At 71.4% G+C, this 57671-nt stretch carries 45 protein-coding genes (1 of these 45 running past the window's edge); 28 read left to right on the top strand and 17 right to left on the bottom strand.

Annotated elements, in window-relative coordinates:
• On the bottom strand, positions 1-766 hold the 5' portion of the coding sequence (locus ACFVYL_RS32790) for a LacI family DNA-binding transcriptional regulator (protein ID WP_389722439.1). 248 nt of this gene lie to the left of the window's left edge; only the first 766 of its 1014 coding nucleotides appear in the window; the start codon lies at positions 764-766; the stop codon falls past the left edge of the window.
• A gap of 173 nt (positions 767-939) precedes the next feature.
• On the opposite strand from ACFVYL_RS32790, the gene ACFVYL_RS32785 reads away from it, so the two are divergent.
• On the top strand, positions 940-3597 hold the full coding sequence (locus tag ACFVYL_RS32785) for a PA14 domain-containing protein (RefSeq protein WP_389722437.1): 2658 nt from the start codon (positions 940-942) through the stop codon (positions 3595-3597).
• Positions 3598-3614: 17 nt separating this feature from the next.
• Here the strand turns inward: ACFVYL_RS32785 and ACFVYL_RS32780 are convergent, their stop codons facing one another.
• The 4 genes from ACFVYL_RS32780 to ACFVYL_RS32765 form a co-directional block, all read right to left on the bottom strand.
• Complete coding sequence (locus ACFVYL_RS32780) at positions 3615-6473, bottom strand: NHLP bacteriocin export ABC transporter permease/ATPase subunit (protein WP_389722435.1); 2859 nt, start codon at positions 6471-6473, stop codon at positions 3615-3617.
• A 1-nt stretch (position 6474) separates the two neighbouring features.
• Positions 6475-8760, bottom strand: coding sequence for an NHLP family bacteriocin export ABC transporter peptidase/permease/ATPase subunit (locus tag ACFVYL_RS32775; RefSeq protein ID WP_389722433.1), 2286 nt, complete (start codon positions 8758-8760; stop codon positions 6475-6477).
• Positions 8757-9563, bottom strand: coding sequence for an HlyD family efflux transporter periplasmic adaptor subunit (locus tag ACFVYL_RS32770; RefSeq protein WP_389722431.1), 807 nt, complete (start codon positions 9561-9563; stop codon positions 8757-8759). Before ACFVYL_RS32770 ends, ACFVYL_RS32775 begins: the two co-directional genes overlap by 4 nt.
• Positions 9564-9667: 104 nt before the next feature.
• Complete coding sequence (locus ACFVYL_RS32765) at positions 9668-9895, bottom strand: type A2 lantipeptide (protein ID WP_389722429.1); 228 nt, start codon at positions 9893-9895, stop codon at positions 9668-9670.
• 551 nt (positions 9896-10446) lie between these two features.
• Here ACFVYL_RS32765 and ACFVYL_RS32760 point away from each other — a divergent pair.
• Both ACFVYL_RS32760 and ACFVYL_RS32755 read left to right on the top strand, forming a co-directional pair.
• Positions 10447-11817 carry a wax ester/triacylglycerol synthase family O-acyltransferase gene (locus tag ACFVYL_RS32760; protein WP_389722427.1) on the top strand — a complete coding sequence of 457 codons (1371 nt, stop codon included), beginning with the start codon at positions 10447-10449 and terminating at the stop codon, positions 11815-11817.
• Positions 11818-11887: 70 nt separating this feature from the next.
• On the top strand, positions 11888-13384 hold the full coding sequence (locus tag ACFVYL_RS32755; protein WP_389722425.1) for an SDR family NAD(P)-dependent oxidoreductase: 1497 nt from the start codon (positions 11888-11890) through the stop codon (positions 13382-13384).
• Positions 13385-13407: 23 nt separating this feature from the next.
• Here the strand turns inward: ACFVYL_RS32755 and ACFVYL_RS32750 are convergent, their stop codons facing one another.
• Entirely contained in the window at positions 13408-14244 is an 837-nt protein-coding gene (locus ACFVYL_RS32750; RefSeq protein WP_389722423.1) for an SDR family oxidoreductase, read from the bottom strand.
• 213 nt (positions 14245-14457) lie between these two features.
• On the opposite strand from ACFVYL_RS32750, the gene ACFVYL_RS32745 reads away from it, so the two are divergent.
• Both ACFVYL_RS32745 and ACFVYL_RS32740 read left to right on the top strand, forming a co-directional pair.
• Entirely contained in the window at positions 14458-14631 is a 174-nt protein-coding gene (locus ACFVYL_RS32745) for a hypothetical protein (RefSeq protein WP_389722421.1), read from the top strand.
• Between the two features lie 446 nt (positions 14632-15077).
• A complete protein-coding gene (locus ACFVYL_RS32740) occupies positions 15078-16643 on the top strand; it encodes an alpha-L-fucosidase (RefSeq protein ID WP_389722419.1) in 1566 nt (521 codons plus the stop codon).
• A gap of 220 nt (positions 16644-16863) precedes the next feature.
• On the opposite strand, the gene ACFVYL_RS32735 is transcribed toward ACFVYL_RS32740, so the two are convergent.
• Positions 16864-17877, bottom strand: coding sequence for a LacI family DNA-binding transcriptional regulator (locus tag ACFVYL_RS32735; protein WP_389722417.1), 1014 nt, complete (start codon positions 17875-17877; stop codon positions 16864-16866).
• A 303-nt stretch (positions 17878-18180) separates the two neighbouring features.
• Between ACFVYL_RS32735 and ACFVYL_RS32730 the strand changes: the two genes are divergently transcribed.
• From ACFVYL_RS32730 to ACFVYL_RS32710, 5 genes are all read left to right on the top strand, one after another.
• Positions 18181-19479: an extracellular solute-binding protein gene (locus tag ACFVYL_RS32730; protein WP_389722415.1), complete on the top strand. Its 1299-nt coding sequence runs from the start codon at positions 18181-18183 to the stop codon at positions 19477-19479.
• Positions 19480-19573: 94 nt separating this feature from the next.
• Positions 19574-20551: a carbohydrate ABC transporter permease gene (locus tag ACFVYL_RS32725; protein ID WP_389722413.1), complete on the top strand. Its 978-nt coding sequence runs from the start codon at positions 19574-19576 to the stop codon at positions 20549-20551.
• A gap of 89 nt (positions 20552-20640) precedes the next feature.
• Positions 20641-21462: a carbohydrate ABC transporter permease gene (locus tag ACFVYL_RS32720; protein WP_389722467.1), complete on the top strand. Its 822-nt coding sequence runs from the start codon at positions 20641-20643 to the stop codon at positions 21460-21462.
• A gap of 38 nt (positions 21463-21500) precedes the next feature.
• Complete coding sequence (locus ACFVYL_RS32715) at positions 21501-22778, top strand: glycosyl hydrolase (protein WP_389722411.1); 1278 nt, start codon at positions 21501-21503, stop codon at positions 22776-22778.
• Positions 22779-22859: 81 nt separating this feature from the next.
• Entirely contained in the window at positions 22860-25877 is a 3018-nt protein-coding gene (locus ACFVYL_RS32710; protein WP_389722409.1) for an alpha-mannosidase, read from the top strand.
• Between the two features lie 6 nt (positions 25878-25883).
• On the opposite strand, the gene ACFVYL_RS32705 is transcribed toward ACFVYL_RS32710, so the two are convergent.
• Entirely contained in the window at positions 25884-26606 is a 723-nt protein-coding gene (locus tag ACFVYL_RS32705) for a hypothetical protein (protein WP_389722407.1), read from the bottom strand.
• A gap of 139 nt (positions 26607-26745) precedes the next feature.
• Between ACFVYL_RS32705 and ACFVYL_RS32700 the strand changes: the two genes are divergently transcribed.
• Both ACFVYL_RS32700 and ACFVYL_RS32695 read left to right on the top strand, forming a co-directional pair.
• Positions 26746-27969 carry a hypothetical protein gene (locus ACFVYL_RS32700; RefSeq protein WP_389722405.1) on the top strand — a complete coding sequence of 408 codons (1224 nt, stop codon included), beginning with the start codon at positions 26746-26748 and terminating at the stop codon, positions 27967-27969.
• Positions 27970-28021: 52 nt separating this feature from the next.
• Positions 28022-28639: an HAD-IA family hydrolase gene (locus ACFVYL_RS32695; protein ID WP_389722403.1), complete on the top strand. Its 618-nt coding sequence runs from the start codon at positions 28022-28024 to the stop codon at positions 28637-28639.
• Here the strand turns inward: ACFVYL_RS32695 and ACFVYL_RS32690 are convergent.
• Positions 28584-29729, bottom strand: coding sequence for a pentapeptide repeat-containing protein (locus ACFVYL_RS32690; protein WP_389722401.1), 1146 nt, complete (start codon positions 29727-29729; stop codon positions 28584-28586). The genes ACFVYL_RS32695 and ACFVYL_RS32690 overlap by 56 nt on opposite strands.
• 93 nt (positions 29730-29822) lie before the next feature.
• Positions 29823-30533: a FadR/GntR family transcriptional regulator gene (locus tag ACFVYL_RS32685; RefSeq protein ID WP_389722400.1), complete on the bottom strand. Its 711-nt coding sequence runs from the start codon at positions 30531-30533 to the stop codon at positions 29823-29825.
• A 183-nt stretch (positions 30534-30716) separates the two neighbouring features.
• On the opposite strand from ACFVYL_RS32685, the gene ACFVYL_RS32680 reads away from it, so the two are divergent.
• From ACFVYL_RS32680 to ACFVYL_RS32645, 8 genes are read left to right on the top strand one after another with little or no spacing between them, the layout of a single operon-like run.
• On the top strand, positions 30717-31835 hold the full coding sequence (locus ACFVYL_RS32680; protein ID WP_389722398.1) for a sugar ABC transporter substrate-binding protein: 1119 nt from the start codon (positions 30717-30719) through the stop codon (positions 31833-31835).
• An 8-nt stretch (positions 31836-31843) separates the two neighbouring features.
• Positions 31844-33379, top strand: coding sequence for a sugar ABC transporter ATP-binding protein (locus ACFVYL_RS32675; protein ID WP_389722396.1), 1536 nt, complete (start codon positions 31844-31846; stop codon positions 33377-33379).
• Positions 33372-34409, top strand: a complete 1038-nt coding sequence (locus tag ACFVYL_RS32670; protein WP_389722394.1) for an ABC transporter permease — start codon at positions 33372-33374, stop codon at positions 34407-34409. The genes ACFVYL_RS32675 and ACFVYL_RS32670 overlap by 8 nt, the downstream gene beginning before the upstream one ends.
• A 48-nt stretch (positions 34410-34457) precedes the next feature.
• A complete protein-coding gene (locus ACFVYL_RS32665; protein WP_389722392.1) occupies positions 34458-35798 on the top strand; it encodes an L-fuconate dehydratase in 1341 nt (446 codons plus the stop codon).
• On the top strand, positions 35795-36550 hold the full coding sequence (locus ACFVYL_RS32660; RefSeq protein WP_389722390.1) for an SDR family NAD(P)-dependent oxidoreductase: 756 nt from the start codon (positions 35795-35797) through the stop codon (positions 36548-36550). Before ACFVYL_RS32665 ends, ACFVYL_RS32660 begins: the two co-directional genes overlap by 4 nt.
• Positions 36547-37590, top strand: coding sequence for an aldo/keto reductase (locus tag ACFVYL_RS32655; protein WP_389722388.1), 1044 nt, complete (start codon positions 36547-36549; stop codon positions 37588-37590). The genes ACFVYL_RS32660 and ACFVYL_RS32655 overlap by 4 nt, the downstream gene beginning before the upstream one ends.
• Entirely contained in the window at positions 37587-37901 is a 315-nt protein-coding gene (locus ACFVYL_RS32650; RefSeq protein WP_389722386.1) for an L-rhamnose mutarotase, read from the top strand. Before ACFVYL_RS32655 ends, ACFVYL_RS32650 begins: the two co-directional genes overlap by 4 nt.
• On the top strand, positions 37898-38809 hold the full coding sequence (locus tag ACFVYL_RS32645) for an amidohydrolase family protein (RefSeq protein WP_389722384.1): 912 nt from the start codon (positions 37898-37900) through the stop codon (positions 38807-38809). Before ACFVYL_RS32650 ends, ACFVYL_RS32645 begins: the two co-directional genes overlap by 4 nt.
• Here ACFVYL_RS32645 and ACFVYL_RS32640 read toward each other — a convergent pair.
• A complete protein-coding gene (locus tag ACFVYL_RS32640; RefSeq protein ID WP_389722382.1) occupies positions 38752-40179 on the bottom strand; it encodes a lipase maturation factor family protein in 1428 nt (475 codons plus the stop codon). The genes ACFVYL_RS32645 and ACFVYL_RS32640 overlap by 58 nt on opposite strands.
• A 156-nt stretch (positions 40180-40335) precedes the next feature.
• Here ACFVYL_RS32640 and ACFVYL_RS32635 point away from each other — a divergent pair, with 156 nt between their 5' ends.
• The 3 genes from ACFVYL_RS32635 to ACFVYL_RS32625 are packed head-to-tail and all read left to right on the top strand — an operon-like array spanning position 40336 to position 44500.
• Positions 40336-41484 (top strand): DUF6777 domain-containing protein, encoded by a 1149-nt coding sequence (locus ACFVYL_RS32635; RefSeq protein WP_389722380.1) that lies wholly within the window; start codon positions 40336-40338, stop codon positions 41482-41484.
• Positions 41485-41530: 46 nt separating this feature from the next.
• Positions 41531-43630: a SpoIIE family protein phosphatase gene (locus tag ACFVYL_RS32630; protein WP_389722378.1), complete on the top strand. Its 2100-nt coding sequence runs from the start codon at positions 41531-41533 to the stop codon at positions 43628-43630.
• Positions 43631-43639: 9 nt separating this feature from the next.
• Entirely contained in the window at positions 43640-44500 is an 861-nt protein-coding gene (locus ACFVYL_RS32625; protein WP_389722377.1) for an Fpg/Nei family DNA glycosylase, read from the top strand.
• A gap of 9 nt (positions 44501-44509) precedes the next feature.
• Here ACFVYL_RS32625 and ACFVYL_RS32620 read toward each other — a convergent pair whose 3' ends face one another.
• Positions 44510-44764 (bottom strand): zf-HC2 domain-containing protein, encoded by a 255-nt coding sequence (locus tag ACFVYL_RS32620; RefSeq protein ID WP_389722375.1) that lies wholly within the window; start codon positions 44762-44764, stop codon positions 44510-44512.
• A 90-nt stretch (positions 44765-44854) separates the two neighbouring features.
• Complete coding sequence (locus tag ACFVYL_RS32615) at positions 44855-45367, bottom strand: hypothetical protein (protein ID WP_389722373.1); 513 nt, start codon at positions 45365-45367, stop codon at positions 44855-44857.
• 409 nt (positions 45368-45776) lie between these two features.
• Between ACFVYL_RS32615 and ACFVYL_RS32610 the strand changes: the two genes are divergently transcribed.
• Positions 45777-46886 (top strand): CapA family protein, encoded by a 1110-nt coding sequence (locus ACFVYL_RS32610; protein ID WP_389722465.1) that lies wholly within the window; start codon positions 45777-45779, stop codon positions 46884-46886.
• 122 nt (positions 46887-47008) lie between these two features.
• On the opposite strand, the gene ACFVYL_RS32605 is transcribed toward ACFVYL_RS32610, so the two are convergent.
• Together ACFVYL_RS32605 and ACFVYL_RS32600 are read right to left on the bottom strand one after the other, a co-directional pair.
• Complete coding sequence (locus ACFVYL_RS32605) at positions 47009-48433, bottom strand: amino acid permease (protein WP_389722371.1); 1425 nt, start codon at positions 48431-48433, stop codon at positions 47009-47011.
• Positions 48434-48552: 119 nt separating this feature from the next.
• Positions 48553-49509, bottom strand: coding sequence for an Lrp/AsnC family transcriptional regulator (locus ACFVYL_RS32600; protein WP_389722369.1), 957 nt, complete (start codon positions 49507-49509; stop codon positions 48553-48555).
• Positions 49510-49631: 122 nt separating this feature from the next.
• Here ACFVYL_RS32600 and ACFVYL_RS32595 point away from each other — a divergent pair, with 122 nt between their 5' ends.
• Positions 49632-51194: an MFS transporter gene (locus tag ACFVYL_RS32595; protein WP_389722367.1), complete on the top strand. Its 1563-nt coding sequence runs from the start codon at positions 49632-49634 to the stop codon at positions 51192-51194.
• A gap of 19 nt (positions 51195-51213) precedes the next feature.
• Here ACFVYL_RS32595 and ACFVYL_RS32590 read toward each other — a convergent pair whose 3' ends face one another.
• Entirely contained in the window at positions 51214-51675 is a 462-nt protein-coding gene (locus ACFVYL_RS32590; RefSeq protein WP_389722365.1) for a universal stress protein, read from the bottom strand.
• Positions 51676-51784: 109 nt separating this feature from the next.
• Here ACFVYL_RS32590 and lysX point away from each other — a divergent pair, with 109 nt between their 5' ends.
• Positions 51785-55081, top strand: a complete 3297-nt coding sequence (gene lysX / locus ACFVYL_RS32585) for a bifunctional lysylphosphatidylglycerol synthetase/lysine--tRNA ligase LysX (protein ID WP_389722363.1) — start codon at positions 51785-51787, stop codon at positions 55079-55081.
• A 70-nt stretch (positions 55082-55151) separates the two neighbouring features.
• Positions 55152-55997: a polysaccharide deacetylase family protein gene (locus ACFVYL_RS32580; RefSeq protein ID WP_389722361.1), complete on the top strand. Its 846-nt coding sequence runs from the start codon at positions 55152-55154 to the stop codon at positions 55995-55997.
• A gap of 24 nt (positions 55998-56021) precedes the next feature.
• Here the strand turns inward: ACFVYL_RS32580 and ACFVYL_RS32575 are convergent, their stop codons facing one another.
• Positions 56022-56702 carry a class F sortase gene (locus ACFVYL_RS32575; RefSeq protein WP_389722359.1) on the bottom strand — a complete coding sequence of 227 codons (681 nt, stop codon included), beginning with the start codon at positions 56700-56702 and terminating at the stop codon, positions 56022-56024.
• Positions 56703-57050: 348 nt separating this feature from the next.
• Between ACFVYL_RS32575 and ACFVYL_RS32570 the strand changes: the two genes are divergently transcribed.
• Entirely contained in the window at positions 57051-57545 is a 495-nt protein-coding gene (locus ACFVYL_RS32570) for a hypothetical protein (RefSeq protein ID WP_389722463.1), read from the top strand.
• Positions 57546-57671 lie beyond the last annotated feature (126 nt).

Below are 57671 nucleotides of genomic sequence, written 5' to 3'. Positions count from 1 at the left end.
TCGCGCCGATCGCCACCAGGTCGTTGTACGCGAACACCGCGTCGGGCCGCACGCCCGCGTCCAGCATCCGCGCCATGGCCTTCGCCCCGTCCCACCGGTCCCAGCCGCCGACCGGCCCCACCAGGCTCTCCGGCGCGGCGATCCCGGCCGCCGCCAGTTCCTCGCGCCAGCCCGCGAGGCGCAGGTGGGCGGGGCGGTTGGCGGAGTCCGTACGGGCGCCGAGGAACGCGATGTTGGTGCGGCCCCGGCCGATGAGGTGGCGCACCGCGGTGCGGCTCGCCGCGACGTTGTCGATCGCGATGTGGTCGTAGGGCAGGGCGTACTCGCGCTCGCCGAGCAGCACCAGCGGCACGTCGTCCTCGCGCCCCCGCAGGTCCTCCGACTCCAGCTCGATCGGGCTGAGGATCAGGCCGTCGATCACCCGGGCCCGGAAACCCTGGCTGACCAGGACCTCCTGCTCGCGCTCGCCGCGCGTGTGGTCGAGGAGCACGGTGAAATCGTGCTCGGCCGCGGCGTCGATGACGGCGCCCGCGAGCTCGGCGAAGTAGGGGTTGCCGAGCTCGGGGACGGCGAGCGCGATGATGCCGGTGCGGCCCTTCCTGAGGTGGCGGGCCGTCAGGTTGGGCCGGTAGCCGAGCTCGTCGATGGCCTCCTGCACGCGGGCCCGCATCGCCGGGGTGACGTGCTGATATTTGTTCACCACGTTCGAGACCGTCTTGATGGAGACGCCCGCGCGCTCCGCGACGTCCTTGAGGCTTACCCGCACTGCGTCTCCCCTGCGTCGGTGGCCGCCCCGGTCCTTCGAGGCGTGTGTCATGACCCTGGACAGCGCGCCGGAGCGCGTGCTGTCATGCCAACTGCCGTTCCTTCCAACGTTGTACAGATTCGTTGTACAGACTGCAGCGACGAGCCGCCACCCTTCCTCACCAAGGAGGATCCGTGCGCATCAGACGACATCCCGGAAGCCCCGGAAGCCCCGGAAGCCCCGGAAGCCCCGGACGACTCGGCCGACACCTCGCCCTGCTGCTCGCAGGGGCCCTCGGCATCGCGGGGCTGACCTCGGTCCCCGCCGCGACCGCCGTCGACGACCCCGTCGAGATCCACGGGCTCAAGGGGGAGTACTACACCCAATCCGCCCCAGGAGCCTTCGACTTCGACCAGCTCAAGGCGACCGGCCTCGACCCGAACATCGACTTCGGCAACCTGGAGCCCCGCCTCAAGGCCACCACCGGGCGCGCCGACGACGTCAGCGTCCGCTGGACCGGCCGGATCGTGCCCGAGAAGACCGGCGCCACCACTTTCTCGATGATCGGCGACAACGGCTTCCGCCTCTGGGTCGACGGCAAGCTCGCCATCGACCACTGGCAGGACGACTGGGACAAGGAACAGACGTCCCGGCCGGTCGAGTTGGAGGCCGGGAAGGCCTACGACATCAAGGTCGAGTACTTCGAGCACTACGGCGGCTCCAACCTGCGCCTGAAGTGGACCCAGCCCGGCGGCGAGAAGAAAGCCGTCCCGCGCTCCGCCCTGCGCATCCCCGCCGACTTCGACTACGACGGCGCCATCGACGCCACCGTGCTGAGGGACGGCCGCAGCCTCAAGCTCGACTTCGCCCAGCCGCTCACCGCACCGCCCGCCGGTCTCACCGACCACCTCGACGCCGTCATCGGCGGCGCCAAGTGGCCGCTCGGCACGGTCAAGGCCGACCCTGCCGACGACCGCAGCCTCCTCGTCGGTCTGAAGGAACCCGTCGTCGGCAAGAAGGGCGGCGACGCCCCCGGCCTCGCCGACATCCGCTACGACGGCAAGGGCGGCCTCAAGGGCGCGGACGGCAAGGCCGTCGGGCAGTTCTGGACCAGCGGGCCCAACCACTCCGAGTACGAGCTGCGCACCAAGTGGGCCGACGACGTCACGCCCGGCAACGCGCACCGCGAGTACCCGCGCCCGCAGCTGAAGCGCGACAACTGGCAGAACCTCAACGGCTCCTGGCAGTTCGCCGCCGCCGACGCGGGCGAGAAGCCCCCGGTCGGGAAGGAACTCAAGGAGAAGATCCTCGTCCCCTACCCGGTCGAGTCCCAGCTCTCCGGCATCGAACGGCACGAGGACCGCATGTGGTACCGCCGCACCTTCACCGTCCCCAAGGACTGGAGGATCGGCGACGGCAAGCGGCTCAACCTCAACTTCGGCGCCGTCGACTGGCACTCCGAGGTGTACGTCAACGGCCGCAAGGTCACCGAGCACAAGGGCGGCTACGACAAGTTCAGCGCCGACATCACCGACGCGCTGAAGCCTGGCCGCACCCAGGAACTGATCGTCGGCGTGTACGACCCGACCGACGCGGACGACGGCGCCAACCCGCCCGTCGGCAAGCAGCGCCTGGACCCCAACGGCATCTGGTACACCCCGTCCTCCGGCATCTGGCAGACGGTGTGGATGGAGCCGGTGGCCGCCGACCACGCGGACTCCCTCAAGATCACGCCGGACGTCAGGGGCGAACGGGTCGCCGTCGAGGCGCGCGGCGTGCGCGACGGGGTGCGGTTCACGGCCGCCGCGTACGAAGGCCACAAGAAGGTCGCCGAGGTCAGCGGGCGCACCGGACGGCCGCTCACGCTCAGGATCGTCGACCCGCGGCTGTGGTCACCGGACGACCCGTTCCTCTACGACCTGCGGGTGCGGGTCGGCAACGACCGCCTCACCAGCTACTTCGGCATGCGCTCCATCGCCGTCGAGAAGGTGAACGGCACCCCGCGCACCATGCTGAACGGCAAGCCCGCCTTCCTGATGGCCACGCTCGACCAGGGCTTCTGGCCGGACGGCCTGCACACCGCGCCGAGCGACGAGGCCCTCGCGTACGACCTGAAGGCGCACAAGGCGATGGGCTTCAACTCGGTCCGCAAGCACATCAAGGTCGAGCCCGACCGCTGGTTCTACTGGGCCGACAAGCTCGGGTTGCTCGTCTGGCAGGACATGCCCGCCATGGAGGCCGGGCGCACCCCGGACGCCGCGGCCCGCGCCCAGTACGAGCGCGAGCTGAAGCAGATGATCGACGAGCACGCGAGCAGCCCCTCGGTCGTCATGTGGGTCACCTTCAACGAAGGATGGGGCCAGTACGACGTGGGCCGCATCGCCGAACAGGCCAAGACCTGGGACCCCACACGCCTGGTCAACAACATGTCGGGGCTCAATCTCGGCGCCGACGGAGGCACCGGCGACCTCATGGACGAGCACGGCTACCCGAGTCCGGCCCTGCCGCCACGCCCCGACGGCCGAAGGGCCCTGGTGAGCGGCGAGTACGGCGGCCTCGGACTGGCGGTGCCCGGGCACGCCTGGGCCGTGCAGCAGAGCTACGTCGACGTGGACCCGGCGACGTACACCGACGACTACATCGCCAAGCTCGACGAAGTGCGCGCCCTCGCCTGCAAGGGGAACAACGGCGCCGTCTACACCCAGATCACCGATGTGGAAGGCGAGTTGAACGGGCTGCTCACCTACGACCGCAAGGTCGTCAAACCGGATGTGCGGCGGCTGAAGGCGGCGCACGAAGCGCTGATCCGTGACGCCTCGCAGGCCACGGTGCCGGGCTGCCCCGGCTCCTGAGCCCCAAGGACAGGAACTCACCGCATCTGACGCCGCACCAGTTCGTGCAGGCGCCCGCCCGTGTCGGCCAACAGCTGCGCGGGCGGGCCCTGTTGCACGATGCGGCCCTCCGCCATGACGACGACACGGTCGGCGTCCATGACGGTGGAGAGCCGGTGGGCGATCACGACGCGGGTGGCATTCAGGGCCCGGGTGCTGTCGATGACCGTGCGCTGCGTCTCGTTGTCTAGGGCGCTGGTCGCCTCGTCGAAGAAGAGGACGCGGGGGCGGCGGATCAGGGCCTGGGCGATCATCAGACGCTGGCGCTGGCCGCCGGAGACCGCGCCGCCGCCGGAGATCATCGTGTGCAGCCCCATCGGCATGCGCTTGATGTCCTCGGCGAGCCCGGCCATCGCGGCCGCCTCCCACGCCTCCTCCTGCGTGAACGACTCGGCGCCGCAGATGCAGTCGAGGATCGAGCCGGTGAGCGGCTGGGCATTCTGCAGGACCACGCCGCACTGGCGGCGCACCGCCGACTGGTCGAGGGCCGACAGGTCCTGGCCGTCGTAGAGCACGCTGCCCGAGACCGGCTCGTCGAAGCCGATCAGGAGGCGCAGGAGCGTCGACTTGCCGCAGCCGCTCGGTCCGACGACGGCCACGAACTCGCCCGGCCGGATCGCGAGCGACACGTCGTCGAGGACCAGCGGCCCGTCCTCGGCGTAGCGGAAGGACAGTCGGCGCGCCTCGATCCCGCCCCGCAGCTCGCCCGGCTGCGTGCTCCCCGCGCGCACCTCAGGCGCCTCGTCGAGCACGGGCTTGATCTGCTCGAACATCGGCAGTACCGCGGCCGCCGAGAGCAGCGCGCCGGTGAGCTGCGTGACGGACGTCAGGAGCATCGTCACCGCGGTGCTGAAGGTGAGAAACTCGCCCGCGGTCAGGCTGCCCCGGGCCGGGCCCGCGAGCAGCACGAACATGATGAGCGTGCAGAGCGGCAGATAGACGGAGTTCAGGACCGTCGTGACGTTCTTGATGCGGCCCGCCCGCCGCTGCAGCTCACGGCTGCGTGCGAACTCCCCCGCCCAGGCGGCGTACGCGAAGCTCTCCGCGCCGGCGACGCGGAGTTTCGGCAGCCCCCGCAGAGTCTGGAACGCCTGGTTGTTGAGTCTGTTGCCGAGCTCCACCAGGCGCCGCTGCCAGCGCAGTTCCCACAGCCCGAGGGTGAGGAACACGGCGGCGATGACGGCCAGCATCGCCAGGGCGGCCAGGGCCAGAGGGACGCTGTAGAGCAGCAGCAGGACCACATTCATCGCGCCGACCGAACCGGCCTGCAGGGTGACGGGGCCGATCCCCGAGAGGACCCGGCGGATCGCGCTGACGCCCATCGCCGCGCTCGCCAGCTCGCCGGTGGAGCGGGTGGCGAAGAAGCGGGTGGGCAGCCGCAGCAGCCGGTCCCAGACCGCCGGCTGGAGGGTGCTCTCCATGCGGCCCTCCATGCGCAGGACGGTGAGGTTCTGCAGGAGCATGAAGGCCGCGGAGACGATACTGGTGATCATGACGGCCAGGGAGACCTGGACGATGAGGCCCGTCTCGGCGTTCGGCACGAACACACCGAGCACCTGGCCCGTGGCGACGGGCACGAGCGCGCCGATCGCGACCGTTACCAGACCGGCGAGCACGAGGTTGCGCACGTCGGCGCCGGTGCCGCGCAGACTGAAGCGGAACAGCCGCCACGGCGTCAGGGGCCGGTCCGGCAGCGGCCGGTAGAACATCACACCCTGCGGCTCGAACTCGTCGGCGTTGGACGCGTCGACGCGGGCGCGCCGTCCGGACGTGGGGTGCACCGACTCGTAGCCGCCGCGCCGCCACAGCAGGGCGACCGGTGTGCCGCTGGCCGTACGGTGCCCGACCAGCGGACCCGCGTTCTCGCGCCACCAGCGGCCGTCGAGGCGGACGGCACGGGTGCGGATCCCCGAGGCCACCGCGACCTGCTCCACCGGGTCGATCCGGTCGCTCACCGCGCCGCCCTGCGCGGCACCGGACAGCGTGATGCCCGCCGCATCGGCGACCAGCCGGCAGGCGGCGTACGTCGCGTCGTGCCCGTCGCGGGACCCGGCGCGGCGCGAACCGCCCCTGCCCGCACGGCCGATGGAGGCGATCAGCGTCCGGTCGGCCTGTTCGCGGACGTTCTCACCCGCCTTGATCCCGGCCGCCGTACGGTCCTCGTGGGCCCGCTCCAGGCGTTCGATCCAGCGGTCGAGGGTGGCGAGCAGCCGGTACTGCTGATTGACCATCCGCTGCCACATCGCGGCGTCGACGAGCAGGTCGCCGGTGGCCTCCGCGCTGTAGGCGGACCCGTACTGCACGCTGCCCGGCGCCACCGGCATCCAGAGGATGTCGTCGTCGGCCACCACGTCGTCACCCATGGTGCGGCCGTCGAGGGGCGCCTCGAAGAGGACCCGGTGGCCGCGCCCGATGCCGAGCGCGAACGCGTGCTCCAGGAGGCTCAGGGACGCGTCCTGCGTGTCGTACTGGGAGGGGTACTGCTGTTCGTACGACCACGTGTCGCCGTAGTCGGGCCGGTAGAGCTCGCGCAGCGGGACGCGGCGCAGCTCGCAGCCCTGGAGGGGGCGGCCGACGAGGGTGTGCTGGGGCCCTTCGACCGGGCCGAGGAGCAGCGAGCCCGGTTCGAGGCGGCCGAGGTAGTGCCAGTGGCCCTGCTGCACGGCGTCCACCGCGAAGAGGTCGAGGGCGCCGGCCACGACGAGCCACAGCACCTGCGGGCCCTCCAGGTGCACGCTGCGCAGACCCGTGCAGTCGACGGGGGTGCCGAGCGCGCCGAAGGCGGCGCCGACCGCGTCGTGCGCGTACGGGGTGTGCTGCTCGGGTACCGACGTCACCTCAGTGCTCCTTGACCAGGTCGGCGTAGGGGCCACCGGCGGCGACGAGGTGTTCGTGGCGCCCGCGCTCCACGACCTTGCCGTGGTCGAGCACGACGATCTCGTCGCTGTCGCGCACGGTGCTCAGGCGGTGTGCGATGACGACACAGGCGCAGCCGCGGCGCCGCAGGTTGTCGATGATGACCTGCTCGGTCTCCGCGTCCAGGGCGCTGGTCACCTCGTCGAGCACGAGGATGCTCGGCCGGCGGACCAGGGCCCGGGCGATCTCCAGGCGCTGGCGCTGCCCGCCGGAGAAGTTCCGCCCGTCCTGCTCGACCCGGCCGTGGATGCCGCCGGGCCTGCGGGCCACGATGTCGTACAGGCAGGCGTCCTTGAGGGCGGTGACGACGGCGTCGTCGGGGATGGAGGGGTCCCACAGGGCGATGTTGTCGCGGATGGTGCCCTCGAAGAGGAAGACGTCCTGGTCCACGAAGGAGACCGAGGCGCAGAGCGCGCCGCGCGGGATGTCCTCCAGACGCTGCCCGTCGATGCGGATCGTGCCCTCCCACGGGCTGTAGAGGCCGGAGATCAGCCGGGACACGGTCGACTTGCCGCTGCCGGAGCCGCCGACGAGCGCCACCTGCTGCCCCGGCCCGACCGACAGGGAGAAGCCGGTCAGGAGCGGTTTGTCGAGGGGGCTGTAGCCGAAGGTGATGTCGTCGAGGGTGACGTGGCCGGTGAGGCGGCGCGTGCTGGCCGCCGGTTCGGGGCGGGAGTAGAGCGCGTCGACGGGGAAGTTCTCGACGTCTTTCAGGCGTGCGACGTCGGCGGCGAAGTCCTGGATGCGGCCCGCGACACCGTTGAGGCGGGTGATCGGCGCGGTGAAGCGGGTCACCAGTGCCTGGAAGGCCACGAGGAGTCCGATCGACAGATGCCCCTCCACCGCGCGCAGCCCGCCGATCCACAGGATCAACGCGCTGTTGAGGGTCGCGAGCGTCGGCGCGACGACCCCGAGCCAGGCGCTCGGGACGCCGAGGCGCTGCTGCTCCTCCAGGGTGGTGGCGTGCTGGCCGGCCCAGCGCCGGAAGTAGCCGTTCTCACCGCCGGTGGCCTTCATGGTCTCGATCAACTGCAGGCCGGTGTACGAGGTGTTGGTGAGCTTGGCGCTGTCGGCGCGCAGCTTCTGGGTGCCGATGGCCCGCAGCCGGATGACGATACGCATCGCCACGATGTTCATCAGCGCGATGCCGACGCCGACGAGGGTGAGCTCTGGATCGTAGGTCCACAGCAGGGCCGCGTAGAGGAGGACGACGACGCCGTCGACCCCGGCGGCCGTGAGGTCGCGGGCCAGTGTCTCGGCGACGGCGTCGTTGGAGGCGAGGCGCTGCACGAGGTCGGCGGGGGAGCGCTGGGCGTAGAACGTGACGGGCAGGCGCAGCAGATGGCGCAGGAAGCGGGCGCTGCCGAGGGTGGAGGAGATGATGCGGCCGCGCAGCAGGTTCGCCTGCTGGAGCCAGGTAAGGACCACGGTGAGCGCGACCATCGCACCCATCGAGGCGAACAGCGCGCCCAGGAGCGAGGTCTGGTGACCGACCAGGAAGAGATCGATGTACGTCCGGCTGAGCGCGGGCAGCGCGGCGCCGACCGCGACGAGCAGCAGGCTGGCCAGGAGCGCGGCGAACATCGTGCCGGTGGTGCCGCGCAGCCGCGCGGGCAGCGCCTTCAGAACGCCGGGCCTGCGGCCGCCCGGACGGAAGTCCGCACCCGGTTCGAGGACCAGGACGACCCCGGTGAAGCTGGTGTCGAAGTCCTCCGACGGCACGAAGCGGCGGCCCTTGTCCGGGTCGTTGATGTACACGCCCCGGCGGCCGAGGCGGCGCCCCATGCCGTCGTACACGACGTAGTGGTTGAACTCCCAGAAGAGGATCGCGGGCGCCTCGACCTCGGCGAGCGCGGCCGGTTCCATCTGCATGCCCTTGGCCGTGAGGCCGTAACCGCGGGCCGCCTTGAGGACGTTGCTGGCCCGTGAGCCGTCGCGGGAGACGCCGCACGCGATGCGCAGCTCCTCCAGGGGGACGTGCCGGCCGTGGTGGGCGAGGACCATGGCGAGGGCGGCGGCGCCGCACTCCACGGCCTCCATCTGCAGGACGGTGGGCGTGCGGACGGTGCCGGGCCGCCTGCCCTTGGACGCGGGGCGCGGCGCCGCCCTGCGGCGGCCGCGCTGCGGCGGCTCGGGGCGGTGCCTGCGGCGGCCGCCGGGCGGCGGCAGTTGCTGCTGGTGCGCAGGGGAGGGGTGCGGTGCGGTCACGGAAGCAGCCAATCGATCGGGTGCTGCTCGGCGAGGTGGAAGGCGCCGGCGGTCGGCGTCATGGAGTCGAGCGCGAAGGGCGGGCCGCCGGCGGTCGACCACGCGTAGCCGGACTTGGTGGCGGACGACTTCTCCAGTTGGACGAGGACGGCCACGGGAGGGCCGTCCTTCGTGAACCGTCCGGCCAGCTCCTTGTCGCCGAGGAAGCCGGTGATCTTCTGCCGGGACTGTGCGGCCCGGCCGATCGCCTTCACGCGGCCGCGCAGCGTTCCGTACTCCGCGGTGGGCACGGACTGGACGGTGAGATCCACCGACGCGCCGACGGGGACGGTTGCCGCGCTGTCGGCGGGTACGTAGAGCATCGCGAGGAGCGGGTCGCCGGTGCCCGCGACGCGTTCGACGGTCGCGACGTCGGCGCCGGTGGTGACGACCGTGCCGATCCTGGCGACGAGCGAGCTCACGCGCCCCGCGGCGATCGCGCGCACGACCTTGTCGCCCTGCTCCGTACGGACTTTGAGCACGGGAGCGCCCGCGGTGAGGCGCTTGCCCTCCTCGGCCAGAACACGGGTCACCTGGCCGGTGACGGGACTCTGCAGGACGTAACTGCCCTGGCCGTGCGTGAGGATTCCGGGCGCGCGGAGCGTGGCGGAGACCGAGCCGGTCACGGCCCAGACGCCCGCGGCGGCCATGACGACGAGGGTGACGGCGAGGACGAGCAGGCCCTGGGGGCGGGCGTAGCGCACCGGCAGGTCCAGTTCCTCGGGCGACTGCAGTTTGGACAGGGCCTGTTGGCGGAACTGCACGGAGCGCTTCCCTTACTGTGCCTACGGCGTCCGTGAGCCCCGGAACTGGATGTTCCGGGGCTCACGGATCAATGGTGTCTCAGGTGTCTCAGTGAGGTCGAGACTCAGAGACCGGCGACCGTGCTGGTGGCCAGGCCCGCGATGGGGGCCGTGTTCAGGCCGGTGGTGTCCTCGACGAGGCCGACGGCCGTGCCGACGGTGGAGGAGACCGGGGCGATCGAGTCGACGGCGCCGGTCACGGTGCCGACGGCGTTGGCGGAGAGGCCACCGGAGACGTTGTCGAGGTCGGCGTCGGAAATTTCGAGGGTCTCGACCTGGGGGACGTTGTTCATGGCGTGAGCTGCCCTTCTCATGAATGTTGCAAAGGTGTTTCCAACTCCGCGGAACCTGGGATGTGAATTCCGCGTCGGCCAGGATCAAAGCACGTTCGCAGCTCGGACATCCAATCGGCGAAGTGACCGTCCGCCGAGGTTGGGGAGGTGCATCACCGCTGCGTGCAGGCAGGTTCACCGCGTGATGGCAGCTCCTTCACAAGATTCACAGAAGGAAATCGGGGGCGTGCTGCGATTCCCTCCAACAAATCGGACACTCTGCGGCCGAAGTACCCGTCAGATGCACTCTGCATGGAAATTCGCGGGGCGTGCGCAACGAATAGCGTGACCGGACTGCGCATTCGATGTGCAGGTTTATCGAAGGCGGGTCCATTCGTGACCGAAGGGGACATCGGGGGGCAGACCTGCCGCAGGCCTGCCGCAGACCGGCCAGCTGTTAACGCTGTGTAACTTGGCCGTACTTGACCGTAGTTGCCCGGAACGATTGACTTCACGTTCGTCATCCCCCGCATCGTCATCCCCCGCATCGTCCTCGACGCGAGAGCGAGTCCGTGACTTCATCGTCTGTTCAGAGCTCTGACCTGCTCGTCCCTCTCGATCTGGCCTTCTGGAACATCGAGACCGCCGCACACCCCATGCATCTGGGCGCACTCGGCGTCTTCGAGGCCGACGGACCCGACGCGGCGGACCGGGCCGCCGAGCTCCTCGCGGCCCGCGCGACCGCCGTGCCCGGCCTACGCACGCGGATACGTCCCGTCTGGCTGCCCGTCGGCGGCGCGATACGCGTCCCGATGCCCGCGTTCGACCCGCTGGAGCACGTCCGGCTCGCGGCGCCCGCGGCGGACTTCCAGGCCGCGGCGGGCGAGCTCATGCGGCGACCGGTGGAGCGTGGGCGGCCGCCCTGGGAGGCCCACGTGCTGCCCGGCGCGGACGGCACGTCCTTCGCGGTCCTCTTCAAGTTCCACCACGCCCTCGCCGACGGGCTGCGCGCGCTGACGCTCGGCGCCGCCCTCCTCGACCCCGTAGACCTGCCCGCCTCCCGCGAGCGGCCCCCGGCCCCCACCCCCTCGCCGTGGTCCGCCCTGGACCCCCGCACCCTGCCGAGACGCCTGAGGGGCACCGCCGCCGCGGCGGGGCAGGCCCTCGGCATCGGCACCTCCCTCGCCCGCGCCACCCTGGGCGTACGCTCCTGCGCCGCGCTCACCTCCACCGCGACCGGCACCCGCCGCGCCGCGGGCGTCGTCCTCGACCTGGACGACGTGCACCAGGTGCGCAAGGCCGTGGGCGGCACCGTCAACGACGTACTGATCGCCGTGGTCGCGGGCGCCCTGCGCCGCTGGCTCGACGAGCGCGGCGACTGCAGTGAGGGAGTCGAGCCGCGCGCCCTGATCCCCGTCTCGCGCCGCCGCCCGCGCACCGCACAGCCCCCGGGGAACCGGCTCTCCGGATATCTGGTGCGCCTCCCCGTCGGTCACGAGGACCCGCTGGTCAGGCTCCGCAGCGTGCGCACCGCCATGGACCGCAACAAAGAGGCGGGTCCCGAGCGGGGCGCGGGCGCCGTGGCGCTGCTCGCCGAGCACGTCCCGGCGCTCGGGCACCGCATCGGCGGCCCCGTCGTCGCCCAGGCCGCCCGGCTGCTCTTCGACATCCTCGTCACCAGCGTCCCGCTGCCCGACATCGGACTGCGGCTCGGCGGCTGCCGACTGGCCGAGGTCTACCCCTTCGCGCCGCTCGCCCAGGGGCAGTCGCTCGCCGTCGCCGTCTCCACATACAAGGGACGGGTGCACTACGGCCTGATCGCGGACGCCGCCGCCGTGCCCGACCTGGAGCTGCTCGCTCGGAGCCTGCGGGACGAGCTCGACGGCCTCGTGGCGGTGTGCGCACGGGAGGCGGGTTTGGTGACCGGGCCCGCCGCTACGTAAACTCCCTCTTTTGGAGCTTCCGCGGACGACCAGATGCGCCGTGGCACGGAATGACACGAGGACAGCGGCGATGACGGTGACAGACGAAGGCCACGAGGGCCCCGTCGAGTACGCGGCGTACGGACCCGGCATCGACCCGGACCGTCTCGCCGTCTGCCTCAGCGTGCTCGACGAGCTCGACAAACTCGACGTCGACCACCCGGACGCGATCGCCGTGCGCCGGGCCACGGCCGGGATCTACCGGACGGTGAAGCAGCGCCGCCGCCAGGAGCGCCGCGCCGCCAAGACCGCCCACGACAAGGCCGTCACCGAGGCCACCGCCACCGGCTCCGCCCAGCGCATCGACGACGAGACCGAGGGCCTGCTGCCCTCCTCGCAGACGGAGGAGGGCCGGATCGCGGGGATACTCCAGCGCCCGCGCTCCTGCTACACCTGCAAGACCCGGTACGTGGAAGTCGACTACTTCTACCACCAGCTCTGTCCCGACTGCGCCCGCCTGAACCGGACCAAGCGCGACGCCCGCGCCGACCTCACCGGCAAGCGCGCCCTGCTCACCGGCGGCCGCGCCAAGATCGGCATGTACATCGCGCTGCGCCTCCTCCGCGACGGCGCCCACACGACGATCACGACCCGGTTCCCCAAGGACGCCATCCGCCGCTTCAAGGCGATGGACGACTCGGCGGAGTGGCTGCACCGCCTGGAGGTCGTCGGCATCGACCTGCGCGACCCGGCCCAGTCCGTCGCCCTTGCCGAGCGGGTCGCCGCGGCGGGACCGCTCGACATCCTGATCAACAACGCGACGCAGACCGTGCGCCGCCTGCCGTCCGCCTACGCCGCCCTGGTCGACGGCGAGAGCGCGCCGCTGCCCGCCGGAGAGCTGCCCGCCCACTCCGTCATCGGCGCCTTCAACTCCGGCGCGGTGGACGGCCTTGCCGCGCTGCCCGTCGGCACCAGTGGCCTGGACGCGCAGCAGGTCGCCGACCTCGCCCTCGTCGCGGGCAACGCCAGTGTCGCCCGGCACCTCGACGGCACCGCCATCGACGCGGGCGGTCTGGTCCCGGACGTCGTGGACAGCAACACCTGGGTGCAGACCATCGAGCAGATCTCCCCCGTGGAGCTCCTCGAGACCCAACTGTGCAACTACACCTCGCCGTTCATCCTGATCAGCGCGTTGCGCCGGGCGATGGCCGACGCCGCGAAGAAGGCGCCGAGCGGCCGCGCCCACATCGTCAACGTCTCGGCGATGGAGGGCGTCTTCGGCCGCGGCTACAAGGGTGCGGGCCACCCGAACACGAACGCCGCGAAGGCCGCGATGAACATGGTGACGCGGACCAGCGCCCAGGAGATGTTCCAGACCGACGGCATCCTCATGACCTCGGTCGACACCGGCTGGATCACCGACGAGCGCCCGCACTACGACAAGCTGCGCCTCGCCGAGGAGGGCTTCCACGCCCCGCTCGACCTGATCGACGGCGCCGCCCGCGTCTACGACCCGGTCGTGCGCGGCGAGTCGGGCGACGACGTGTACGGCGTCTTCCTGAAGGACTACGAGCCCGGCAAGTGGTAGCAGCGCCCGGCCGCACCCGGTGATCACCGAATGTCGGGGCCCGTCGTACGCAGGCGCTCGTGCACCGCGTACGACGGGCCCTTCGCCATGGACGCCGCACGCACCCGCGTACCCCCGTCGACCAGCAGGTCGGCGCCGGTGATCCAGCGGGCGGCGTCCGAGACCAGCCAGGCCACCGCCCGCGCCACGTCGTCGGGCTCCCCGATGCGGCCGAGCGGGAGCCCCGCCGCCACCTGCTCCTGCGACCCCGCCCAGACGAAACGCGCCATGTCGGTGCGGACGAGGCCGGGGGAGACGGAGTTGACCCGCCCGGCCGGGGCGAGTTCGCCCGCGAGCTGACGGGTGAGGTGCAGCAGCGCGGCCTTGCTCGTGCCGTACGCGCCGACGTTCGGGCCCACGTGCTCGGCGCCCTCCGTGCAGATGTTGACGATCGCGCCGCCGTGCTCCGCCAGCCAGGCACGCCAGGCGAGTTGGGTCAGGCGCAGGGCCGCGTCGACGTTGACGGCGAAGGCGGTGCGCCACACGTCGGGATCGGCGTCCATCAGTGGACCGTAGGGGGCGTTCGTCGCGGCGTTGTTCACCAGGACGTCGATCCGGCCCAGCTCCCGCATCGCGAGGTCCACGCAGGCTTCGAGGTGCGCGGGATCGGCGACGTCGCCCGCACGGCCGACCGCTTTCACGCCAGTCGCTCGCAGTGCGTCCACGGCGGTCCGCACCCCGTCGGCGTCACGCGCCGTGACGACGAGCCGATGGCCCGCGGCCCCGAGCGCCTCGGCGACGGCGAACCCGATCCCACGGGAGCCGCCGGTCACCAACGCCACTGGCGAATGCTCCCTTTCGTGCCCCGCCTGGTCCGTCATTGTCCGGAATCAACCCCTGCCGTTGGAGCCCCATCGAGCGCGGGGCTGCTCATTTGGTTAACCTAGGGCGAACGGGTACCCATCAGGGAGCCACAAGCCTCCCTCGGCCGCCCGGGGACAGGCCGGTAATCACGGCCGCGGTCCCGCCAGAGAACGGCGCCACCGCGACCGAACTGCCCTGACCTTCCGTTACGCGACACAGAGGAGTGCGCGGTGACACCCGATCTGACGAAGCACGAAAAGCAGCCGGCCGAGGGCGGCGGCGAACGGGCCGGCAGGCCCGCGAAGCTCCGCAACCTGGAGGCATGGGCCAAGGCGGCCCCCATCCGTCTGGCCGGTTACGAGGACGACCTCGCCGAGCCGCACATCCTCCCGGGCATCGACTGACCCGGTACCGGTCCGGGATTCTCCCGATCGGCTTCGCCACGCGCCCCCGGCCTCTTCCCGAGGCAGGGGGCGCGGGTGTGTCATGCGGACAGGCATGGCGGATGCGGTGCGGTGCGGTGCCGAGCCTCGTTCGGGATTCATCCGATGACTCGGTCGGATGCGGTTGGGTCGGTGGGCTGCGGCGCGGGAGTGAGGCGCGCTGGATGGAGCCTTGCTGGACGGAGCAAATGTCCAAGCCTCCGTGGTGCACGATGCATTGACACCTCCGTGGGGACGCTTGAATCATCGGACCTCATGACCGCACTGCGTTCGCTTCCCGCCGCCGCTCCGCTCCGCTCCTCGTCGCGGCGCCGGTCCCGGCCGCCGGTGCCGCAGCGGAGCCGCCCGCCCCGGCGACATCGTGAAGGAGCGTGACGCTTCCCGCCCCCGAAGGAGATCGGCATCCCATGACCGTCAGCAGACGCCTCTTCATGGCCGCCGCCGTCACCACGGCCCTCACCGCGTCGAGCGCTTCGCTCGCCGCGGCCGCGGCCGGCCGCCCGTCCGACGGTGCAAAGCCGCCCCACCGTATCCGCATCGGCCCAACGGACACCCCCGAGATCCTCGTGGCCAAGGCATCCCGCGTCCGCCCCACCGCCCGTCAGATCGCCTGGCAGAAGCTGGAGCAGACCGCGTTCCTGCACTTCGGCGTCAACACCTTCACCGGGCTCGAATGGGGTACCGGCGACGAGGACCCGGACGTCTTCCAGCCGGCGGAACTCGACACCGACCAGTGGGCGCGAGCCCTGCGCGACGGCGGCTTCAAGCTCGCCATCCTCACTGTCAAACACCACGACGGCTTCGTGCTCTACCCCTCGCGGTACACCAAACACAGTGTGGCGAGCAGCAGTTGGCGGGGCGGAAAGGGCGATGTGCTGCGCTCCTTCACCGATTCGCTGCGGCGGTACGGCATCAAGGTCGGCGTCTACATTTCGCCCGCCGACGAGAACCAGTACCTCGACGGCGTCTACGCCAACGGGAGCGAACGCGCCACCCGCACCATCCCCACCCTCGTGCCCGGCGACGACCGGTCGGGCAGAGGCCGGCGCACCTTCGCCCTCGACGCCACCGACTACGGCGCCCACATGCTCAACCAGCTCTACGAGGTACTCACCGAGTACGGCCCGGTCGACGAGGTGTGGTTCGACGGGGCACAGGGCCGCATCCCGCCGGAGAAGGTGGAGACGTACGACTGGGACAGCTGGTACGCGCTGATCCGCGCCCTCGCCCCGGACGCCACGATGGCCGTGCGCGGGCCCGACGTCCGCTGGGTCGGCAACGAAGGCGGTCTGGCGCGCGAGAACGAGTGGAGCGTCGTCCCCGTCAAGGACTCCGGCAACGGCAGCATCGACTACGCCCTCAAGTACGACGCGCCCGACCAGGGCAGCCGCGAAGCGCTCGTCGAGGCGCGCTCCGTCGCCCAGTACCTGCAGTGGTGGCCCGCCGAGTGCGACGTGTCCATCAGGCCGGGGTGGTTCTACCACGAGGACGAACAACCCAAGAGCGTCGAGGAGTTGACGGACATCTGGTTCCGCTCGGTGGGGCGCAACTCCGTACTCCTGCTGAACATTCCGCCGGACCGGCGTGGTCGGCTCCCGGACGCGGACGTGGCACGGCTGCGCGAGTTCCGCGAGCGGATCCGCGGGGAACTGCCCCGGGACCTCACCCGCGGTGCCCGGATCCGGCACGACCGAGGCGCCGGCACGGTCACCGTGGACCTGGGCAGGGCCCGCGAGGTGGACCGGATCCGCCTCGCCGAGGACATCCGGCACGGGCAGCAGCTGGAGCACGCGGTCGTCGAGGCCCACACCGGCGACGGCTGGCGGACCGTGACCGAGGTGGACACGGCGGGCGCGAGCCGGGTTCTCACGCTGGCCGCTCCGGTGACGGCGCGGCGGTGGCGGCTGCGTGTGACGCGGTCACGGGACACGGTGCGGGTCGCGGAGTTCGGCCTCTACCGCTCGGAGGTGTGAGGGGACCCGGGTTGACATGCGGGTGGGCGAGGAGGTCGCGGTACCGGGTCGGGGCGGGTCGACGCGCCGAGATTCGCCCCGATGACCAGGAGTAGGCCGTCGGCGCGGACGAAGCCGAGCGGCGTGGGTCGCGGACCAGAGGGTCCAGGTCCACCGCTGGCTGCCCGGGCAGTTGACGCTTGGGCAGAGGTCGTCGACCGCCGCCGGGAGGCGCTGCCGCTCAGCTCCTGACGGGCCCCGTGCTCTCCCGTTCGATGAGCCGCGGCAGCGGCACCTGGACCGTGGCGGCCGGGCCGTCGTCGAGGAGGGCGAGGAGCTCGCGGGCCGCCGTGCGGCCGAACGACACCGTGTCCCGGGACAGGGCCGTCAGCCACGGATGCACCATCCGGCAGAGCGCCGAGTCCTCCCAGGCGACGACCGAGACGTCGCCCGGGATCGTGAAGCCCAGGGAGCTCGCGGCGGCGACGCCGGCCACGGCCATCACGTCGTTGTCGTACACGAGAGCAGTCGGCGGCTCGGCGGATTCCAGGACCCGCCGGGTCGCGGCGGCGCCCTCCGCGTCCGAGTAGTCCGTCGTCACCGAACGCACCCCCGATAGGCCCCGGTTCGCCGCCTCGGCGCGCAGGGTGCGGATACGGCGCTCGGTGTGCGCCAGCCCCTCCATGCCCGCGACGTGCACGATGCGGCGGTGTCCCAGCGCGTGCAGATGGCCGACGACCGACGCCATCGCGCCCGCGTCGTCCGCCCACACCGTGGAAAGGCCCGGGTGCCCGGCGTCCGGGTCGGGCACGCCGCCCGTCACCACCGCGGGGAGCCCGAGCTCGTCCAGGAGGGCGGGGCGCGGGTCGTCCGTGCGCGGGTCCACGACCAGGACCCCGTCCACCCGGTGCTCGGCCCACCAGTGGCGGTAGACCGCGCACTCGGCGGCCACGTCCTCCACCACCTGGAACAGCAGACCCAAGTGCCGCTCCGCGAGCACTTCCTGGATGCCCGAGATCAGCTGCAGGAAGAACGAGTCGATGCCCAGCGTCGCCGCCGGACGCGCCACCACGAGGCCCACTGTCGCCGAACCCTCGCCGGACAGGGCGCGCGCCGCCGTGCTGGGCCGCCAGCCCAGCTGCTCCGCGACCCTGCGGACCCGGTCGCGGGTGACCTCGGAGACGCCGGGCCGGTCGTTGAGCGCGAAGGAGACGGCGCTCTCGGAGACCCCGGCGCGACGCGCGATGTCCTTCATGGTCGGCCGGCGTGCCGGTGACCGCTTGCCTTGCACCCGTTGCCCCTTTCCTGGCTCACGGAGACTAATGCGCTTGAGCTGTTCGACCCTAAAGCGCATTAGTCATCCACCGCAAGACTCTCAACCTGCCGTCCTGACCTGGGTGTTGTCCGGAGGATCGACCGATCTTGGAATTGTTTTCCACGAATCCATTGACTTTGCGCCACGACTCCATGCAGGGTCTGCCTCGGCGTGGATTGCCCGGCTCGGACGGTCGCAGTCACCGCCGTCTCACGCTGGGCCGAGCAAAGGAGCCGTTTCACCGTGCGTATCTCCCGTATCCCCCGCAGAGCGGTCGCCGCAGGCGCCGTCCTCGCCGTCCTGCTGCCGCTGAGCGCCTGTGGCGACGGCGATGACGGCGGCGGTTCCCAGGACGCGTCCGGGAAGATCGAAGGCAAGATCACCTTCCAGACCTGGAATCTCAAGGCGAACTTCAAGCCGTACTTCGAGGGCCTGGTCGACGAGTTCGAGAAGAAGTATCCCGGCACCGAGGTGCACTGGGTCGACCAGCCGGGCGAGGGCTACGCCGACAAGATCAGCGCGGACGCCGCCGCGGGGACCCTGCCCGACGTCGTCAACGTCTCGCCCGACCTGGTCGCCCCGCTCGCCAAGGCGGGCCTCGCCCTCGACCTCGGCAAGGCCGCGGGCAAGTACGAGAAGGAGTACCTCCCCGGAGCCTGGAAGAGCCACCAGATACCGGGCATGGACGGCACGTACGCCTTCCCCTGGTACCTCAACACCGGGCCGCTCTTCTACAACAAGCGCCTCTTCAAGGACGCGGGCCTCGACGAGAACAAGCCCCCGAAGACGTACGACCAGCTCTTCGACCAGGCGCTGCAGCTGGCCGAGAAGAGCGATGGCAAGGTCGCCACGCTCGCCAACGTGCCCACCGTCGAGGACTTCGGGCGGTACGGCGTGCCGCTCATGAACAAGGAAGGCACCGGCTTCACCTTCAACGACGCCAAGGGTGTCGAACTCCTCACCAAGTACAAGAAGTTGTACGACGCCAAGGCGCTCGACGGGCAGGCGCTGACAGCGACCCCGGAGTCGACGGGCAAGAAGTTCCTCACCGAGTCCGTGGCGATGAACCCCGGCAGCGCCCTGGACCTGGAGAAGTTCAAGAAGGAGGCGCCGAACCTCTACAAGAACATCGGCATCACCCCGCAGATCAGCAGCACCGGCAAGGACAACATGTACGTGATGGGCGTGATGGTGAACGCCCGCACCAAGCAGACTCCGGCCGCCGTCGCCTTCGCGCACTTCGTCACCGACGCCCAGCACCAGATGTCGTTCGCCAAGAAGGTCGCGATCTTCCCCAGCACCAAGGGCTCCCTCGACGACCCGTACTTCACCGAGCAGGACGGCAAGGAGGAGACGCGGGTCCGCATCGCCGCCGCGAAGTCCATCAAGACCGCGGTGAACTACACGCCGGTGATGTTCAGCGAGCAGATGAAGGTCGAGCTGCGCAACAACGTCGCCAAGGCGCTGCAGGGCAAGGAGAGCCCGAAGGACGCGCTTGACAACGCTGTCAAGAACTGCGACCGACTGCTGCAGCAGAGCTGAGCCGAACGCAGGGCTCGGCGCGGAGCCGAACGCCGAGCCGACCGGCGCAGCGCCGAGCTGAGCCGTGCCGAGCCACGACCCGGGAACACCAGCCATGAAGAGCCCCACCGCCGACAAGGCGACCTCGTCCGACACAAGTACCGCGGGCCCGGCACTCAAGGGCCGGCCCGCCGACGCCCGACGCGGCGCGGGCGGCACCCGCATCCGGCGTCAACTGCCCACCAGTCCCTGGCTGTTCGCCGCTCCCGGGCTCGTGATCGTCGCCGTCTTCATCCTCTATCCGTTCATCAGCACGCTCAACAACTCCTTCACGGACAAACGGACGCTGATCCCCGGCGAGTACGTCGGCTTCGCCAACTTCTCGGAGCTGCTGCACGACGACATGTTCTGGATCGGCCTGCGCAACAGCACGATCTACGTCCTCGGGGTCGTCCCCGCGCTCGTCCTGCTGCCCCTGCTGCTCGCGATGCTCGTCCAGAAGCACATCCCCGGCATCACCTTCTTCCGGTCCGCCTTCTACACCCCGGTGGTCGCCTCGATCGTCGTCGTCGGCCTCATCTGGGTCTGGATGCTCGACGAACGCGGCCTGGTCAACGCGGTCCTCGAAGCGGTGGGCGTCGGCAAGGCCGGCTTCCTCAGCGACCAGTGGCTGCTGCTGTTCAGCGCCATGGCCGTCACCATCTGGAAGGGCCTCGGCTACTACATGATCATTTATCTCGCGGCGCTCGCCAACGTACCGCGCGAGCTCCACGAGGCGGCGGCGGTCGACGGCGCGGGAGCGGTGCGCCGCTTCTTCACCGTCACCGTGCCCGCCGTGCGCTCCACCATGGTCCTGGTGGGCGCGCTCTCCTCGGTGGCCGCCTTCAAGGTGTTCTCCGAGGTCTATCTGATGGCGGGACCCACCGGAGGCCCGGCAGGCGAGGACACCACCCTCGTGATGCTGGTGCAGCGCGTCGGGACCGGCCTGACCGGACGGGTCGGCTACGCCTCGGCGATCTCGGTCGTCGTCTTCGTCGTCACCGTCGCGCTGATGCTGCTCGTGCTGCGGGCGGACCGCAAGGAGGACGCGTGACCACCACCGAGCAGATCCCCCCGACGGCCACGGAACGCGCCGCGCGTCCCAGGCCCCGACGGCGCATCACCGACGAGAACGGCCGCCGGATGCCCGTATGGGAGATCGTCCTGCGCTACGGACTCCTGCTCGCCGTACTGGCGTTGATGATCGGTCCGTTCCTCTGGCAGCTGTCCACGTCCCTGAAGGGACCGCACGAGGACATCTTCAGCTCCCCGCCGAAGTTCCTGCCCTCCGACCCGACCTTCCACAACTACGAGCGGGTCGCCGACACCATCCCCGTCTGGGACTACGCGCTCAACTCCCTGAAGGTGGCCGCCGCCAACGTCGTCACCAACTGCGTCGGCGCCACGCTCGCGGGCTACGCCCTGGCCCGCCTGCGCTACCGCGGCCGCAAGGCGGCCACGGTCGTGTTCATCCTGGCCATGCTGGTGCCCGTCGAGGGCATCATCATCGCCCAGTTCACGACCATGCGTGAGCTCGGTCTGAACAACACCCTCATCGGTGTGCTGCTGCCCGGCTGCGTCTCCGCGCTGAACGTGCTGCTGATGCGCAACGCCTTCCTCAACGTGCCCTACGAGATCGAGGAAGCCGCCTTCGTGGACGGCGCGAACGTCTGGCAGCGTTTCCTGCGCATCGCGCTGCCCGCCGTCAAGGGGACCCTCGCGGTCGTCGCGATCTTCGCCTTCATGGGCGCCTGGGACGACTTCCTGTGGCCCCTGATCGTGCTCAGCGACCCCGACCGGTTCACGCTCACCATCGGCCTCAACTATCTGCACGGCACGTTCGCCAACGACGAGCGCCTCGTCGCCGCGGGCACGGTCATCGCCGTGCTGCCGCTGATCGTCCTCTTCGCCTGTCTGCAGCGGTACTTCTTCCGCGGGGTCGGCGAGGGCGCAGTCAAGGGCTGAGCGACGCCTTCCCGCACTCCCAGAACCAGGATCCGCATTTGCCTTCCGCATCGCCTTCCGCACTGCCCCTCGCGGCGCCCTCGGGCGCGCCGCGCTTCGGCGTCAACTACACCCCGGCGCAAGGGTGGTTCCACCACTGGCTCGACTTCGACCTCGACGCCGTACGCGCCGACCTCGACGCCATCGCCGCGCTCGGCCTCGACCACATCCGGGTCTTCCCGATCTGGCCGTACTTCCAGCCCAACCGGACCCTGATTCGCCCGCGCGCCGTCGACCAGCTGGTCCAGCTCGCCGACGCGGCCGCCGAGCGCGGCCTCGACGTCAACGTCGACGGCCTCCAGGGGCATCTGTCCAGTTTCGACTTCCTGCCCGCCTGGACCCAGACCTGGCACCGGCGCAACATCTTCACCGACCCCGACGTGGTCGCCGGGCAGGCCGCGTACCTGCGCACGCTCGCCGCCGCCCTCGCCGACCGGCCCAACTTCATCGGCATGACCATCGGGAACGAGATCAACCAGTTCTCGGCGGGCCCGCACCCCGACCCCGACCGCGTCACCGAGGAGCAGGCGGAGACCTGGCTGCGCACCGTCCTCGCCGCCTGCGAGGACGGCGCCCCCGGCAAGCTGCACCTGCACGCCGAGTACGACGCCGCCTGGTACCAGCACGACCAGCCCTTCACCCCGGCGCAGGCCGCCCGGCTCGGCGCGGTGACCGCCGTGCACTCCTGGGTCTTCAACGGCACGGCCCAGCGCCACGGGCGCACCGGTACGGCCACGCGCCACCACGCGGCGTACATGATCGAGCTGTCCAAGGCGTGGGCGCTCGATCCGGGCCGGCCCGTCTGGCTGCAGGAGGTCGGCGCGCCCGCGCCGCTGATCCCCGCCGAGCACGCCGCCGCCTTCACCGAGGAGACGATCGCCGCCGCGCTCGACTGCCAGGACGTGTGGGGCGTGACGTGGTGGTGCTCCCACGATGTCTCGCGGGACCTCGCGGACTTCCCCGAGCTGGAGTACAGCCTCGGGCTTCTGACCAACGACGGGCAGGTCAAGCCCGCGGGCGCCGCGATCGCCCGCATCGCGAAGGAGTGGCGCGGACGCGACTACGCGCCGGCGCCCCGTACGACCGCGCTCGTCGTGGACGACGCCACGTCGCGGCGGCCTGAGTGTGCCCCCGGCGGGGCGGTCTTCGAGGCGTTCGCCCGTCTGGTGGCGGACGGCGTGCGGCCCACGGCGGTTCTGGCGAGCCGGGCCGCCGACGCGGAGCATCTCGCTGCGCGGGGCATCGCGGAGGTCGTGTCGCCGGAGGTGGTGAGCTAGGCCGGGACGTCGCACCGTAGATCGCGCTTCGCGCTCGTCCTAAAACGCCGGACGGGCTGACTATCCCTTGGGAGACCCCTCATGCATGACGACCGCACCTTGGTCGAAGCCCGCCTCAAGCGCGTTCTGGACGAGCGCATCAGGCCCGCCGTGTATCCCGCCTCCGTACCGCTCGACGTCGCCGTGTGGAACGCGCCGGGCGAGCCGGTGCCGGTCGCCGAAGGCCTTGCCGCCGAGCCGTCGCCGACCGCCGTCGGGGAGCGGTGGGGCGCGCCCTGGGGGACCAGCTGGTTCCGGGTGACCGGAACCGTGCCGAAGGAGTGGGCGGGCAGGAGCGTCGAGGCGATCCTCGACCTCGGCTTCGACGAGAACATGCCCGGCTTCCAGTGCGAGGGCCTCGTCTACCGCCCCGACGGCACCCCGGTGAAGGGCCTCAACCCGCGCAACCAGTGGGTGCGGATCGCCGCGCCCGCCGAGGGCGGCGAAGAGGTGCGGCTGCACGTCGAGGCCGCCTCCAACCCCGTCATCCTCGACTACCACCCCTTCCTGCCCACGCGGCTGGGCGACAAGGAGACCGCGGGCAGCGAGCCGCAGTACCGCCTGGAGCGCATGGACCTCGCCGTCTTCGACGAGACGGTGTGGCAGCTGGTGATCGACCTCGAAGTGCTCGGGGAGCTCATGCGGGAGCTGCCCGAGGACTCCGGGCGGCGCTACGACATCGTGCGCGCGGTGGGCCGGGCGCTCGACGCCGTCGACCTCCAAGACGTCAACGGGTCGGCCGCCGCGGCCCGCGCCTTGCTCGAAGGGGTGCTCACCACCCCCGCCGAGCCCTCCGCCCACCGCATCAGCGCCGTCGGCCACGCCCACATCGACTCCGCGTGGCTGTGGCCGCTGCGCGAGACGGTGCGCAAGGTGGCGCGTACGACGTCCAACATGACCGCGCTCATCGAGGACGAGCCGGACTTCGTCTTCGCCATGTCGCAGGCCCAGCAGTGGGCGTGGATCAAGGAGCACCGCCCCGAGGTGTGGGCGAAGGTCAAGAAGGCGGTCGCCGACGGGCGGTTCGTGCCCGCGGGCGGCATGTGGGTCGAGTCGGACACGAACATGCCGGGCTCGGAGGCGATGGCCCGTCAGTTCGTGCACGGCAAGCGCTTCTTCCTCGACGAGTTCGGCGTGGAGAACGACGAGGCGTGGCTGCCCGACACCTTCGGCTTCGCGGCGGGGCTCCCGCAGATCATCAAGGCGGCCGGCTCCAAGTGGCTGCTCACGCAGAAGATCTCCTGGTCACAGACCAACCGCTTCCCGCACCACACCTTCAACTGGGAAGGCATCGACGGCACCCGGATCTTCACGCACTTCCCGCCCGTCGACACCTACAACTGCTCGATGAAGGGCAGCGAGATCGCCCACGCGGCGAAGAACTTCAAGGACAAGGGCGTCGCCCGGCACTCGCTGGCGCCCACCGGCTGGGGTGACGGAGGCGGCGGCACCACCCGCGAGATGATCGCCAAGGCCGCGCGACTGCGGGACCTGGAGGGCTCGGCGACCGTCGAGTGGGAGACTCCCGCCGCCTTCTTCGAGAAGGCCGAGGCCGAGTACCCGAACGCGCCGGTCTGGGTCGGCGAGCTCTACCTCGAACTGCACCGCGCCACCCTCACCAGCCAGGCCGGCACCAAGCAGGGCAACCGGCGCAGCGAACACCTGCTGCGCGAGGCGGAGTTGTGGGCGGCCACCGCCGCCGTGCGGTTGGACGGCTTCACGTACCCCTACGAGCAGTTGGACCGCATCTGGAAGACGGTGCTGCTCCACCAGTTCCACGACATCCTGCCCGGTTCGTCGATCGCGTGGGTGCACCGCGAGGCCCGCGCGACCTACGCGTCGCTCGCCCAGGAGCTCAACGGCATCATCGACAAGGCCCAGCGCGCGCTCGCGGGCGAGGGCGCCGACGCGCTGGTCTTCAACTCCACGCCGCACACCCGGGACGGAGTCCCCGCGGGCGGCGCCCGGGCCGCCGCCGTCGACGGGGGTTCGACACGCGCCCCGCGCGAGGCGGGCGGTTTCGTCCTCGACAACGGCCTGCTGCGGGTGGAGGTCGACGGCCGCGGTCTCGTCGTCTCCGCGTACGACCTGCTCGCCGGCCGCGAGACCGTCGCGCCGGGCCGGGCGGCGAACCTGCCCCAGGTCCATGCCGACTTCCCGAACATGTGGGACGCGTGGGACGTCGACGAGTTCTACCGCAACACCGTCACCGACCTCACTGAGGCGGACGAGGTCGCGGCGGGCGAGGGCGCCTCGGTCCGGGTGGTGCGCACGTTCGGCGACTCGCGCCTCACCCAGGTCCTTACGCTGACGCCCGGCACCCAGCGCCTCGACATCGACACCGAGGTCGACTGGCACGAGACGGAGAAGTTCCTCAAGCTGGCCTTCCCGCTGGACATTCACGCGGAGCGGTACGCGTCGGAGACCCAGTTCGGCCACTTCTACCGCGCCACGCACACCAACACGAGCTGGGAGGCCGCCAAGTTCGAGGCGTGCAACCACCGCTTCGTGCACATCGAGGAGCCGGGCTGGGGCGTCGCGCTGGTCAACGACTCGACGTACGGGCACGACGTGACCCGCACGGTGCGCGAGGAGGACTCCGGTACGACCACCACGGTCCGCGTCTCGCTGCTGCGTGCCCCCCGCTTCCCCGACCCCGAGACCGACCAGGGAGTGCACCGCTTCCGGCACGCGCTGGTGCCGGGCGCGGCGATCGGCGACGCGGTGCGCGAGGGCTACCGCATCAACCTGCCCGAGCGCCGGGTCACCGGGCGTGCCGACGTGGCTCCGCTGGTGACGGTCGACAACGACGCGGTGGTCGTGACGGCGGTCAAGCTCGCCGACGACGGCAGCGGCGACGTGGTCGTCCGCTTCCACGAGGCCCACGGCGGCCGGGCGAAGGCCACGCTGACGGCCGGCTTCCCGGCGGGCTCGGTCGCGGTGACCGACCTCCTCGAGCGGCCGCTCGACGGGGTGGCGGCGCCGGAGCTCGTGGACGACGCCGTGCCGGTGACCCTGCGCCCGTTCGAGCTGGTGACCCTGCGGTTCACGCGGGCCTGAGGCCTCTCACCTGTCGGCCCGCAGCCACACGCGCAGCGGGCCGACGGGCGTGAACCCCTGACGGACGGCGGCGGCCAGGTCGTCGCCGCCCTCGTACCCGACGACGGGCACGCCCGGCCAGAGCCGGTCCGTGGCCGCCAGGCAGGAGCGCCAGGCAGCATCCAGGTCGTCGTCGGCGGCGAAGAGGTTGGAGATGCCGACGACATCGGCGCCGGGGTAGGCGATGGCACCCGCGGTGACGGGACCTGTGGCCGCGGACGCCAGGAATACCGCTCCGTCGTCGAGCAGCGCGGGCCGGAACAGTCCCGCGCTCTCCCCGGCACCGCTCCAAGCGGCCTCCCATGCGAGCAGCCGGTCGACGCCCCCTACCGGCTCCCATCCACCGGCGCGCCGCGGTGCGGGTTCCGTCGCGGGCCGGTGGATCCACTGCGCCTCGAAGAGCACCTCGAAGCCGACCGCGGACAGGTCAAGCACACCGAAGCTGTCCTTGACGGAGGCGCCGGGCGATGTGACGTCGATGCGGCCCGGTACGTCCCCGGGTGCCACGTCGGGCGAGAGCGTTACGGCGTCGGGGTAGAGCGGGGGAGTGCGCCGGGCGCTGGCCCACAGTCCTCCTTCGATCGCACCCGCCACTCCGTGGGAGCGGCAGACGGCGTCGCACCAGTCGGCGTTGTTGCGCGCGGCTGCCGCCGCAGCCCCGTCGGGGGCGTCACGAGGGTCGTTGATCACGGATGGATGGTGTCAGGGTCATCCGGATCGCGCCGCTGGTTTTCCTGACCCGCTCGTACGGGGTTCCGGCCGCCGATCGGGTGACGCCGTGAATGGGTCTCTGCCACGCTGGGGCCAGGCACTCAGACCGGGAGTCCCCATGGCCCATCGGCGCTCCGCAACAGCCCAGTGGCGAGAGGACCGCTTCAGGCAACTGCACGGCTATGTCGGTCAGTTGGTGACCGGCCTCGTCGGAAAGTCCCTGGAGGAGCACCGGGACCACCTGGCGGATCCCCGGGTGCCGCTGCTCACCAGGAGGGGCTGGATCCCGCGCGAACCGCTCCCGCTCGACGACGTTCAACTGCGTTACTCCGCGCCCCGGGTGGATCGCTTCGATGCCGCCAAGAGGCTGCTGGCGCCCTACTGGCCCACCGTCGAGGGGGCGACCGTCCCGACCTACTCCGCCGCGGTCGACGCGTACGCGAAGCCCTCGATGTTCTTCAACGCTCCTTCATTCCGCCTCTTCGGTCTCGACCCGTCGGTCCCCGACACGTCTCTGACCCTGACCATGGGCTCCTACTTCGACTGGTACGACACCGGCGAGGCGCTGGGGTACGAGGCCGCCAAGCGGTACGTGGAGACCGGGGGAGCCACGATCGTCGGTCCCTATCGCCAGTCGCTTGCGGATCCCTTCCACTTCGCGGGGCGCTGCGCGACACCCGGCGTGAACACCCTCACCATCCGCGCCTCGCGCCGTGGGCCCGTCTTCTACCTGCACCGGCGTACCTCGGTCGCCACCGCCCGGGGCACGGTGCACGTGGTGCCCGCGGGAGAGTTCCAGCCTTCCGGCGGCCCCCACAGCGGGCACACGACCGGCGGCGACGACCTGGACCTGCGCTCGACCATCATCCGCGAGTACGCCGAGGAACTTCTCGGAGCCCCGGACGTGAACGACCCGAGGACCCATGGCACGCCGGTCGACTTCACGGCGCAGCACGCAGATGTGGAATCCGCTCTGCGCGGCGGCGGCGCCCGGTGTCACTACCTCGGGTGCGGGCTCTACCCGCTCACCTGGAAGCCGGAGATCCTTACGGTCTGTGTCTTCGAGGAGCGTCTCTTCGACCGGGTCTTCGCCGCCATGGAGCGAGAGACGATGGAGGGCAGGCTGGAGGGCAGAGGCGGCCGCCTCCTGAGTGACGACGACCGCCTGCCCGGGACGCTCGACGCCATGCGGGGCGGGAAGAAGCGTCCGTACCAGGGGCTCCCGTTCGACCAGGAGACGGTGCAGACGTACGTGAACGACCCGACCACCCTGCCCGCCGCCCGCGCCTGTCTGGATCTGGCCTGGCGGCACCGGCAAGCCCTGCGGATCCGCACCCGCTGAACCGCCTGAGGACCCTGAGGACCCTGAGGACCCTGAGGACGAGGAGGAACCCATGGGGGACGAGTCGGACCGGGCCCGGCCCTGCTGGCTGCTCAGTGACTTCGCGGGCGTCCTTGCCCGGCACCAGCCGGAGGCCGACCGTCGCCGCATGGCAGCCGTGGCGGACGCCGAGTTCGCCCCGTTCTGGACCGCCTACTGGAGCGAGCGCGACGCATACGACACCGGGAGCGTCTCGCGCGACGAGTACTGGACGAAAGTCGCGGCCCGACTGGGCGCCGGGTGGTCTCCCTGCCGGATCGCCACTCTGGACGCACTGGACGTGGACAGCTGGCTGTATCCCGACCACGAGACGCTCTCGGTCGTCGGGGACGCGGTCGCGGCGGGAATGCGCCTCGCCGTGCTGTCCAACGCGCCGCTGTCGCTGGCCGCCGCCTTGCGGGGCCTGACCTGGCTGGCGCCGTTCGAGCACGTGATCTGCAGCAGCGAGATCCGTGCGGCGAAGCCGGGCGCGGACTGCTACCGGACGGCGCTGGGCGTCCTGGGAGCAGGCCCGGCAGATGTCGTCTTCGTCGACGATCGCGAGGCCAACGTGACGGGCGCCCGGGCGCTCGGGATCAGGTCTGTGCTCTTCTCCGGCGCGAGCGGCTTGAGCCGCGCTCTGTCCGTCTGACGGGCCAGGGGAAAGGGTGATCGCCCAGGTGGCGCTGCGGGGAGTTCTGCAACTCCCGTTGCCGCGCCAGGATTGAAGGATGGCCCGCCATGCCGGTCGGGGGTGTCGAACGCGCCAGAAAGCATGCGGCCAGCACCTGATCGAGGACGAGTCCCTGACTGTTCGCCAGATTCACGTCGCGCAGCCACGCCAGGGTGAGGTCGGCACCGGAGAAGCACGCGTGGTCCGGCTTCGCATGGTTGAACCAGGATTCGGTCAGCACTGCTTCCTCGAAGTGGGTGTGTTCCAGCACCGTCTCATCGAGCCGCGTGGTCACCAGCGTCGCCCTCGTCAGTACGGTCTCCCGCGCCGTCGCCTTGCTGAGCCAGGCGCCGGTGAGGTCGGCGCCGGTGAGGTCGGCCCGCGTCAGGTCGGCGCCGCCCAGCCACGCGTCCCTGAGATCCGCACCGGGCATCCGGGCTCCGGTCAGCCACGCTCCGCACAGGTCGGCCCAGCGGAGTCGAGGGCGGTTGCCGTCCTGGTCGGGCAGTAGTTCCAGTCCGGTCAGGTCGGTGTTGCGCAGGTCGATCCGGTTCTTCTCCACGTGTGCGGGCCTGCGGGCCAGAACGGTCACGGCGGCCGCGACGTCCTCCCGCACCGCCGAGGTGGCGGCCCGGTCGCGCCGGACCGGGGACTCCGTGCGCACGAACGCCGCCAGGACGCCGACCACGGTCTCGTGGTCCTGTTCCGACTCCCGCATCACGTGCTCGAGCGAGTACACGCCGCCCAGTCGTTCCATGAGATTCGCCGAGGCCAGCTGCGCCACGGCTTTGCCGTAGCGATCGGTCACCTGGCCGCGGCGGGAGAGGTAGTACGTGCGGATCGTGTACCCCAGGCCGGCCAGCCCGGCGATGGTCGTCGCGACGGTGAGCACGGTGCGGCGAACCTCGTCCAGCGCCTGTGGCCGCTGTCGGACCGGCAGGTCCCGCACCGTGTCGCCCGCGAGCAGCCAGGAGACCGGACCGAGAAGGAGCAGGCATGTGCCCAGCGATATGAGGACCGTGAGCGCGTACCTGAGCGCTCGTGGTCTCCAGTCGTAGCTCCGGTCCATGACCCATGACACCGCAACTTCCGAGCCCGCACCAGAGTTCAGGCACCCCTCTGCGGCGCCGTGCCCAGTCGCCTCTTCGGGAGAGCGGCTCGGCTACCCCTCAAGCTGCCCCCGCAGCCACTCCTCCACCTCTCCCACGTGCGCCGCCGCCGCGGCCCTGGCCGCCTCCGGGTCCCGCGCCACGAGTGCCCGGTGGATGCGGGCGTGTTCACGGCGGGTGCGCTCGAAGGCGTCCTCCTCCTGGTAGCCGCGCCACACCCGGGCGCGGAACGTGCGGGACGAGAGGCCCTCCAGTATCGCGGCCATCGTGTCGTTGCCCGCCGCGAGGGCGATGGTGCGGTGGAACGCCAGATCGTGGGAGAGGATCTCCTCCGGGTCGTCGGTGGCGTTCATGGCCTGCACGTGCTTCTCGACGTCGGCCAGTTGGTCCGGCGAGATGCGTGCGGCCGCCAGCGCCGTCGCGGTGGACTCCAGGACCCGGCGTACTTCCAGGAGCTCGACCAGGCGCGGCCCGCGGGACAGGTCCGCCACCACTCCGAAGGTCTCGAGGAGGTCGCCGGCCTCCAGCTGCGTGACGTAGATGCCGGAGCCGTGCCGGGCCTCCAGGACGCCGAGGACCGTCATCGCCCGGATCGCCTCCCGCATCGAGGAGCGCGATATGCCCAGCTGCGCCGCCAAGTCCCGTTCGGTGGGCAGGCGTTGGCCCGGCTCCAGGCGGCCCTCGCCGATCATCGCCTTGATCTGCTCGATGGCCCGCTGCGTCACGGTGCCCTTCTGCGGGGCGGACTGGTCTGGCTGGTCCACGTAACGCTCCTCCACTAGCCGAGTGCGCCGCAGTCTAGCCAGAGATGTGGTCCGACCACTACGGCCGGAAAGTGCGAAAAGTTGACGACGAGGGGTGTTGTGGGCGCCAAGTGGTCTGATAAATATTCGCGTCATCGGATCCTGGATTCCCCGTTCGATCTCCCTCGATGAGGAGCCGTCAAGATGGCCGGCAGGAATGTGCGCAACAGGTCCAGCAACAGGCCGAGGAACAGGCCAAGCAACAGGCCCGGCAGCAGGGGGACTTCGCGGGCGGTGCGCGCCGCCGCCGCGGCCGCCTGCGCGTCCCTCGTGCTCGCGGCGTGCGGCAGTACCAAGGACACCGCATCGCCCGGTGGCGGAGGCGGCGGGGAAGGCAGGGTCGGGGTGGTCCTGCCCCTGCTGACCTCGCCGTTCTGGCAGTCGTACAACGACTACGTGCCGAAGATGGCGAAGTCCGAGGACGTCGACGCGATGAAGACCGTCAACTCCAACAGTGACCCCTCGCAGCAGATCACCGACATCAACAACCAGCTCAACCAGGGTGTGAAGGGCCTCGTCGTCGCACCGCTCGACAGCGCCGCGATCTCCGCGGGCCTCGACCAGGCTGAACGCAAGGGCGTGCCCGTGGTCGCCGTGGACGTCGCGCCCGAGAAGGGCAAGGTCGCGATGGTGGTGCGGGCCAACAACGTGGCGTACGGCCAGAAGGCGTGCGACTACCTCGGCAAGCAGGTCAAGACCGGCGAGGTCGTCCAGATCATGGGCGACCTGGCCTCCGTCAACGGACGTGAGCGCTCCAAGGCGTTCCGCGACTGCGTCGAGAAGAGGTTCCCGAAGCTGAAGGTCCTGGAGATCCCCGCCAAGTGGGAGTCCGACACGGCCGCCTCCAAGCTCGACACGCTGCTCAACTCCCACCCCGGCCTCAAGGGCATCTACATGCAGGCGGGCGGCGTCTATCTCGCGCCCACCCTGCAGACCCTCAAGTCCAAGGGGCTGCTCAAGAAGCTGGGGGAGAAGGGGCACATCACCGTCGTCTCCAACGACGGCATCCCGCAGGAGTTCGACGCGATCCGCAAGGGCCAGATCGACGCCACCGTCTCGCAGCCCGCCGACGCCTACGCCAAGTACGGCATGTACTACATCAAGGCCGCGATGAACGGGAAGAAGTTCAAGCCGGGACCGACCGACCACGGCTCCGAGATCGTCGAGCTGCCCAGCGGCATCCTCGAGGACCAGCTGCCCGCCCCGCTGGTCACCAAGGACAACGTCGACGACTCCAAGCTGTGGGGCAACACGGTCACATGAGCGATCCGATGACCAAGCCCCCCGCGGACCGTACCGCTGCGCCGCCGCTCGTCGAGGCCTCCGGCATCGTCAAGCGGTACGGACCCACTGTCGCCCTGCGGGACGGCCGCCTGACCGTCCTGCCGGGCGAGTCGCACGCCCTCGTCGGCCGCAACGGCGCGGGCAAGTCCACCCTCGTCACCGTCCTCACCGGGCTCCAGGCACCCGACGAGGGCACCGTCCGCTTCGACGGCGAGCCCGCGCCGCCGCTCACCGACCGCGACGCCTGGCGCCACAAGGTGGCCTGCGTCTACCAGAAGCCCACCGTCGTCCCCGAACTGACCGTCGCCGAGAACCTCTTCATCAACCGGCAGCCCCAGGGCCGCGGCGGCCTCATCAGCTGGCGCAGACTGCGGGCCGAGGCCGCGGAGGTCCTCGGCACCTGGAACGTGCGCGTCGACCCCGCTGCCCGCACCGCCGACCTCAAGGTCGAGGACCGCCAAATGGTCGAGATCGCCCGGGCGTTGAGCTTCGGCGCGCGCTTCATCGTGCTCGACGAGCCGACCGCGCAGCTCGACAACCGCGAGATCGAGCGCCTCTTCACCCGCATGCGCGCGCTCCAGGAGTCCGGTGTCACCTTCCTGTTCATCTCGCACCACCTCCAGGAGGTGTACGAGGTGTGCCAGACCGTCACCGTGCTGCGCGACGCCCGCTGGATCACCAGCGCGCCCGTCGCCGAACTGCCGCGCGCGGCCCTGGTGGAGGCCATGGCAGGCGAGGTCATCGCCGAACAGGCCGAGGCGGAGCGGGCCGTGGCAAGGACCGGAGTCCCCGGCGACGCCCCCGTGCTGCTCGCCGTCGAGGGACTCACCAGCGAGTCCTACACCGACATCGACCTGACCGTCCGCAAGGGCGAGGTCGTCGGCCTCGCGGGATCCTCCGGCAGCGGCAAGATCAACCTCGCGGAGAGCCTCGCCGGACTGCACACCCCGACCGCCGGCACCGCCCGGCTCGACGGCGAGGAACTGCCATTCGGCGATGTGACGGCCGCCCTGCGCGCCGGAGTGGGCTGCGTCCCGCGCGACCGGCACGGCCAGGGCCTCGTCTTCGGCATGACCATCGGCGACAACGCCACCATGAGCGTCCTGGACCGGCTCGGCCGCCACGGCTTCGTCGGCACCGGCGCCAGGCGCCGCTTCGCCGACGACCTCATCGACCGGCTCGACATCCACGCCGAGGGGCCCGACCAGCCCGTGTCCGACCTCTCCGGGGGCAACGCCCAGAAGGTCGTCATGGCCCGCGCGCTCGCCTCCGATCCCCGCCTGCTCGTCCTCATCAACCCGACCGCGGGCGTCGACGTGAAGTCCAAGGAGTCCCTGCTCGCGCGCGTGGACCACGCCCGTGAGGACGGCACCGCGGTCCTCGTCGTCTCCGACGAACTGGACGACCTGCGCCGCTGCGACCGCGTCCTCGTCCTCTTCCACGGCCGCGTCGTCGCGGAGTACGAGGCGGGCTTCAACGACCACGAGCTGATCGCCGCCATCGAAGGAGTGGACCATGGCTGACCTGAAGGCCCCGTCGGCCTCGACCACGACTCCCGTGCGCCTGGGGCGCGACAAGGCGGCGGCGAAGACCGTGCTCCTTCGCCGCGCCCGCGAACTCGCCCTCTTACCGGCCCTGTTGCTGCTCATGGTGTTCGGCGCCCTGGTCAACGACACGTTCCTGACCGAGCGGAACCTCATCTCGGTCCTCGGCGCCTCCGCCGCCCTCGCGATGGTCGTCCTCGCCGAGTCGCTCGTCCTCATCACCGGCAAGTTCGACCTGTCCCTCGAGTCGGTCGTCGGCATCGCGCCCGCCGTCGGCGCGCTCCTCGTCCTGCCCGCCGCGCAGGCCGGATTCGGCACGGACCTGCCCGCGGTCGTGGGCATCCTCGCCATCGTGCTCGTCGGCGCGGTCATCGGCGCCTTCAACGGCGTCCTCGTCGTGAAGCTCAGGCTGAACGCGTTCATCGTGACGCTCGCCATGCTGATCGTGCTGCGCGGCCTGCTCGTCGGCGCCACCGAGGGCAAGACCCTCTTCGGCATGTCCGACGCCTTCTACACCCTTGCCACCACCACCTTCCTGAACATCCCCATGTCGGTGTGGCTCGCGGCGGCCGCCTTCGGCGTCGCGGGCTTCGTCCTCAAGTACCACCGTGTGGGCCGCGCCCTGTACGCGATCGGTGGCAACCCGGACGCGGCACGCGCCGCGGGCATCCGCGTCGACCGCGTCATGCTCGGCGTGTTCGTCGTCGCCGGCGCCCTCGCCGCGGTCGGCGGGCTCATGCAGACCGGCTACGTCGGCGCCATCAACGCCAACCAGGGCCAGAACATGATCTTCACCGTGTTCGCCGCCGCCGTCATCGGCGGCATCAGTCTCGACGGCGGCAAGGGCACCATGTCCGGCGCCCTCACCGGCGTGCTGCTGCTCGGTGTCGTACAGAACCTGCTCACCCTCGCCCAGGTGCCGTCCTTCTGGATCCAGGCCATCTACGGCGGAATCATCCTGGTCGCCCTGATGATCGCGCGCGTCACCACGGGCCGCGCACAGGACTGACCTCCCGACGGTTCCCCGCGCCCCCGTTCCCTTCAGGAAAGGCCTCCTGTGTCCCCGACCCCCGCCCGCATCACCGCGGTCGACACCTACGACGTACGGTTCCCCACCTCGCGGGAGCTTGACGGGTCCGACGCGATGAACCCCGACCCCGACTACTCCGCCGCCTACGTGGTGCTGCGCACGGACGCCGGCGACGGCCTGGAAGGGCACGGCTTCACCTTCACCATCGGCCGCGGCAACGACGTCCAGGTCGCCGCGATCCAGTCCCTGCGCCACCACGTCATCGGCCGCCCGCTGGACGAGATCTGTGCCGACCCCGGCACGGTGAGCCGCGCCCTGACCGGCGACAGCCAGCTGCGCTGGCTCGGCCCCGAGAAGGGCGTGATGCACATGGCCATCGGCGCGGTCGTCAACGCCACCTGGGACCTCGCGGCCAAGCGCGCGGAGCAGCCGCTGTGGCGGCTGCTCGCCGATGCCACGCCCGAATGGCTCGTCTCCCAGGTCGACTTCCGCTACATCGCCGACGCCCTCACCCCCGACGAGGCCCTCGGCCTGCTGCGGGACGGACGGGTGGGGGCGGCGGAGCGCACGGCCCGCCTCATCGAGCGGGGCTTCCCCGGCTACACCACCTCGCCCGGCTGGCTCGGCTACAGCGACGAGAAGCTCACCCGGCTCGCCAGGCAGGCCGTCGCCGACGGCTTCACCCAGATCAAGCTGAAGGTCGGCGCGGACCTCGCCGACGACATCCGCCGCTGCCGCACCGCCCGCGAGGCGATCGGCCCGGACATCCGCATGGCCGTCGACGCCAACCAGCGCTGGAACGTCGACGAGGCGGTGCGCTGGACCCGCGCGCTCGCCGAGTTCGACCCCTACTGGGTCGAGGAGCCCACCAGCCCCGACGACGTCCTCGGCCACGCCGCGATCCGCACCGCCGTCGCTCCGGTCAAGGTCGCCACCGGCGAACACGTACAGAACCGCATCGTCTTCAAACAGCTCCTCCAGGCCCGCGCCATCGACATCCTCCAGCTCGACGCGGCACGGGTCGGCGGAGTCAACGAGAACCTCGCGATCCTGCTGCTCGCCGCCAAGTTCGGCGTCCCGGTCTGCCCGCACGCGGGCGGTGTCGGCCTGTGCGAGCTCGTCCAGCACCTGTCGATGTTCGACTACGTGGCGCTCGCGGGCACCACCGAGAACCGCGTCATCGAGTACGTCGACCACCTCCACGAGCACTTCACCGACCCCGTCGTGCTGCGCGCGGGCCACTACACGGCCCCCACCGCACCCGGTTTCTCGGCGACCATGCGGGCCGAGTCCATCGCCGAATTCACCTATCCGGGCGGCACGTTCTGGGCCGCCGACCTCGCACAGGAGAAGGGAGCTACCGCATGACCGACTTCCAGGGGCTCGCGGCCCTCGTCACCGGCGGCGCCTCCGGCATCGGCCGGGCCACCGCCGAACTCCTCGCCGCGCGCGGCGCCCGGGTCGCCGTGCTCGACCTCGACCCGAGCGGCGTCGAGGAGCCCTTGCACCCGTACACCGCCGACGTCACCGACGACGCCTCCGTACGGGCGGCCGTCGCGGCGGCCGCCGCCGACCTCGGCGGGCTCGACGTACTGGTCAACAACGCGGGCATCGGCGCCCAGGGCACCGTCGAGGACAACGACGACGCCCAGTGGCACACCGTCCTGGACGTCAACGTCCTCGGTGTCGTCCGCACCACCCGCGCCGCCCTGCCCCACCTGCGCACGTCGTCGAGCGCGGCGATCGTGAACACCTGCTCCATAGCCGCGACCGCCGGTCTCCCGCAGCGTGCCCTGTACGCGGCGTCCAAAGGGGCAGTGCTCTCCCTCACCCTCGCGATGGCCGCCGACCACGTACGCGAGGGCATCCGCGTCAACTGCGTCAACCCCGGCACCGCCGACACCCCGTGGATCGGCCGCCTCCTGGACGCCGCCCCCGACCCCGCCGCCGAGCGGGCCGCGCTGGAAGCCCGGCAGCCCACCGGACGGCTCGTCACGGCGCACGAAGTCGCGGGCGCCATCGCCTACTTGGCGAGCCCGCTGTCCGGCGCCACCACCGGCACCGCGCTCGCCGTCGACGGCGGCATGCAGGGCCTGCGGCTCCGGCCTGTGACCCCGTGAGCGGCCTCCCGCGCCGCCCCCTCGGCCCCGGCGGCGTCGAGGTGACCGAGCTGTCCTTCGGCGCCGCCGGCCTCGGCAATCTCCATACGCCGATCACCGACGAACAGGCGGCCGCCGCCCTCGACCACGCCTGGGCCGCGGGCATCCGCTACTTCGACACCGCCCCGCACTACGGCCTCGGCCTCTCCGAGCGCAGGCTGGGCGAGGCACTGCGCGGCCGGGACCGCTCCTCGTACGTCATCTCGACGAAGGTCGGCAGGCTCCTGGAGCCCGCCGACGACGTCAGGGGCAACGACCTCGCCGACGGTGGCTTCGCGGTGCCGAGGACACACCACAGGGTCTGGGACTTCAGCGCGGACGGCGTGCGCCGCTCGATCGAGGCCAGCCTCACGCGGCTCGGCATCGACCGCGTGGACGTCGTCTTCCTGCACGACCCCGACCACCACGAGGAAGAGGCCTTCCGCGAGGGCTACCCGGCCCTGGAGAAACTGCGCTCCGAAGGCGTCGTCGGCGCGATAGGCGCGGGCATGAACCAGGCCGGGATGCTGACGCGCTTCGTCCGTGACACGGACGTCGACACCGTGCTCTGCGCCGGCCGCTACACCCTCCTCGACCACCAGGCCCTCACCGAGCTGCTTCCCGCGGCCGCCGAGCGGGGCGCCTCGATCGTCATCGGCGGCGTCTTCAACTCCGGCCTGCTCGCCGACCCCAGGCCGGGCGCGCGTTTCGACTACACCGAGGCGCCGCCCGGGCTGCTCGCGCGCGCCCAAGCCCTGCGGACCCTCGCCGAGCGGCACGGCACCACCCTGCGGGCCGCCGCCCTCGCCTTCCCCTTCGGCCACCCCGCGGTCGCCAGCGTCCTTGTCGGCATCCACGCGCCGGAGCAGGTCACCGACGCCGCCGCACAGTTCGCCGCCGACGTACCCGCCGACTTCTGGCGGGAGGCACGCGAGACCGGGCTCCTGCCCCCGGACGTGCCGGTGCCCCAAGAGGCCCGGGCAGACATACCGCAGGGCGTACGGGGAAGGGACCGGCTGTGAGAGTCGCGCTGCACACCAAGGTCCGCGCCGACCGCGTCGAGGAGTACGACGCCGCGCACCGCGAGGTGCCCGCCGAACTCACCACCGCGATCCGCGCCGCGGGCGCCACCTCCTGGACGATCTGGCGCAGCAGGACCGACCTGTTCCACGTCCTGGAGTGCGAGGACTACGCCCTGCTGCTCGCCGAGCTGGAGAAGCTGCCGGTCAACGTCGCCTGGCAGGCGCGGATGGCCGAGCTGCTCGACGTCGTCCACGACTACTCCGCCGACGGCGCGGAGGCCGGGCTGCCCGTGGTGTGGGAGCTGCCGTGACCGGGTCCGCCGGGACCGCGCCTGCCCTCGTCGACGCCCATCACCACGTGTGGGACCTGTCCGTGCGCGACCAGGAGTGGATCACCGGTGAGTCCCTCGCGGGGCTCCGCAGGAACTTCTCCCTGGCCGATCTCGCGCCCGAGGCCCGCGCCGCGGGCGTCACCGCCACTGTCCTCGTGCAGACGGTCACCGCCGCCGAGGAGACCTCGGAGCTGCTGGCCCTCGCGGCCGACAGCGAACTGGTCGCGGGGGTCGTGGGCTGGACCGACCTCACCCGCCCGGACGTGGCCGACACGCTGGCCGCGCTCCGCGAACTCCCGGGCGGACAGCGCTTGGCAGGCATCCGCCACCAGGTCCAGGAGGAACCCGACCCCGAGTGGCTGCTGCGCCCCGACGTCCGCAGAGGCCTCACGGCAGTCGCCGACGCGGGTCTCGTCTACGACCTCGTCGTCCTGCCCCACCAACTGCCCGCCTGCGCCAAGATCGCGGCCGAGCTGCCCGAACTCGTCTTCGTCCTGGACCACTTGGGCAAGCCGCCCATCGTCACGGGCGCCCTCGAACCCTGGGCCTCCGCGGTCCGCGCGCTCGCCGTCCGCCCCAACACGGTGTGCAAGCTCTCCGGCATGGTCACCGAGGCCGACCACAAGACGTGGACGGTGGACGACCTGCGGCCCTACGCGGACACCGTTCTCACCGCCTTCGGCCCGGGGCGGCTCATGTTCGGTTCCGACTGGCCGGTCAGCACGACGGCCGCGGCGTACGCCGAAGTTTTGGACGCGGCAAGGCTGTTGACCCGGTCGCTCGGCGCCGAGGAACGGGGCGAGGTCTTCGGCGGCACGGCCCGCCGCGTCTACGGGCTCTGGGCGGGCGGGGCGAGCCGCGTCGGCGGCAGGAACTCACGGACGTAACTACGCTCCCAGCAGGCGCCCGTCTCGCGCAGCTCCCGCCGACTCGTGTACCGGTAGCGGTAGAGCCGGGCGCGGATGTACGCGGGCGGCGCGCCGGGCGGGAACGGCGAATTCCGCAGCAGCCGCAGCGTGTCGCGGTCGCCGTCCAGGAGGCGCTCCACCAGCGGGCCGAACCACGACCCGGCATACGCGGGGGAGAGGCCCGCGAACCACATCATCCAGTCGAGCCGCAGGTGGTAGGGCGCGAACTGGCGCGGCCAGCGGCGTACGTCACCGGGCTTGCCCTTGAACTCGTAGGCGCGCCAGTCGGAGTCCTCGCGGGGCACCGTGTCCGCCGTGCCCTCGATGACGACCTCCTGGCGGACCCGGCTGACGCTCCCGAACGCGCCGTACGCGTTGACGAGGTGCAGCGGATCGAACGAGCGGTTCATGACCTGCCGCCGGGACAGCAGGTTGCGCACCGGGCGGTAGCTCAGCGCGAAGAGCCCCGCGGCGACGGCGGTGACGACCACCTCGTACCAGAGCGGCGGCCCCGCGGCCTCGGGCGCCGTGTGCCAGGGGGACAGGTCGAGTGCGGACACCGCGAGCACGATGGTGAGCCAGTTCAGCCACGCGAAGTTGCCGGATAGGACCAGCCACAGCTGGGTCACGATCATCAGGCAGGCCGCGCCCGTCGCCACCGGGCCGGGCGTGAACAGCAGGAAAGGGACGGCGAGTTGGGTCACGTGGTTGGCCACGACCTCCACCCGGTGCACGGGCCTGGGCAGATGGTGGAAGAACCAGCTCAGCGGTCCTGGCATCGGCTGCGTCTCGTGGTGGAAGTCCAGACAGGTGAGCGCGCGCCAGCACGCGTCCCCGCGCATCTTGATCAGCCCGGCGCCGAACTCGACGCGGAACAGCACCCACCGCAGGAGGAAGAGCACCAGGACGGGCGGCGCGACGCGGTCGTTGCCGAGGAAGACCGCGAGGAAGCCCACCTCCAGGAGGAGCGACTCCCAGCCGAAGCCGTACCAGGTCTGCCCCACGTTCACGATCGAGACGTACAGGGCCCACGGGGTCAGCCACAGCAGCATCGCGCCCCACAGCGGCAGCTGTCCGTCCAGACCGGCGAGCAGCGCCACCGCCACCCCGCACCCCGTCCACGCGCAGAGCGCGAAGAACCGGTCCGAGTAGTGCAGATGGAACAGGCTCGGCGCCCGCCGGAACGGCACCCGGGCGACGTACCGCGGCACCGGCAGCATCCCGCGCTCGCCGAGGAGCGCCCGGAACTGCAGGGCGGCCCCCAGGAACGCCACGAGATAGACCGCTGCCAGGGCCCGCTGGAAGATCAGCCGGCTCAGCCAGTACGCGTCCGCCGTGAACCACTCCACGGGCCCATTGTGCCGCTGGTCAGGGATTTCGGCAGTGACGCCGGGCGGGCGCCGGGGGCTCCCCGCCCGCTTGCGGGCCCGCCCGTAGCCCTGCAGACAATGGCGGAACGCCTCCGGAGGCCGGGGGCGCACGGCACGGCAACGGCGGGAGAACCGGTGCGCGCACCCACCAGGACCCACGCGATCGTCCTCGCGATATCCGCGGCCCTCGCGGTCGCGGGCTGTTCCGGCGACGGCGAGAAGAAGACGGCCGACGGCGGCGGCGGGCTTTTCCTGCAATCGGTGGCCGCCCACGGCCCCGACCCCTTCACCGACTCCACCGCGCAGGACGCCGGATCCCCGCCGCCCGTCACCCGTTCGCCGCAGCCGTCGCCCACCGGATCCGCGACACCGCAGGGCACCCGCTCCGTCTCGGGCGAGACCCCCGGGCTGTACGGCGGCACGCACTCCGTAGGCAGCTGCGACGTCGACCGGCAGGTGCGCTTCCTGACCGCGGACCGGACCAAGGCCGACGCCTTCGCGCGGGCCTCCGGCATCGGCCGGGCCGCCGTTCCCGACTACCTGCGGAACCTGACCTCCGTCGTCCTGCGGACCGACACGCGCGTCACCAACCACGGCTTCCGCGACGGCTCCGCGACAAACTTCCAGTCCGTCCTGCAGTCGGGCACGGCCGTCCTGGTCGACGACCGCGGACTGCCGAGGGTGCGCTGCGCGTGCGGGAACCCGCTGGGGCCGCCGGTCGCCTCGAAGAGCCCACCCCGCCACCACGGGAAGCCGTGGAGCGGCTACCGGCCCGCCCAGGTCGTCGTGGTGACTCCGGCGCCGCGGCCGATCACCGACATCACCATCGTGAACATCGTCGACAACACCTGGATCGAGCGGCAGACCGGCGACGAGCACGCCCGCAACGACCGCGCGACCGAGCCGCCGTCGCCCCCGGCGCCCACCCCCACTCCGACCACCCCGACTCCCACGACGCCCCCGCCCACGAGCCCGGACGGGACGGATCCGGACGAGAGCGGCCCCGGCGAGCAGGACCGCGACCGCAGCGGCGCCCCCGACCGGAGCCCCGACCCCGGCGACTCCTCGACCGACTGCCCCGCGCCGACCGGTACGCCCACCGACCCGTCCTCGCCGCTCCCGTCCGGCTGCCCCTCGTCGCCGGCGCCTCCGACAGACACGCTCCCGGCGCCGGACGAGCTCACCGAGGGCCCCTCCGAGGACGAGGACGGCCTCGTGCCGGACGACCCGTACCTGTCCGAGAACCCGTTCTCCGACAGCGACCCCGGCACGTTCGACACCTGACGCCTCCCCGCATGCGCACGCGCGGGGCTCCGCCTAGCGTGGGCCCATGGAGCACGACCCGGCGGGGCACTGCCGCTGCGGGCAGCCGGCCGGGGAGTCGGACGGCTGCTTCCTGGCGCTGCACGGGGCCGCGCTGCGCATGGGCCGCTTCGACTGGGACCTGCACACGGGCCGGATGACGATGGACGCCACCGCCCACGAGGTCTTCGACGTACGCCCCGACGAGTACGACGACCGGCCCGAGTCCCTCGCCTCCCGCGTCCCGGCCGTCGAGGCGCACCGCCTGGACCAGGCCGTGTCGCACGCCCTGAAGGACGGCAGCGAGACATACGGCGCGTACTTCCGGATCCGCTGCCGCACCGGCGCGCTGCGCTGGACGCACACCCAGGGCCGCATCGAACGGGACGCCACGGGCCGGCCGCACCGCATCGTGGGCCTCGTCAGGGACGCCACCCAGGAACTCGGCGACAGCCCGGCCGCGCTGCGCGAGCGCGCGGACGAGGAGGCCGACCGCCGCCGCACGACGAGCATCGTGCAGGGCACCACGGCGGCGCTGGCCCACGCCCGCACGGTCCGGGACGTCATCGACGTGCTCCGGGACGCCCACGGTCTCGCGCACCTGGGGGCGTCGAACCTCGTGATGGGGCTCGTCGAGGCCGGGCGGATCCGGCTCGTGGCGGAGGGCCCCGCGGGCAGCTTCGTCCCCGGCACCCGCCTCACGGGCGTCGACGAGGACTACCCGATGAGCGAGGTCGTCCGCACCCTCGCCCCGCGCTACATCGACACCGCGGACGACTTCGCTCAGTCCTACCCGCTGCTCTGGCCGCACATCGACGAGCTCGGCATCTCCGCCGCCGCGTATCTGCCGCTGATCGCGCAGGGCCGCGCCGTCGGCGTCCTCGGCCTCCTCTACCAGGACAAGACCGGCTTCACCACGGAGGAGCGCAACGTCCTGGTCGCGCTGGGCAGCAGCATCGCGCAGAGCCTGCAGCGCGCCATGTTCTACGAGCAGGAGAAGGACCTCGCCCAGGGCCTCCAGCAGGCCATGCTGCCGCGCAGCATCCCCGGCGTGCCCGGCGCGGAGATCGCCGTGCGGTACCGCTCGGCGGCGCTCGGCCGGGACATCGGTGGCGACTGGTACGACGTGATCCCGCTGCCCGGCAGCCGGGTCGGCGCCGTCATCGGCGACGTCCAGGGCCACGACACGCACGCGGCGGCCGTCATGGGCCAGCTCCGCATCGTGCTGCGCGCCTACGCCACCGAGGGCCACATGCCCGCCACCGTCATGGCCCGCGCCTCCGGCTTCCTGCACGAACTGGACACCGACCGCTTCGCGACCTGCCTGTACGCGGAGGCGGACCTGTCGACCGGGGTGGTGCAGTTCGTCCGGGCCGGCCACCTCGACCCGCTCGTCCAGCTCACCGACGGCTCCTGCCGCCGGGTGCCGGTGGCCGGCGGTCTGCCGCTCGGACTCTCCGCCGAGTTCGGGCAGCTCGACTATCCCGTCACCACCCTCGAACTCGACCCGGGCCAGACCCTGTTGCTCTGCACCGACGGCCTCGTGGAGGTGCCGGGCGCCGATCTGGACGACGGCATGCGGGCGCTGGCGGAGCTCGCCGCCGTCGGCCCCCGGGACCTGCAGCGGCTCGCCGACAGGCTCTGCGGCCTCATCGACGGCCGCGGCGGTGACGACGACGCCGCGCTGCTCCTGATGCGCCGTCGCATGCTCGACACGCCGCGCTCGGGCGGGCGCCTGCGCCAGCACGTCGCACCGAGCGACCCGGAGGCGCTCGCCGACGCCCGGCACATGATCAGGGCCGCGGTACGGGCCTGGGGCGCGGGCGATCGCGCGGACGAGATCGAGCTGGTCGCCGACGAGGTGATCACCAACGCCCTGATGCACACCGACGGCTCCGCGGTCGTGACCCTGCGCGTCCTGAGCGGCGCCGACCGCCGGCTGCGCGTCGACGTCGAGGACGCGTCGAGTGCCCTGCCGCGCCGCCGCGACGCGGGCGACTCCGGGGTGTCGGGCCGCGGTCTGCTCCTGGTGGACCGGCTCGCCGACGAGTGGGGCGTGGAGGCGCGCGGCAGTGGCAAGTGCGTGTGGTGCGAGTTCGTCGTGCCCTCCACGCAGACACGGGACTGAGGGAGAGAGATGCCTGAACTTCCTGAAGTCGAGGCCCTGAAGGACTTCCTGACGGAGCATCTGGTCGGCCGCGAGATCGTGCGGGTCCTGCCCGCCGCGATCAGCGTGCTCAAGACGTACGACCCGCCGCTCACCGCCCTCGAAGGGCGCACCGTCACCGGCGTGGAGCGGCACGGCAAGTTCCTGGACATCGACACCGGCGGCCCGCACCTGGTCACCCATCTCGCCCGCGCGGGCTGGCTGCGGTGGCACGACCGGCTCCCCGACGGCGTGCCGCGCCCCGGCAAGGGCCCGCTGGCGCTGCGCGTCGCCCTGGATACGGGGGCGGGCTTCGACCTCACGGAGGCGGGCACGCAGAAGCGCCTCGCGGTGTACGTCACCGAGTCGCCGGAGCAGCTCCCGGGCATCGCGCGCCTCGGGCCCGATCCACTGGCCGCCGACTTCGACGAGGAGCGGTTCGCGGGTCTCCTGGCGGGTGAACGGCGCCAGATCAAGGGGGCGTTGCGCGACCAGAGCCTCATCGCGGGCATCGGGAACGCCTACAGCGACGAGATCCTGCACGCGGCCCGCATGTCACCGTTCCGGCTCACGTCGAGCCTCACGAAGGAGGAAGTCCATGGGTTGCATGTGGCGCTGCTGGATACGCTGAACGGCGCGGTGGAGCGCTCGCGCGGGGTCGCGGCGGGCCGTCTCAAGGCGGAGAAGAAGGGCGGCCTGCGGGTGCACGGCCGTACCGGCGAGCCGTGTCCGGTGTGCGGCGACACGGTCCGTGAGGTCTCGTTCGCCGACTCCTCGCTGCAGTACTGCCCGACGTGCCAGACGGGCGGCAGGCTGCTCGCGGACCGGCGGATGTCCCGGCTGCTGAAGTAGCCCGCGCGCTCACCGGAACCGGATCCGGACCTGCCGCAGGAGCCGGTCCAGGAGGCCTGCGGAGGGCACGGCGAAGGGTTCCACGGCAGTCGGCGTCACGCGTGCGTACAGCTTCATCTGCCTCGTCAGGTTGTTGAGTTCGTGGCACGCGAGCAGACAGGTGGGGCAGTCCGGGAGGTGCTCCTCGAAGCGGGAGGTGTCCGCGGGGTCGAGAACACCGAGTGCGTAGGCGCCCGCGTCGCGGTGCCGCTCCAAGGAGCTCATGGCGTTCCTCGCCGTTCCGTGTCGGTGGGGGGTGCTGCTCGACCTCCGGTACGCAGGGAACCGCCGAATCATTCAAGGCCCGCGAGGGGCTCAGAACAGATGGATCGCCAGGTGCCCGAGCGGCAGCCCGAGGCGCCACGCCGGGGTCCACACCTTCGGCCCGTCCTCCTCGTCCGGCACGGCGCGGCCGGGCACCGCGTCCAGGTCGGGTGCGAGGAGCTCGGTCTCCTGCAGCCAGCGCCACGCGCGGTCGGCGAGCTCCAGGTCCGGCCGGGGCCCACCAGCGGCGACGGCTTCCGCCGTGAGCTGGGTGAGCCGCTCCCGGACCCAGTCCTGCCACGGCTGGCCGTACGCGGTCAGGGTCAGCCAGGTCTCCAGCTGTGAGACCACCCGGATCCCCGAGAGCTCGCCCCTGGTGTCCGACAGGAAGATCGTCAGCGCGAGGGCATCGCGTCCCGCCCGATACTCGAAGGAGGTGGGCGGCATCAGATCGCCGGTGCGCAGCAGTTCGTCGGCGATGTACTCGGCGTACAACCACGCCATGGGGACGGCCAGTTCGCCGCCCTGGGGGCCGTCGGTGTTTCCTCTGCTCTCGTGCCGCATCCACTCCGCCTTCCTCCGGTCCGTGTGCGTCACCGGCCTCTGGCCCCCCAATCCGGCACACGGTGAGGAACAGCCGATTACCCGAGAGGGGTGCCGAGCAAGGCGCTTTACGGAGCCTTGACCCGGCCTACGGTTTCACCGCAGGTGAGCCGCCCTGTGTTGTTCGCGTCACAGGCTGCTGCGTTTGACTCCGTTTCAGGGACTATGACGGCAATGATCCTTGATTTGATGTTATTTCCGTACATGTATTCGTGTGGCCGAATATCGTCCCAGCCACGGAGCTCGATCGATGACGCAGCGCGTACGGATCCCACGGCACACAAGAACCCCTTCCACCTCCCGAACCACCCGGCGGACGGGTCGTTCACGCCCCGCGACGGCAGCCGCGGCAGCCCTTCTGCTCGTGGGCATCGCGGGCGCCGCGGCGTGCTCGGCCCAGCCGCTGACGGGCGGCCAGCACTCCCCGACCGGCGGGGCCGCAGCCGGGTGGCGCCCCTTCACGCTCGTCGCCTCCGGCGACGTCCTGCCGCACGCCTCGATCATCCGCCAGGCCAACGCCGACGCGGACGGCGACGGCTACGACTTCGCGCCGATGCTCGCGGGCGCCAAGCCGGTCGTCTCCAAGGCCGATCTGGCGATCTGTCACATGGAGACGGTCTACGGAGCCGACGGCGACTACTCCGGCTACCCCAGCTTCAAGTCCCCGCCCCAGGTGGCCCGCGCCCTCAAGTCCACCGGGTACGACTCCTGCTCCACCGCCTCCAACCACACTCTTGACGACGGCGCGGCAGGAGTGCGACGCACCCTGGACGCGCTGGACAAGGCGGGCGTGAAACACGCGGGCTCGGCCCGTTCGGCCGCCGAGGACAAGAGCCCGGCCTGGCTGCGGGCGGGCGGCGCGAAGGTCGCCCAGCTCGCGTACACCTACGGCACGAACGGCTATCCGCTGCCGAAGGGCAAGCCGTGGACGGTCGACCTCATCGACCGCGACAAGATCGTCGCGGACGCCAGGGCAGCCCGGAAGGCGGGCGCCGACGTGGTGGTCGTCAGCCTGCACTGGGGCACGGAGTGGCAGGACGAGCCCGACCGCCAGCAGCTGCGGCTCGGCAAGCAGCTCACGGCCTCCCGCACGGGCGGGCGGCCCGACATCGACCTGCTGCTCGGCACGCACGCACACGTGCCGCAGGCCTACGAGAAGGTGAACGGCACCTGGGTCATCTACGGCATGGGCGACCAGATCGCCGGAGACATGATCAACCACGAGGGCGCGCACGACCCGCGCGGCAACCAGGGCACCATCGGCCGCTTCACCTTCGAGCCGCCCGCGCGCCCCAGCACCCGCTGGCAGGTCAAGAAGGCCGAGTTCCTGCCGATGCTGTTCGACCCGGACGCCGGCCGTGTCGTCAACCTCACCAAGGCGCTGGACCGCGGCGCCGAGCTGGGCGATGTCCGCGACCGGATCCGCCGGGTCGTCCTCAGCCGAGGGGGCGGCGAGGCCGGCCTGGTCATGGGGGAGTAGGTTCGTCCGCGGGCGGGCGGTGCGCTCCGCAGCAGCCGGCCGCGTCCCGGGGCCACCGGAAAAGGCTTGAGCAGATGGCCCCCGAGTTCCGGAAGCCGATCGAGCAGAGCGCCTGACGGGCGTCAGGCCTCGGGAGCCCGGTCGGTCCGGGCCAGCTCCGACTTCCGGTACGAGTACCCGAAGTACACGCCGAGGCCGAGCACGAACCACACCGCGAACCGCACCCAGGTCTGCCACTGCAGGAACGTGATCAGCCAGATCGAGAAGACCACCCCGAGCGCCGGTACCACCGGCATCCCCGGGCAGCGGAAGGTGCGCGGCAGATCCGGCCGCTTGTAGCGCAGCACGATCACCGCGACACACACCACCACGAACGCCAACAGGATCCCGATATTGGTCAGTTCGGCCGCCTCGCCGATCGGCAGGAACCCGGCGATGGCGGCCGACGCGACCCCCACGATCCACGTCACACGTGTCGGCACGTGCCGCGTCGGGTGCGTCTTGGCGAACCACTTGGGCAGGAGGCCGTCGCGCGACATGCTGAACCACACCCGGGTGCAGCCCAGCATGAACGTGAACATCACCGTGAGGATGCCGATGATCGCGCCCACCGCGATGACATCCGCGAGCCCGCCGAGCCCCACCGACTTGAAGGCCGTGGAGAAGCCGCTCTCCGGGTCGACGTCCTGGTAGCTCTGCATGCCCGTCAGAACCAGGCAGGCGAGCACGTAAAGGACCATCGAGATGGCCAGGGAGTAGAGGATCGCCTTCGGCATGTGCCGCTGGGCGTCCTTGGACTCCTCCGCCGCGGTGCTCATCGCGTCGTATCCGAAGACGGCGAAGAAGACGGTCGCCGCGCCCGTGAACGCGCCGCTGACCCCGTAGGGGAAGAACGGATCGTAGTTGCCGGTCTCGATGTGGAAGAAGCCGACCGCGATGACGACGATCACCACGATCACCTTCAGCACGACCACGATCATCTCGAAGCGCGCGGCGTTCTTGATGCCGAGGGTGAGCAGATACGCGATGAAGAGGCACAGCACCGCGGCGAACAGGTCGACCTTGTGCCCGTCGCCGGTACCCGGCGCGCCCATCATCCAGTTCGGCAGCTCGGCCCCCAGCTCCTCCACCAGGAAGCCGAAGTAGCCGGAGATGCCGATCGCGACGACGGCGACGATCGCGGTGTACTCCAGGAGAAGGTCCCAGCCGATGAACCAGCCGGTCAGCTCGCCGAGCACCACATAGCCGTAGGTGTACGCCGAGCCCGCCTTCGGAATCATGCCCGCGAACTCGGCGTACGAGAAGGCGGCGGCGGCGCTCGCCACGCCCGCGATCAGGAAGGAGACCAGTACCGCGGGCCCCGCGGTGCCGTTGGCCACGGCGCCGGCGAGGCTGAAGATGCCGGCACCGATGATGCCGCCGACACCGATCGCGGTGAGCTGCCAGAGACCGAGCGACTTGGAGAGACCGCCGCCCGCCTCTGTCTCCTCGATGTGCTCGATGGGCTTGCGGCGCAGTACGCCCTGTCCCATCCGGAGTCCCGACATGAGCTCCACCTCTTCGCAGACGGCGTCGGCTGATGGCGGATCATGATGGCCCAGCCCGGGCCGCTACGGAAGACGCCACACCCCGGGCGTCCGGGGGGTTCTCGCGGCGGGGCCGCCGTTCAGGGCAGTGCGGGGGCCAGCCGCTTGACCTCGCGCAGGGTGGGGGAGGTCTCGATGCTCTGGATGCCGGGCAGCGGGCCGATGCTTCGGTCGATGTAGTCGTACAGCTCGACGGGGGTGCGGAAGACACCGCTGGCCACGAGGTTCGAGGTCCCGGTGACGGCGGCGGCGAACGCGGTCGAGCGGTGCGCGGCGAGGCTCTCGCCGACGGTGCGCAGATGGGCGGGGGAGACCTTCAGCCAGAGCTGGGTGGTCATGTGGTAGCCGAGGAGCTGGGGGTCGAAGTCGACCCCGAAGCTCAAGGCGCCCTCGGCGCGCAGGCGTTCGAGGTGGCGCTGCACGCTGGACGGCGAGCGTCCGGTGGCCTTGCCCAGCTCGGGCAGGGTGGCGCGGCCGTCGCGTGCCAGCTCGGCGAAGAGGGCACGGTCGGTGGCGTCCAGGGACAGGGGTGGCGCGTCCGGCGTGCCGGAATCCACCGCCGCCGACTCAGGGGTGCGGAACCGGGTCGCGTGCCAGGTGCTGGTGGTGCCCATGAAGATCCGCAGCATGCAGTGCGCGCTCACGGAGAGCACCTTGGGTGTGCGGGGCAGCTTCTGCAGCAGCAGCGCGTTGCGCTCGTCGGCGCTGCGGGTGTTCACGGCGCAGGTGATCTCGGTGCCGCCGGAGGCGAGGGTGACCCAGCTGGTGTCGGGGCGGCGGGCCAGGGCTTCGGCGATGGTACTCGCCGCGTCCGGGGTGCAGTGCAGCCGCAGCAGCCAGCGGACGAGACCCAGACGAACGGGGTTGGGATGGCCCACGATGCGCAGCCCCAGGCCGCGCAGCCGCTGGTAGCGCCGGGCCAGGGTGCGTTCGGAGACGTCGAACCGCCGGGCGAGACGGCTGAAGGGAGCCCGGCCGTCGTGCTGCAGGGCTTCGAGCAGCCGGTGGTCGAACTCTGCCAGGGCGCTGGAATCCACCGCGTCGCCTCTCCTGGATGCCGGAATCCGCCACAACGCAGCGTACGGCTTGGGTGGCTGCCGATGGGACCTCGAAGGTGACGGGGTCCTTGCTCCTTCCCCTTCTTCCGGGAGTCCGTGTCATGCGTATCTGGGGGCCGCTGGCCGCCATCTGTCTGGGCAGTTTCATGCTGCTCATCGACGTCACCATCGTCCTTGTGGCGCTGCCGTCCATGTCGGAGTCGCTGGGCTCCTCGCTGTCGCAGCTGCAGTGGGTCGCCGACGGCTACGCGCTCGCGGTGGCCGCCGCGCTGCTCGGCGCCGGGATGCTCGCCGACCTGCACGGGCGGCGCCGCGTGTACGCGGTCGGCCTCGTCGTGTTCGCGCTGGCCTCGGTGGCGTGCGCGCTCGCCCCCGGCATGGGGTGGCTGATCGCCGCCCGGCTGGTCCAGGGGCTCGGCGCGGCGGCGATGTTCGCCACCACGCTGTCCCTCATCAGCACCCTGTACTCCGGCCGCCGACTGGGCCTCGCCTTCGGGGTGTGGGCGGCGGTGGCCTCCAGCGCCGCCGCGCTCGGCCCGGTCCTCGGCGGCCTGCTCACCGAGGCGCTCGACTGGCGGTGGATCTTCTACGTCAACGTGCCCGTCACCGTGCTCGCGCTGGCGATGACCTTCCGCTACATCCCCCGCTCACCTCGCGTGCGGGACGGGGCGCGGCGCCTGGACGTGCCCGGAGTGGTGCTCTTCGCCTTCGCCGCGGGCGGTTTCGTCTACGCGCTGACCGAGTCGCACGCCCGCGGCTGGACCTCGGCGGCGACGCTGGTGCCGCTCGCGGGCGCGCTGGCGGCCCTCGTGGTCTTCCTGGCCGTGCAGCGGCGCGGGACGCATCCGTTGCTCGACCTGTCCCTGTTCCGGCGCCCGGCGTTCACCGCGGCGATGCTCACGATCGCGGTGGGGGAGGGAGCGGTGTACGGGATCCTGCCGTACACCTCGATGTGGCTGCAGTCCGTCCAAGGGCTCTCGCCGGTCGGCGCGGGGCTCGTGATCCTTCCGCACGCGGCGGCGGCCGCACTGGTGGCGGTGGTGAGCGGCAGGTGGATGCCCCGGCCTTCGCCGCGCGTGGGCGCCACCCTCGGCCTGTCCCTGGCCGGCCTCGGCGTGGCCTCGCAGGGCTTCCTCGGCGCCGGCTCCGGCTGGCCCGTCCTGGTCGGCGGCCTGGCCCTGAGCGGCCTGGGCATGGGGCTCGTCTTCCAGGTCGCCGCCTCGCTGGCGCTCGGCTCGGTGCCGCCCGAACGCGCCGGGATGGCCAGTGGCACGTACAGCACCTTCGAGCAACTCGGTTACGCCTTCGGGGTCGCCGCCTTCGGCACCCTGGCCGTCTCCACCATGAGCCGCTCCCTGGCCGACGACGTCGCCGATCCGGACGCGGTCGCCCAGAGCCTCTCCGGCGGCGGGGCCGACGCGCTGCTCGGGGCCGTCCCCGCGGGGCAGCGGGCGTCGTTCGAGTACACGCTGCACGCGGTGTTCGCCACCGGTCACAACACGCTGGCGCTCACCGCGGGGGCCGTGGCGCTGGCGGGTGCCGGGTTCGTCCTCTGGCTGACGCGGTCCTCCGCCGGGCGCCGGGCGGAGGTTCCCGGACAGCCCGGCCCTGCGGACCCGGAGGGAACAGGAAAGGCCGCCACGTCAGCCGTGCCGCGGGGCTAGCCCCGTGCGCACCGGCCGGTCACGGAACCACGGTGACCGGCCACCGGCCCGCCTTCACCAGGCGCACGGCGACCGAACCGACGATGCGGTGGCCCGCCTGCTCGGAGGCGCCGACGACCACGGCGTCGGCCTTCAGGTCGTCGGCGGCGGTGACCAGACCGGTGTAGGGGTCACCGCGGAACGTGTGGAACTCCCACCGGACGTCGAATATCCCCTTCACCCGCTCGGTCGCGGCCCGGATCTCCGTGATCAGCCCCTCGGCGATCTCGTCCGTTGTTTCGGCGACCGGGGCGCCGAACGCCGCGCCCGCCGCGAGCACCGGCTGGACGTATACGACGGCGAGCAGGGCCCGCTGCCGCCGCGCCAGGCCTCCGGCGTAGGCCGCCGCCCGCAGAGAGGTATCGGAGCCGTCGACTCCGACGACGATCACCTTGGGCCCGTCGGTGCCGCGTTCGAACTGCTGGGACTGTTCTTCACTCACGCCGAGAGGTTAGCGGAGGCAGTCATACCGCATGTGCTCCGGGCGTCCGTGCCCACCGCACGCGCTGCTCGACGCGCGCCGCGGCCCAGCTCTTCCTACAGTCGTGACCATGACGGTCAGCACGGAGGAGCCCGAGGCCAGAGACCCGATACCCACCAGGAACGGCTTCCTCGGCCGCGTTCCGGAGGTGTTCGCCGCCTTCTTCGGCACCCTCGGCATCTTCTGTGCGGTCCTCGCGGTGATCGCCCCGCTGCGCCGCCTCCTCATGCCGGTCATCCGCGTCCTCGACCTCGTCACGGTGCCGGTCAGCCCCAACCTGGCGTACGCCGTCTTCCTCTTCCTGCTCGCCGCCGCGACCGCGGCCCGCAAGAAGGTCGCGTGGTGGCTCGTCATCAGCTACCTGGGCCTGCTCCTCGCCTTCGACGTGCTCGGCGCCGCCCTCGGCTTCTGGGCCGAGTCCCTGCCGTCCTTCGTCGTGTGCGGCATCGCCTTCGTCCTGTTGATCCTCGCCCGCAAGGAGTTCTCCGCGGACTCCCGGCGCGCCGCCGTCCGGCGGGCCCTCGCGGTCCTGGTGGCGGGCCTCGGCGCCGCGGTCCTCCTCGGCTGGGGCCTGGTGGAGCTGTTCCCCGGCACGCTGGTGCGCGAGGAGCGGCTGCTGTGGGCGGCGAACCGCGTCTGCGGCGGACTGATCCACGGCCACGACTACTTCGACGGCGCGCCGCCCCGCGGCCTCTACTTCTGGCTCGGCCTGTTCGGCGCCCTCGCCCTGCTGAACGCCGCAGCCACCCTCTTCCGCTCCCAGCGCATGGAAGCGGCCCTGCACGGCGACGAGGAACCCCGCATCCGCGCACTCCTCGGGGCATACGGAGCGCAGGACTCGCTCGGCTACTTCGCCACCCGGCGCGACAAGGCCGTCGTCTTCTCGCCCAGCGGCAAGGCCGCCGTCACCTACCGCGTCGAGGCCGGGGTCTGCCTGGCGAGCGGCGACCCCGTGGGCGACCGCGAGGCCTGGCCGCACGCGATCGGCGCCTGGCTGGCCGTGGCCCGGCAGTACGCCTGGCAGCCCGCGGTCATGGGCGCCTCCGAGGACGGCGCGACCGCGTACGCCCGCGCCGGGCTCGGCGCGCTGCAACTCGGCGACGAGGCGATCCTGCACGTCGCCGAGTTCGACCTGGACGGCCGGGACATGCGCGTCACCCGGCAGGCCGTGAACCGGGTCCGCCGCACCGGCGCCACCACCCGCGTCCGCCGCCACTCCACCCTCACCGACGAAGAGATGGAGGAGATCATCGACCGGGCCGACGCCTGGCGCGACACCGAGACCGAGCGCGGCTTCTCGATGGCGCTCGACCGGCTCGGCGACCCCGAGGACGGCGGCTGCCTCCTGGTCGAGGCCCTGGGCGAGGACGGCAAGCTCCTCGCCCTGCTCTCCCTCGTCCCCTGGGGCAAGGACGGCGTCTCCCTGGACCTGATGCGCCGCGACCGCACCGCGCCCAACGGCGTCATGGAGTTCATGGTCGCCGAGCTCTGCGCCGCCGCGCCCCGCTTCGGAGTGCGCCGCATCTCCCTGAACTTCGCCGTGTTCCGCTCGGTCTTCGAGGAAGGCGGCCGCATCGGCGCGGGACCCGTGCTGCGGCTGTGGCGCAAGCTGCTCCTGTTCTTCTCCAAGTGGTGGCAGCTCGAAGCGCTCTACCGCTCCAACGCCAAGTACCACCCCGAGTGGTACCCGCGCTTCATCTGCTACGGCGACAGCGGCGCCCTCGCCCGCATCAGCCTGGCATCGGGCATCGCCGAGGGCTTCGTCTCCGTACCGTCCTTGCGCAAGCTCTGGGGCAAGGGCCACAAGCCCCGCGGCGTCAGCCAGCCCACGACCACCGAGGGCCTGCCGTCGATCGCCGCGCTCGGCCTCGCGGGCCGGGACGAAGCCGCCGCCGACCCCACGTCGAAGCTCCCGGAACAGATCCGCGTCCGACACCACAAACTCGACCGGCTGCGCGCCGAGGGCATCGACCCCTACCCGGTCGGCCTGCCCCCGCGCACCCACGAGCTGGCCCACGTCACCCGGGACATGACGGGGCTGCAGATCACCGTCGCGGGCCGCGTCATGCTCCTGCGCGACTTCGGCGGCATCGTCTTCGCCGTGCTGCGCGACTGGTCGGGCGACCTGCAGCTGGCCCTCTCCCGCGACGCCTCGGGCCCGGCCGTCCTGGACCGCTTCACCGCGGGCACCGACATCGGCGACCACATCACCGCCACCGGCACGGTCGGCACCAGCGACCGGGGCGAACTCACCGTCTTCGTCACCGACTGGCGGCTCACCGGCAAGTGCCTGCGTCCGCTGCCCGACAAGCGCCGCGGCCTGACCGACCCCGAGGCCAAGGTCCGCCGCCGCTACCTCGACCTGGTCGCGAGCCCCGGCGCACGCGACGTGGTGCGGGCCCGCTCCGCCGCCGTACAGGCCCTGCGCCAGGGGCTGCTCGACCGCGGCTATCTGGAGGTCGAGACACCGATGCTCCAGCAGATCCACGGCGGCGCCAACGCCCGGCCCTTCACCACCCACATCAACGCCTACGACCTCGACCTGTACCTGCGCATCGCCCCGGAGCTGTACCTCAAGCGGCTCTGCGTCGGCGGCCTGGAGAAGGTCTTCGAGATGGGCCGCACCTTCCGCAACGAAGGCGTCTCCTACAAGCACAACCCCGAGTTCACGATGCTGGAGGCCTACCAGGCCTTCGCCGACTACGACGTGATGCTCGACCTCACCCGTGAACTCATCCAGGGCGCCGCGACCGCCGCCTTCGGCTCCCCCGTCGCCCGCAAGGCCGACGCCGGGGGCCGGCTCGTCGAGCACGACATCTCCGGACCCTGGCCGGTCAAGACCGTGTACGGCGCGATCTCCGAGGCGCTCGGCGAAGAGATCGACGCGGACACCCCGCCGGCGACCCTGCACCGGCACTGCGACCGGGCCGGCGTCCCGTACACCGTGGACGACGCACGCGGTGACGTCGTCCTGGAGATGTACGAGCGGCTCGTCGAGGAGAAGACGACGCTGCCCGCCTTCTACAAGGACTTCCCGACCGACGTCTCCCCGCTGACCCGGCAGCACCGCACCGACCCGCGGCTCGCCGAACGCTGGGACCTCGTCGCTTTCGGCACCGAACTGGGCACCGCCTACAGCGAGTTGACCGACCCCGTGGAGCAACGCCGACGGCTCACCGCGCAGTCGCTGCGCGCCGCAGGGGGAGACCCCGAGGCCATGGAGCTCGACGAGGACTTCCTCGACGCCCTGGAGTACGCGATGCCGCCCACCGGCGGCCTCGGCATCGGTGTCGACCGGCTCGTCATGTTCCTCACCGGCCTCACCATCCGGGAGACCCTGCCCTTCCCCCTCGTCCGCCGCGTCTGATCGGGTGCTTTCGGCGGCCGCCCCGGTGTTGATGTTCCGCGCGGGCCTTCGGCCATGCGACGGATTGGTCATGAAAGATGATCAGCTGACGCCAGGGCGCCGGGTCCTGCTCCGTGCCGCCGCGGTTCTCGGCCTGGGCGCGGCCTCGGGATGCGCGGACACGGACCGGCCCGCCGCCCGGGGGGCCACCGCCGGCGCGGGAACGGCGGCCGGGGGCCCGCAGGCCGCGCGGGCCCGCAAGCCGTCCGCGTACCGCCTGCAGCCCATGGCGGGATACGGGCCCCCACGCGCCGGGCGGGCCCTGCCCCGGGTGCGCAAGGCGCCCATCCTGCGCATGCCGGGGCGCGACCGGTCGATGGTGCTGACCTTCGACGACGGGCCCGATCCGCGCTACACGCCGCACATCCTCCGCACCCTGCGCAGGCACGACGTCCGCGCGGTGTTCTTCGTCTGCGGAGAGATGGCCGTCGACAACTCGGACCTGCTGCGCGAGATGGCCGACGACGGACATCTGATCGGCAACCACACCTGGAGCCATCCGCTGCTGACCCGGCTGGGCCGGGCGCCGATGCGCGAGCAGATCGAGCGCACCTGCGACGTCATCGAGGACGCGACCGGCGAGTACCCCGCCTGGTTCCGGGCCCCCTACGGCGCGTGGAACCGCAATGCCTTCCAGCTGGGAGCCGAGTTCGGCATGGAGCCGCTGGCCTGGACCGTCGACACCCTCGACTGGACCGAACCCGGCGCGAGGACCATCGTGCGGCGCGTGCGCGCGGGCGCGGGGCCCGGCGTCGTGGTGCTCTCGCACGACGCGGGCGGCGACCGCTCGGGCAGCGTCGAGGCGCTGCGCGACTACCTTCCGGAACTCCTCGACTCCGGCTACCGCATGACGCTGCCGAGCCACTACATGACGTGACCGCCCACCCGGCTGGTTCCCGTGTCAGCGCACGGCGACCAGTCGGGCGAACACCACGACGTTCCCGTCGTATCCGGCCTTCTTCGAAAAACCGCCGCCGCACGTGATGACGCGCAATTCCGGAGTTCCGCTGTTCCCGTAGACCCGCTCGCCCGGGAATTTCGCCTTGTCGAAGACCTCAATTCCGTAGATCTTGAAAATGGCCGTCTTCTTGTCCTTGCGCCTGATCTCGACGTGATTGCCCTTCTTCAGCGATCCCAGGCCGTAGAAGACGGCGGGACCCTGCTGGTTGTCCACATGGCCGACGACCACGGCCGTGCCCTCCTCGCCGGGTGAGACGGCGCCGGTGAACCAGCCCGCGAGGTTCGGGTCGTCGGCCGGCGGTGCATCCACCCAGCCCTCGGCGTCCAGTCCCACCTGCATGACCGGCGCGTCCACCTGGATGCCCTTGATGCGCACGCGCTCGGCCGGCGAGAACGTCAGGGGGGTCGGGGCGCCGGGCGCCACGTCGGGGGTGCTGTCCGCGGCCGCGGCGGACGCGGGCTGGGGCGGGCCCACGTCGAATTCCCCGGAACCGTTGCGGATCAGCGCGAGGCCGGTGAGCAGGACGAGCGCCATCACACCCCACGGCGCGCGCTTCTTCGGCTTTTCGTCCTCCTGGACGTCCTGGAACTCGAAATCGTCGGCCGGATGGGACGAAGGCATTCTCTATCCCCTCTCAACGCGGCGTGCGTGCCGCGTCCGTTGCGCGTAACAGCACGCTAAGCGCGGGGCGCGCGGCATGCGAAAGGGCGGGAGCGAACGGGTGGCGCGAGGGGCCCGGTGCGCCATCCGAGTCGCCCCGGGCAGGAAATTTCTGACGGTCCGTGACCTGCGGCGATGTCGGGTTGCGCGGACCCGCATCGGCGTGTCGTCTCACCAGGACGGCCGAGCGCCGACATGCGGCCCTGCGCATGACATCTGAGGGTCAGTCTGGGAGGCGCTCTCGCCGATGGACCGGGGACGGTATCCCCGGGGCGTCTTCCGCGGAGGATTGCCATGCGTACATCCCGTATGCGGACCACTCGTGCCCTAGCGGTCGCCGTCGCGGCCGTCGGGGTCGTCGGGCTCGCCGCCCCGGCCGCGTCCGCCTGGGCCGACCCGACCAACATCGTGGCGATGCCGAGCGTGGTCCCGCGAGGGGGTCACCTGACGGTCACCGTCGACGGATCGTCCTGCCAGTCGTCCGGCAGCAAGATCACGTCGCCCGCCTTCCCGGACACGGAGCTGCGGGGCATTCCGGGCGGCAGCGCGGTGAGCGCCACCGCGATCATCCACCAGCACACCCGGCCGGGTGCGTACGACATCACGGCCCACTGCGGGGGCAAGACCCTGACCCGCCCGGCCGCGTTCACCGTCATCCACGGCGGTGTCCGCGGTGGTCTGGGCGGCAGCACGCACTCCGGGGCGACCGGCACGGACATGGCGATCGGCGGTGCGCTGGTCGCCGCCGCGGTGGTCGGCGGCGGGGTCTTCTGGATGCGTCGCCGGTCCGAGAACCGGGTCTAGGCCCTGTCGTCAAACTCCCGTCTGCCTCGCGGCGTCTGGTGCGCACGCTCGCCGCGTTGTCGGGCTCATCCCGGTACGCCCAGTACCGGGATGACCCTCCGCCTTGCGATCGCACGCACCAGACGC

It is taken from the genome of Streptomyces sp. NPDC058308 (genome assembly GCF_042880275.1).
Lineage (GTDB): Bacteria > Actinomycetota > Actinomycetes > Streptomycetales > Streptomycetaceae > Streptomyces.
The sequence above is the reverse complement of the archived record's forward strand: the minus strand, read 5'-3'. Positions and strand labels throughout refer to the sequence as shown.

What these genes read in the sequence shown, in the direction of transcription:
- ACFVYL_RS32765 (WP_389722429.1), bottom strand. Translation starts at nt 9,895, where the DNA reads ATGAACAACGTCCCCCAGGTCGAGACCCTCGAAATTTCCGACGCCGAC.
- ACFVYL_RS32755 (WP_389722425.1), top strand. Translation starts at nt 11,888, where the DNA reads ATGACGGTGACAGACGAAGGCCACGAGGGCCCCGTCGAGTACGCGGCG.
- ACFVYL_RS32750 (WP_389722423.1), bottom strand. Translation starts at nt 14,244, where the DNA reads ATGACGGACCAGGCGGGGCACGAAAGGGAGCATTCGCCAGTGGCGTTG.
- ACFVYL_RS32740 (WP_389722419.1), top strand. Translation starts at nt 15,078, where the DNA reads ATGACCGTCAGCAGACGCCTCTTCATGGCCGCCGCCGTCACCACGGCC.
- ACFVYL_RS32735 (WP_389722417.1), bottom strand. Translation starts at nt 17,877, where the DNA reads ATGAAGGACATCGCGCGTCGCGCCGGGGTCTCCGAGAGCGCCGTCTCC.
- ACFVYL_RS32725 (WP_389722413.1), top strand. Translation starts at nt 19,574, where the DNA reads ATGAAGAGCCCCACCGCCGACAAGGCGACCTCGTCCGACACAAGTACC.
- ACFVYL_RS32720 (WP_389722467.1), top strand. Translation starts at nt 20,641, where the DNA reads ATGCCCGTATGGGAGATCGTCCTGCGCTACGGACTCCTGCTCGCCGTA.
- ACFVYL_RS32710 (WP_389722409.1), top strand. Translation starts at nt 22,860, where the DNA reads ATGCATGACGACCGCACCTTGGTCGAAGCCCGCCTCAAGCGCGTTCTG.
- ACFVYL_RS32700 (WP_389722405.1), top strand. Translation starts at nt 26,746, where the DNA reads ATGGCCCATCGGCGCTCCGCAACAGCCCAGTGGCGAGAGGACCGCTTC.
- ACFVYL_RS32695 (WP_389722403.1), top strand. Translation starts at nt 28,022, where the DNA reads ATGGGGGACGAGTCGGACCGGGCCCGGCCCTGCTGGCTGCTCAGTGAC.
- ACFVYL_RS32690 (WP_389722401.1), bottom strand. Translation starts at nt 29,729, where the DNA reads ATGGACCGGAGCTACGACTGGAGACCACGAGCGCTCAGGTACGCGCTC.
- ACFVYL_RS32680 (WP_389722398.1), top strand. Translation starts at nt 30,717, where the DNA reads ATGGCCGGCAGGAATGTGCGCAACAGGTCCAGCAACAGGCCGAGGAAC.
- ACFVYL_RS32675 (WP_389722396.1), top strand. Translation starts at nt 31,844, where the DNA reads ATGACCAAGCCCCCCGCGGACCGTACCGCTGCGCCGCCGCTCGTCGAG.
- ACFVYL_RS32670 (WP_389722394.1), top strand. Translation starts at nt 33,372, where the DNA reads ATGGCTGACCTGAAGGCCCCGTCGGCCTCGACCACGACTCCCGTGCGC.
- ACFVYL_RS32660 (WP_389722390.1), top strand. Translation starts at nt 35,795, where the DNA reads ATGACCGACTTCCAGGGGCTCGCGGCCCTCGTCACCGGCGGCGCCTCC.
- ACFVYL_RS32630 (WP_389722378.1), top strand. Translation starts at nt 41,531, where the DNA reads ATGGAGCACGACCCGGCGGGGCACTGCCGCTGCGGGCAGCCGGCCGGG.
- ACFVYL_RS32625 (WP_389722377.1), top strand. Translation starts at nt 43,640, where the DNA reads ATGCCTGAACTTCCTGAAGTCGAGGCCCTGAAGGACTTCCTGACGGAG.
- ACFVYL_RS32620 (WP_389722375.1), bottom strand. Translation starts at nt 44,764, where the DNA reads ATGAGCTCCTTGGAGCGGCACCGCGACGCGGGCGCCTACGCACTCGGT.
- ACFVYL_RS32615 (WP_389722373.1), bottom strand. Translation starts at nt 45,367, where the DNA reads ATGCGGCACGAGAGCAGAGGAAACACCGACGGCCCCCAGGGCGGCGAA.
- ACFVYL_RS32605 (WP_389722371.1), bottom strand. Translation starts at nt 48,433, where the DNA reads ATGTCGGGACTCCGGATGGGACAGGGCGTACTGCGCCGCAAGCCCATC.
- ACFVYL_RS32595 (WP_389722367.1), top strand. Translation starts at nt 49,632, where the DNA reads ATGCGTATCTGGGGGCCGCTGGCCGCCATCTGTCTGGGCAGTTTCATG.
- lysX (WP_389722363.1), top strand. Translation starts at nt 51,785, where the DNA reads ATGACGGTCAGCACGGAGGAGCCCGAGGCCAGAGACCCGATACCCACC.
- ACFVYL_RS32580 (WP_389722361.1), top strand. Translation starts at nt 55,152, where the DNA reads ATGAAAGATGATCAGCTGACGCCAGGGCGCCGGGTCCTGCTCCGTGCC.
- ACFVYL_RS32575 (WP_389722359.1), bottom strand. Translation starts at nt 56,702, where the DNA reads ATGCCTTCGTCCCATCCGGCCGACGATTTCGAGTTCCAGGACGTCCAG.
- ACFVYL_RS32570 (WP_389722463.1), top strand. Translation starts at nt 57,051, where the DNA reads ATGCGGACCACTCGTGCCCTAGCGGTCGCCGTCGCGGCCGTCGGGGTC.